The following is a 57,145-nucleotide window of genomic DNA, read 5'->3' on the forward strand; positions in this document are numbered from 1 at the left end:
GCAGGTGATCCCGCAAGAAGGTCACGAGCAGGGTCTCGTCGTCCACTTCCGCCGAGACCGGTTTTCCATTGACCGTGATCGACACATTCACTGACATTCTCGTCTCCTCAGGTTGTCTCCCCGTCGCCGGGGATGGCGCACACGATCACCCGCTTCAGGCCTCGGCCTCGAGGTGGGCGTCGAGCGCATCAAAAAAACTGGCTATGAGCTTCTTGGTCGTGCTGCCAACCAGCCGCGATCCGACCTGTGCGAGCTTGCCGCCGACGGCCATGTCGGCGTTGTAGCGCAGCAGCGTGCCGTCATCGACCTCGTCCAACGTGATAGCAGCACCACCCTTGGCAAAACCCGCGATACCGCCCTGCCCCTGCCCCACCAGGCGGTAGCTCGCCGGCGGACTGAGATCTTCGAGTGTGATGTCGGCGTTGAAGGTGGCCTTGACCGGGCCAAAGCGGGCGACGACCGTGGCGTTGAGCTCGGTCTCCGAGTGCTGCTCGATCGCTTCGCACCCCATGATGCACGCCTTGAGCACCTCCGGGTCGTTCAACGCAGCCCAGACGGCCTCCCGCGGTGCCTTGACGACACGCTCCCCCACGATCTCCATGCATGCACTCACTGGTTGTGTTGGCGGTGTGCGGCACCGTGCCCTGTCGACGGCAATACCGCCCCGCCCTGCGGCAGGGAAGATCGCACCCAGGCACGACGTCGTTTTGATATCTGCACAATACCGCATATTTGAGCAAATTATATTGTCCAATAGGTCAAGATACGATGCCAGTGCAGCGTGTCTGACGGCCGCGACGCGACAGCGTGTTTCCGACCGCGCAAGCGAGGTGGTAGGGTGCGGAGGCCTGTCCCCGGCCAACCCGACCATGCCCAGCGCGCGACGAATCAACCCCAGTGGCTTGTGCACCGTGTGGTCCTTCGACGGTGACGGCGAGGGCTTCGCCCGGGACGTCGCCATGGAGTGCAGCCGCACCTCGTACAGCCTGGTGCTGGTGTTCTACTCTCAACACCGCTACCCGCCAGCGGCGTTCCTGGCTGCGCTGGCCGCCGCGCAGGACGTGCCGATCGTCGCTGGCTGTTCGACTGCCGGGGAGTTGACGCCCGAGGGGCTCCAAGAGAACAACATCGTCGCGGTGCTGTTTCCCTCGGCACATTTCGAAGCCGATGCGCTGCTGATCGAACAGGTCGCCGACCGCGGCATGGAAGACATCGCCAACCGGGTGGGCCAGTTGCGCGAACGCTTCGCCGGCGGGCGCCGCGATGGCGTGTTCGCCCTGAGTGTGATCGACGGCTTGTCGCGCTCCGAGGAGGCGGTGACCACGGCAATCAACCGCGCACTGGACGGCATCGTGCTGCTCGGCGGGTCCTCCGGTGACGACGCGTACTTCGAGCATACCACTCAGGTGTTCGGCGCCTCCGACTACAGCGGCGCAGCGATCGTCATCATGATGCGCACCGACTTGCGATTCGAAGCCTTCTCGACCAAGAATTTCGTCGCCACCGAGGCGAAGCTCGTTGTGACCGAGTGCGACCCCAGTGAGCGCATCGTCTACGAGTTCAACGGGGTGCGCGCTGCGGAGGAGTATGCGCGGCTGGTCAACGCCGACCCGAACACCTTGAGTGCGACGACCTTCGCGTCCCATCCCCTGGTCGTGCGGGTCGGCGGCGAGTATTTCTGCCGCGCCATCAGCCACGTGTACAGCGACGGCTCGCTGCGGTTCTTCTGTGCCATTGACGAGGGCATCGTGCTGACCCTGTCAGAACCGGTCGCCATGGTCGAGACCACCGCCGAAACCCTCCATGGTGTGATGCAACGGATCGGTCCACTCGACACCATTCTCGGCTTTGATTGCGCCTACCGACGCACGGATGCACGCAACCGCGGGCTCTACAACGCCATGTCGGAGCTCTACCAGACGTTCAACTTCGTCGGCTTCGCCACGTATGGCGAGCAGTTTCACGCCATGCACATCAACCAGACCTGCACAGGCATCGCCTTTGCTGCGCCAGCGGGCGACGGTACGCCTGCGGCCGACGTCCGATGACCGGCGGCACCGACGCACTCGATCGTCTGACGCGCGAGAACGCGCGCCTTCGCAAGATCAACCGCGCCCTGATGAACCAGGTGGAACGCTCCTACAACCAGCAGGGCAGCGCCTTCTCGCTGTTCCAGACCGCGATCGAACTCGAGGCACAGATCAAGCAACGGACCATCGAGCTGACCACCACCCTGCGCAGTCTGGAAAACAGCAACCTCGCGCTGCAGCAGGCCAAGGAAACCGCCGAGGAGGCCAACCGATCCAAAACGCGCTACCTCGCCGCCGCGAGCCACGATGTCCTGCAACCCCTGAACGCGGCGCAATTGCTGCTGTCCTCGCTGATGGAATCCGACGTCGACGCCCACGGCCGGCAACTCGCCGCGCAGATTCAGCGCTCGCTGACCAACATGGAGGAATTGCTGCGCACCCTGCTCGACATCTCGCGACTCGATGCGGGAGTCGTGCAACCGACGTTCGAGCCGATCGAGCTGCATCGGTTGTTCGCTGACCTGCACGGGGAGATGGCGCCCCTTGCAGCGCAACGCAATCTGGTATTGCGCTCCAGGCGCACGGACCTGCGCGTGGTTTCCGACCGCACCATCCTGCGGCGTATCCTGCAAAACATCCTCGCCAACGCACTTCAGTACACCAACACGGGCGGTGTTCTGCTGGCTGCACGCCGGGCGGACGACACCGTACGCATCGACGTGGTCGACACCGGCGTCGGCATTGAGCAAAGCGAAATCGGCACCGTGTTCGAGGAGTTTCACCGCGGTCGACACCGCGGCGAGTCGACCACCCAATCGGAGGGGCTCGGGCTTGGCTTGTCGATCGTCAACCGGATGGTCAAAACGCTGGACCACGAGTTGGTCGTGCGCTCGCGTGTCGGTGTCGGCAGCACCTTCAGCTTGCGGGCCGAGCGCTACCACGGAGCCACACCGCTGAAGCGAGTTCAGCCCGTGCCACGCAGCGCCGCGGTGCAACAGAACCGCGGCCGACGCGTGCTGCTGATCGAAAACGACCCGGCCATCGTCGAGGCGATGTCGACGCTGTTCCAGCAGTGGGGCTACCACATCGACAGCGCGTGTTCGGCCACCACAGCGGAACAGACGGCCGCGCGCTTCCAACCGGAAATCATCGTCGCTGACCAGCACCTTGACCACAACGAACTGGGACTCGACGCCATCGTGGCGTTGCGCCAGCGCATGCAACACCACCTGCCCGCGGTCATCGTCACGGCCGACCCATCGCCGTCGCTCGCGCGCGCGGCACAGCAGGCTCACATTGAAATTATGCCCAAACCGGTGAAGCCGGCCCAGTTGCGTGCGCTGCTGAACCACCTGAGCGGGCGCGCCGCGCAGCTTCAGGTCGTTGCGTCCTCGACGCCGGACCGAACGGATTCGGGTTCAGCTCGGAGCTGAATCCGGTAGGGGACCTGCCGTTGCCGGGGTGTCGGCTTCGAAGAACTCATCGCCGAGGCGGGAGACCAGAATGACCGCCTGGGTTCGGTTGTACACCTTGAGCTTGCGAAGAATTTCGGACACGTGGGCCTTCACCGTGGTCGCACCCACACCGAGCTCGTGGGCAATCTGTTTGTTCAGCAGCCCTTCACGCAGCATGTTGAGCACGCGCAGCTGCTGCGGTGTGAGGCTCGCAATGCGCTCGATGATGTTGCGCTTCTCATCGTCGATGATGCTGTCGTCCCCGACTGTGTAGCCCGCGGGGGTGTACACCTCCCCACGCAACACGCTGCAGACCGCGTCCACCAGCGCGTGTTTGCCCGCCGATTTCGGGATGTACCCTGCCGCACCAAAGGACAATGCCTCGGCGATCACCGTGTCCTGCTCAAATCCGGACACGACCAGCACCGGCAGTTTCGGGTACCGGCCGCGCAGCTCAAGCAGCGCATCGAAGTGTTGGACGCCAGGCAGGTTGAGGTCCAGCAGTGCGATGTCCACGCTGCCATCGCCAGCGACAGCGAGCTCGGCCAACCCGCTTTCGAGACTGTGCGCTTCGCGTGTTCGCACCTGTTCAAAGGACGCCCGCAGCGCGCTGGTGAGCGCGTCGCGAAAGAGCGGATGATCATCGATGACCAGCACACTCACGTTGCCGGTCCACGCATCCACCACGGCATCTGACGTCGTTTGCATGGCTGCCCCAAAGTCACTTCCACAATCGGGCCGGACCGCGCCGGGTGCGGTGTCGACCGGCGGCCTGATCCTACCACCCGCCCAGCGCGAGGCGAAACGCGCAACAACCGGCCGACGCCGTGGCGCGCGGCTCGCGTCCGCGCTTGCGATGACTGCAGGCGACGCTGACAACCGGACCCTGACAAGGACGTGTCGCAACAGCCGATCAGATCGGCGCGACCTGCCTCCGGCAAACCGCACCATTTTTGAAACACTGCCGTGCAAAACTGTGATGCGGAATCAGGCGCACGACGCAGCACCAGCGCCGCCGCGACCGCTGACCGGCAGGCGCGAGAACGCGGCTTCCAACCCGGTTAGCGTGCGCGTCGCGCTGTCGAGAAGCAGGCAATTTTCCCTGCACAACGACCACCTGAGGCAGCGCAGTACCAGCCCGGCCGTGTCGCCAAACCGCGTTCGCACGCCGCCCGAGATCGATTGCAAGGCACACCTCGCGCCCCGGCTCGGCACGGGCTCGCGTCGAAAAAGTGGCGCTTACGGCTAAAAAAATGGCCGTACCGTGCATTATGATTTCAGTCCGATCACTGAAGGTTTTCGTTCGCAGTGTCTGATGAGGATCTGCTCGCCGGTCTGGACAACGGCGATTTTGACACGCTCGTTCTCGAGAGCGACCAGCGCTTTGCCGCTCGCATCGATGCCGTCATCGCGGCGCTGCTGAAGCGCTCGCGTGGCTACGGGTCGCTCGAGAGTGTCATCGAAGCCGTCGATGTGCTGCGACAGCGGGTCAACCCTCAGGCCTTGCCGACAGACAGCTTGCACGCCTGGGCTGCAACCCTGCGCACCGGGTCCATGGCCGCGCAGCGCTTTCAGGACCCGCGTTGGACCGAGTGGTTCGAAGAGTCATGGCAACTCGCACTGCAGTTGGGTGACTTCGATGTGTTGCACGACCTGTGCGGCGACCTGAGCGCGTTGCAACCGAGCCAGACCGATCGGTCCGTCTCGGACCTCCGCACACGGGGCGCGATTGCCGGCTTTGCCCTCGCCAACCTCGCCGGCGACCAGACGCGGCAACTCAAGGCACTTGCACGCAACACCGACCGCCTGTTGTGGAGCGGTGATGTGCAGGCCGCCAAGCGAACCCTGCAACACCACAACGTCAAACAACGGTTGATGGCGTCCGACATGCCGCTGTCAGACTACTGCCTCATTCTCGATTCACTCTGCGCTGTGGCGGTCGCCACCGGCGAGCTGCAAGAGGCCCTCGAACTCGCACTGGAGCTCGAGCGGCACTCGAGTGACCTGCCGATTTACCAGGCACACGCCTACTTCCACATCGGCATGATTGCGGTCAGGCGCTTCAACTTCCAGAAAGCACGCACCTGTATCGAGCGCCTGGACGACTTGTCCCTGGTGTTGGGTTCAGTCGACGCGGCGGAGCAAATGCGCTGCGAATTGCGAAACGCCTACAACACCGGTCGCACACCCGAGCCGATCAAGGCGAGCAACCCGGACGCCAGCAAATTCACACCCCAGTCCCTGGCCAAATTGGCAAGCGGCATCGACAGCGCCGTGGCGCGTCACCAACCCGCACTGACCAAGATCCTGCCGCGGTTCTCAAAACCCACCGCCTGACCTGTCCCCACCCCCACGGTGCGGTGTCACCGCGCGCCGTCGAGGTGCCGGGTCAACCGGCGAGAGACCAGGCCGAATACCCCGATCAGGATCACCGTGAACACCATGAAGTACACCGCCACGATCGGGTAGGCAACGAAGGGGTTGAACGTCTTCTCGGCAAAATAACTCGCGTAATACAAGGCGTCGCCCTGCTGACGCCACGCGGGGAAGCTCGAGAAATACACCAGCGCGGTTGCGTGAAACAGGAAGATGGCCTCGTTGGTGTAGGCCGGCCACGCCAGACGCAACATGGTCGGCCACACAATGCGCCGAAAGCGCTTGAAGCCGACCAGACCAATGGCGTCGGCGGCTTCCAGGTCCCCCTTGGGCACCGCGCGCAACGCACCGTAGAAGATCTCCGCGGTGTAGCACGCGGTGTTGAGGAACAACACGATCAAGGCGCCAAGCCAGGCCCGCGTCAACCAGCGCGTCTCGACCGAGATCACCAACGAGCCGAATTCGATCGTGTAACCGAGTTTCGGCAACAAAACGAACATTTCGTAGGCGAAGAAAAACTGAATGAACAACGGTGTGCCGCGAAACACGTACACCAGGCCGCCCGCGGGCCATCGCCAGCGGCGGTGCGGGCTGTTCTTGCCCAGCGCCAGTAACACGGCAAGGCCGAAACCCAGACCCAGCGCCAGAAACGCGAAATACAGGTTCCAGATCAGTCCACTGCCGATCAGGACGACCTGCTGACAGAGGTCGAACTCACTGCGCGGCAACACCCGGGCGCCGATGCCCAGCGCCCGCAGGGCGTAGTCGGAGACCGCGGCTTCGCAACTCATCAACGCGCCATCGCATCGGCACCCGAGATCGACTGCCCCCGGCTCAACCGCTGGTTGAGTCGCTCGAACACCCGCTGGCTGACACTGGTAACACCAAGGTAGAAGATCAGCAACGCACCGAAGTACCAGATTCGCCAGTCGCCGTGGGCGTACTGGTAGGCGCTCGTCTTGCTGCCCCCGAGTTCCCGCGCCCAGTAGACGATGTCCTCAATGCCCAGCAGAAACAGCAAGGGCGTCGCCTTGACGAGGATCTGCCAGAGGTTCGACAGGCCCGGCAGGGCGTACAACCACATTTGCGGCAAGAGCACGCGCCGCAAGACCTGTCCCGCCGTCATGCCGATCGACTCGGCGGCTTCGATCTGCCCGCGTGGCACTGCGGACAAGGCGCCATACAGGATGTTGGCCGCGAAGGCACCGAACACAATGGCGTAGGCGACGAGCGCCAGCGTGAAACCGTAGGCGTCGTGCACCCAGGCCTCGCTGCTGTTCAGCGGCAGTTTCGCCACCGCGCACACCACGAAGTCGTTACCTTGCCTGACGGGCTCGGTGACCTCGGGGCACAACACCCGATGGCGAAGGTACTCGATCCCCTGGTCGAGTGCGATCGGCACGAACAGGAAGAAGACGATGTCCGGGATGCCCCGGACCATGCTCGTGTAGCCGAGCCCGACCCAGCGGACCGGGGCAAAGCGGGCACGCCGTGCCAGCGCGCCGCACAGGCCGAAAGCCAGGATCAAGGGAACCGCCAGCGCCAGCAAACCCATGACCGTGCCGAAGCTCTTGTAGAAGCTCATGTGCTTGGCGGTCGTCAGATAGCACGTCAACCACCGCACATCGCTCAGGACCGCAGGATCAGCACAGTACTCGAACACGGGCGCCCCCGGTCGTCAGCCACACAGGCCGGCCCGCGGGCCGGCCGTGTGTGCCATTGCTGGTGAGAACGACTCCCGCACTCAGTTGTACAGGTTGGTGTCGTCGCCGAACCACTTCTTCAGCAGCGCGTTGAGGCTGCCATCGTCCTTCATCGACTGGATTGCGGCGTTCATCTTGTCGCGCAGCTTGCCGTCGCTCTCGCGAATGCCCATGCCGACGCCGCCGCCGATCTGCACTTCACCCAGCACTTCGAGTTCACCGCCGCTCTCGGCGACGATCGGCTTGAGGTATTCGCCGTCGGCCAACACCGCATCGGCCTCGCCGTTGCGCACGGCCGCAATGGTTTCATCCGGTGTGGCGAATTCGACCAGTGTTGCCCCGCTCGCGGCCACGTGACTCGCCTGGATGGTGCTGACCTGAGCCGCGACCACACCGCTCATGGCGTCTGCACCGGCACCCGCCAGCCCGACGAACATCGAGGGATCAGCCGGCACGTAGTCCTGAGTGAAATCAATGACTTCGTCCCGCTCGGCCGTGACGCTCATGCCAGCGATGATCGTGTCGTAGTTGCCGCTCACGAGGTTGGGGATGATGCTGTCCCAGTCGTTGACGACCCATTTGCAGTCGAGTTCAGCGCGGGCACACAGCTCATCGCCGAGCTCGCGTTCAAAGCCGTCGACTTCACCGTTGTCGTTGATGAAGTTGTACGGCGGGTATGCACCCTCGGTGCCCATGCGAATGGTGTGGTGATCGGCGAACGCCGCACCGCTGAACAGGGCTGCAGCCGCAGCGATTTGAACCATTTTTTTCATCGGAATGCTCCATTGGTTGGATATGACATGCTCACAGCACGCTCTCGAGGAACGCGCGGCATCGTTCGGATTGGGGGCTCGTGAACACGGCGTCGGGCGCCCCCCGCTCCTCGACGCGGCCCGCGTGGAGGAACATCACCTGGTCTGACACCTCGCGCGCAAAGCCCATTTCGTGGGTGACCACGATCATCGTCCGGCCTTCTTCCGCAAGGGCACGCATCACGCGCAGCACCTCGCCGACCAACTCCGGGTCCAGCGCTGAGGTCGGTTCATCGAACAGCAACACGCTGGGTTGCATGGTGAGGGCACGGGCGATGGCGACCCGCTGCTGCTGTCCACCGGAGAGCTGCGCCGGCCACGCGTCCGCCTTGTCGGCGATGCCCACCTTGTCCAGGGTGACCATCGCCTCGTCACGCACCTCGCGGGCCGGTCGGCCGAGGACCTGCACCGGTCCTTCCATGACGTTCTGCAGCACCGTCATGTGGGACCACAGGTTGAAGTTCTGAAAGACCATGCCCAGACGCGACCGAAGCCGGCTGATCTGAGCGGGGTCGGCTCGGCCGGGTTGGCCTTGTCTGCCCGCACTGACGCGCACTTCCTCGCCATCCAGCACGACGCGGCCCCGGTCGGGTGTTTCAAGGAAATTGATGCATCGCAGAAAGGTGCTCTTGCCCGATCCCGAGCTGCCGATGATCGAGACCACATCGCCCTTGTTGGCAGTCAGATCGAGTCCCTTGAGCACATCGAGCTCGCCAAAACGCTTGTGGATGTTCTCGGCGATCAGAGCAGGCTGGGTCATGCAAGGGCTGCGCGGAACGGTTGAGGCGCAATTAGGCGGCACCGGCAGCCATTTGGCAAGGCCCAGCCACGCCAATCCCCGTGCACGCCGAAGCCGGGGTTTCGCCAACGTTACACCGGCGTTCGGGGCATGCAGTCACAGTGTGGGCAGCGCATCGAGGTGGTTGGTCGACCACACCCGTCGCGTGGCTTCGGCGTCCACATTGCCACCCGACAGGATCACCAACACCCGCTGCGGTGTGCGTTTTCCCGCGAGCCACTGCGCCGCACCGGCCATGCCGAGCGCGGCGGTGGGCTCGAGGTGCAGTTTGAGCAGGTGTGACAGCCACTGAGTCCAGCGGCAAATGGCGTCGTCGGAGACCACCTCGATCCCTGCGAGGTTCGCGAACAGGCGGAAGTTGCGTTCGCCGATCGACAGCGTGCGCACCCCGTCGGCGAGGGTGTCGGGCGAGTGCGGCAGACTGACCACGCGACCGGCCGCCAGCGATTGGGCGGCGTCGTCGGCACCCGCCGGCTCGACACCGATGACATCCGCGTTCGGCGCCAGCCCGCTGGCGGCGAGCAGAGCCCCCCCGACGAGCCCACCGCCACCGCAGGGCCCGGCAATCAGATCGACCGGGCCGAGCGACTGCAAGGCCTCCAGGGTGGCGGTGCCCTGCCCCAGGATCACATCGTCGTCGTCGTAGGGGTGCACCCACAGCGTGCCGGGGTGCTCGGCCAGCGCACGGATGCGGCGCTCGCTCGCCGCCCGGTCCGCTGTGAACTCGGTCTCGGCGCCATACGCGCGCGTCGCCTGCACCTTGACCTGACTCACGTCGGCCGGCATCACGATCGTCGCTGGCAGACCGAACAAGGCGGCTGCCCAGGCTGTCGCCTGTGCATGGTTACCGGAACTCTGCGCGACGACGCGGGCAGGTCGCTCGCCGTCGTCGAGGCGCCGACGCACGGCGTTGCACGCCCCTCGCGCCTTGAACGCGCCGACGCGTTGCAGGCATTCGGCCTTGAAGTACACCTCGTGCCCGATCGCCGCATTCAACACGCGACTGCTGACCACGGGGGTTTCGAGCACGTGGGGACGGATGCGCGCGTGCGCGTGTTGCACGCCGTCGAAGTCGAGTGTTGTCACCGTGGTCGCGCCCATGATTCCGTCAGAAAAGCGTGACACAATTGCCTGTCGAAAACGAGAAAACGAGATGCCGGAATCGCCCGCTGCAGAGGTCAGCGCGTTGCGCTCTGCACACCGACGAGCCCGCGCGGCGCTGCCCGAATCCCGCCAGCAGCGCAACGCCGAACGGCTCGCTGACCGGTTGTCCGCGCTGCCCGCGTTTCGATCGGCGCGCACCCTTGCGGGCTACTGTGCCGTGCGTGGCGAGATATCGCTCGAACCCGTGCTGCACATCGCGGCGGAACTGGGCAAGGTGGTGCACCTGCCGATCCTGCGCGACGGCACCATGGCCTTCGCGCCGTGGACACCGGGTGCGCCGCTCGAACGCCGGGACCTCGGATTGCTTGAACCGCACCACGACCCATCGGCCCGTGTCCCACCAGCGGACATCGACCTCGTGCTCGCGCCGCTCGTGGTATTCGACGACCACTGTCAGCGCATCGGCCAGGGTGGCGGCTTCTACGACCGGAGCTTCGCGTTCCGACTCGACCCGGCCGTGCGCACACCGGTCCTGATCGGCGTTGCCCACGACATGCAACGGGAGGCCCGATTGCGCCCGATGCCCTGGGATGTCCCGCTGGACATGATCGCCACGGAGCAGCAACTCTACATTCGCGAGGACGCGTTGACCCCATGAACTACTGGCTGATGAAATCCGAACCGGACGTGTTCGGCATAGACGATCTCAAACGCGTGAAAGTGGAGCCCTGGGACGGTATCCGCAACTACCAGGCGCGCAACTTCATGCGCGACACCATGAAGCGGGGCGACAAGGCTTTTTTCTACCACTCCAACACCGACGTGCCGGGCATCGTCGGCACCATGACGGTCCACCGCGAAGCGTACCCGGATCACACGGCGCTGGACCCCGACAGCAAATACTTCGACCCCAAGTCCACCGCCGACGCGCCACGTTGGATGATGGTCGACGTGAAGTTCAGCCGCAAATTCAAACGCACGGTCAGCCTCGCCGAGATGCGCGAGGATCCGGCGTTGGACGGGTTCCGCCTGCTGCAACGTGGCCAACGCCTCAGTATCCTGCCCGTCGAGCCCGCACACTGGGACCACATTCTGACGCTGGTGTAAGCCGCTTCCGACGAGAACCCGTTCATGAGAGAGCTTGAAAACACATCCGTGGTGATCACCGGCGCGAGCCGCGGGATCGGCGAATCCGCCGCGTACACTTTCGCCGAGGCCGGTGCGCGCGTGGTGTTGCTCGCGCGTGACGTCGCCGCCTGCAATCGAACGCGCGACGCCATCGAGGCCTCGGGCGGAACCGCCTTGGCATTGGCGTGCGACGTTGCCGACTACGGCCAGGTGCAGCAGGCACTCTCCGAGGCGCACAGCCGGTGCGGCAGTCTGGATGTGCTGATCAACAATGCCGGTGTGATCGACCCGATCGCCTGCCTCGACACGGTCGATCCGGCGGCGTGGTCACACGCGGTCGACATCAACCTCAAAGGGGTGTTCAACGGCGTGCACATCGCGCTGCCAATGATGCTGGCCCAGGGCGGCGGCCGGATCCTCAACGTCAGCTCGGGTGCCGCACAGCACGCATTGCCCGGCTGGAGCCACTACTGCGCAGCGAAGGCCGGCAGCGCCATGCTCACCCGCTGTGTGCACGCCGAGTTCGGCGATCAGGGCATCACCGTCATGGGCCTGAGTCCCGGTACCGTCGCCACGGACATGCAGGTCAAGATCAAGGCGTCGGGCATCAACGCGGTCAGCCAACTCGACCCGAGTGTGCACATCGACCCCAGTTGGCCTGCAAAGGCCCTGGTCTGGATGTGCGGCGAAGACGCCTCGGCCTTCGCAGGAGAAGAGATTTCGCTGCGTGATGCGACCATCCGGGCCAAGCTGGGCCTGAGCTGAGACCGACACCGCGCGCGCGACGCCGTGCGGGTTCAGTCGGCGGACTATGCTCCCGATAGCTGTCCTATCCACCGCGTCGAGCCCGCCATGCCACCGTTTGCCTCCCTTTTTCTCAAAGGCCTCGCAATGGGCGCCGCCAACGTGGTGCCCGGCGTGTCCGGCGGCACCGTGGCGCTCGTCACCGGGATCTACGAACGCCTGATCAACGCGCTGCGGCGCTGTGATCTGCAGGCGCTGAAACTGCTGTTCGCCGGTGACCTCAAGCGCCTCTGGGCGCACGTCGATGGCGGCTTTCTCGCGGCGATCAGCCTCGGCGTCGCCGCGAGCATCTTCTCGCTCGCCAAACTGCTGGAGTTTCTGCTGGACCGGCACGAGACGCTGACCATGGCCTTTTTCTTCGGCCTGATTGCGGTGTCGGTCGTCTCGGTCGGACGCACCGTGCGCCACTGGACCACCCCGAGCCGGGTGGCGTTGGCCGTCGGTGCCGCGACGGCGGTCGGCATCGCGCTGCTCGCACCGGCTGGCGAGAACACCGGTTTCGTCTACCTCGTGCTCTGCGGTGTCGTGGCCATCTGCAGCATGATCCTGCCCGGGCTGTCAGGCTCTTTCGTGCTGATCATCATGGGCAACTACGCCCTGGTGCTGGGCGCGGTAGGCCGACTGGACCTCGCCATCCTGCTGCCGGTTGCGCTCGGCTGCGTGGTTGGCCTGCTGGCGTTCTCGCACGTGCTCGGCTGGGTGTATACCCGCTTCCACGACCAGACCGTGGCACTGATGACCGGCTTCATCGTCGGCTCGCTGGTGGTGATCTGGCCGTTCAAGACCGCCCTCACGACGTGGGTCGAGCGGGCGGGCAAACCCGCCAAGGAAGTGGTGATCGGCTACCAGTGGCACTGGCCCGACGCGTCGCTCGCAACCGGGCTCGCGGCCGGCGCTGCACTTGCAGGCGCCCTGGGGCTGGTGTGGGTTGAACGCGTGGCGACACGCCCCTGAGGGGCGCTTTCACGCCTCAGTGGTTGGCGGGTGCGTGGATGCCCAGGAAAGCCGCTATGTGGACGATCTCGTCGTCGGACAGGCGGCTGGCAGGTTGCGACAGTGTGGGGTGTGATCCCAAGCCACTGCGGTAGGACCGCAGCGCGAGACGGTGGTCGTTCACGCTGCCAGACAGTGGGATCAGGGTGTCGTGCGCGGCGCTGCCGAGCGCTTCATGGCAGCCGACACAGCCCCGCACATGGTAGAGCCGCTCACCTTTGCCGACGTCCGCCGTCGACGTGCCGCCCTGACTCGCGGTCAAAGCCGCCCCGGACAGGAACAAGACCGCCCCAGTCACCTTGATCAACCGTCCAACCATGCGGCCTGAACAACTTTCCGAAAATTAATGGCTTAACTATAGTACCGAAAGTTGTTTCCACGGTGTGTCATTTTTTTTACGCTGGGATCGAAACCCGGCCAACGCGGTCAGGGAAAGCGGAATTCCAAGCCGATGCGAAGGTACGGGTAGAGGCTCAATTCATCGTCGTACTCGGCCAGCAGATCGTCGATCTCCTGCTGGATGTCCGCATCTGAGATGAAGTTGCTGCCCTGCTCGACCAGCGTCACGTCCGGATCGGGCATGCTCGAGACGCCCAGCTCGCTGCGAATCGAAAACCGGCTGCCGACCGACCAGAGGTAGCCGAGGCCGAGGTAGGGTTCGACGCCATCGAAGGCCGCCGTCATTTCCAGAAAACCGAGGCTGGCCGGCGGGACCGTGACACTGCCGACCTGAATGGGTGTGGTCGGGTCAGCCGTGCCGTCGACCGAAAGGTCGGTGTCGGCGAGGCCACCGCTGACGAAGAAGCCGGAACCGGTCGGGAACCAGTCGAGTTGGACGCGTGTGAAGCTCACGTCCCCGTTGGCATCGTATTCCACGCCGTCGATCGTCTCGGTGACGCTGTCGTCCACGCCCTCAACCGAGAGGCGCACGGCGAGTTTGGAGCCAACCGCGCAACCGCCGCCGAGACCCAGTCCGCCGGAACCGGCATGCCCGCCGGCAAAGCAGGCGGGTCGGTGATCGTCTGCCAGCACCGGCGACAGCGCGGCCACAGCCACCAGCGCAAGAAGGATGATCAGTTTGTCCAACATGTCGGTACCTCCGATTTTACCGGGTGAAGGTCGGGAACGCTGGACAAGCCAATGCAGAGTGCATGCCGATTCGCAGCAGCAGGCGGCAAGAATTCGCCGCTGTCAGGCTCAAGCGGCAAAGTAGTCTGTCGATATTACGTTCACATCCATCCTGTACCGGGTCCGGCCAGGGCATGTCGAACGCAGCAGACGACACGAATCAACCGACCAACGCGCTTACACGCGTGTTCACCGATTTCGCGATCGGCGTCCTGTTCATGGCCGTCATGGCGGTCATTCTCGCGCCACAGGTCAGCGAGGAGGAGCCGAAACGGGCCGATCACCTGCAGGAAGTGGCGGAGACCGCCGGGACGTTGCAGAGCGCAGCCTCGCTCGAGCGCGCACAACGGCTGACCCGCGGTGGCACGGTCAAACGGGATTTCGACTCGCCGCGAACCGGCGCGCTCCGGGTTATTCCCCGGCCCATCGCCGCAGCCGATTGCGCGCAGATGTGGAACAACCTGATGCCAGATGGGCCGGAGGCGGCAACCGGCGGCGACAGCCTGTTCACGGTCGACACCACCGACACGCGCGGTCTGTGCCTGTACCGGTACACGGCAGCGCAGGATCAGGCCTACGTGATTTCCTACCGACCCGAGTCAGGACAGGTGGCGTTCAACTGAGTCCCGTCAGGGCGCGATACCGAGCACGCCACACACGCGCTCGAGGCACTGACCCAGCGCCGCATCAGTCGGCGCGCTGAGGTTGACGTGGCCCATCTTGCGGCCCGCTCTGGCCTCGCGTTTGCCGTAAAGGTGCAACTCCGTCCCAACGGTGCCGACCACGCCAGCCCAATCCGGCGTGCCGCCTTCCCAACAGTCGCCCAACAGGTTCAGCATCGCCGTGGGTTGCCGCAACTTCGGCTCGACCAGCGGCAGGCCACAGAGCGCCCGGACCTGCAATTCAAACTGGTTGACATCGCAGCCGAGCTGACTGTAGTGACCGCTGTTGTGCGGGCGCGGCGCGATCTCGTTGGCGAGCAGCGCGCCGTCGGCGGTGACGAAGAACTCCACTGCCAACACACCTTGATAACCCAGGGTTTCGGCAATCGCCCTGGCCGTATCCGCGGCCGCGGCGGTGAGCGCCGGCGCTTGCGCAGCCGGCACGCGGGTGGTGTGCAGGATGCCGCCCCGGTGGGTGTTCTCACCAACCGGCAACACCACGGCCTGCCCGTTCTCGGCGCGCGCCACGATCGCAGAGACCTCCGCGCGCAGGTCGACACGCTGCTCGACCACACACGGCACCTCACCGAGGGCCGTGAACGCCGCACCGAGCGCCTCGCGACTCTCGCAGACCGCCTGGCCCTTGCCGTCGTAGCCGAGACGTGCCGTTTTCAGTACACACGGACCCGATGCGGTTTCCCAGGCGGTGTCGAGGTCACTCACGTCCCGGACCGAGGCCCAGCGAACCGTCGGCACACCGCATTCGGCGAAGAGGGTCTTCTCACGTGCGCGGTCCTGCGCGACCGTGAGCGCGTGCGCGTCTGGCGCCACACGACAGTAAGCGCTCAGTGCCTCGAGCGCGGCCGCTGGCACATTCTCGAACTCCGTGGTAACGGCATCGCAGTGCCGAGCAAAATCGGCCAGTGCCGCATCGTCGTCGAAGGCGGCGCGCAGGTGGTGGTGCGCCATGCCCCCTGCCGGGCTGTGCGGATCGGCGTCGAAGACATGAACGCGATACCCCATGCGAATGGCTTCGAGCGCAAACATGCGCCCGAGTTGTCCGCCCCCGAGCACCCCGAGTGTCGCACCGGGCAACAGCGGTGTCATCGTCATGACGCCCCCGACGGCAAGCTCATCGCCAACGCGCGATCCCGTTGTGCCTCACGAAACGCCGACAGCGCTTCGCGCAGCGACACGTCGTGATTTGCCAACACCGACACGGCAAACAGGCCCGCGTTCGCAGCGCCGGCCTCACCGATGGCAAAGGTTGCCACCGGCACACCTCGCGGCATCTGAACGATCGACAGCAGCGAGTCCTGCCCCTGCAGGTGCCGGGACGGCACGGGCACACCGAGCACCGGCAACGTGGTTTTGGCCGCTAGCATGCCCGGCAAGTGGGCGGCGCCACCAGCACCGGCAATAATGCAGCACAGTCCCCTTTCCTCGGCGGACGACGCGTAGGAGAACAGCAGATCCGGTGTGCGGTGCGCCGAGACAACCCGCGTCTCGTGGGCAACGTCGAACTGCGAGAGAACGGATGCGGCGTGCTGCATCACGGGCCAGTCGCTGTCACTGCCCATGACGACGCCAACCAGAGGAGAAGGCATGCCGGAACCTCGGCTCAGCTAAAAGCGCATTTTCCCAGAAGTGGCCGAGCGGTCAAGCCGGAGTCGCGCCGGCACCGACTGGCGGCCCGCGCAAATGTGACAGAATACCGCTCCAACCACGGAGGCCACAGCTCATGCCGCGCGCTGTCTTCGACACCGCCATCCGCTCACTGTCCCGCATCCACCGCGGAAAAGTGCGCGACGTGTTTGCCATCGACGAGGACCACCTGCTGATGGTGGCGACCGACCGCGTGTCTGCGTTCGATGTGGTCATGCCGAATCCCGCGCCCGGCAAAGGCCAGTTGCTGACCGAAGTCGCGCTGTTTTGGTTTACCCACTTTTCCGACACCCGCAACCACCTCGCCACCCTCACGCTCGACGATGTCTTGTCGGACCCCAAGGAGCGGGCCGAAGCCAGCGGGCGCGCAATGGTGGTCAAGCGACTCGGTGGCCTGCCGATCGAGGCCGTGGTACGAGGCTACCTGATCGGCTCGGGCTGGAAGGACTACCAGGCCACCGGCTGCGTGTGCGGCATCCCGCTTCGTGCCGGGCTCGAACAAGCCGGTCGACTCGACAAACCGCTGTTCACCCCGGCCACCAAAGCGGCGGTCGGCGACCACGACGAGAACATTTCCTTCGCTGAAACCGCCCACCGGATCGGGCGCGAACGGGCAGAACAGGTACGCGACGTGAGCCTCGAACTCTACCGGCGCGCCGCAGCCCACGCCGAGGCGCGCGGCATCATCATCGCCGACACCAAGTTCGAGTTCGGACTCGACGCCGACGAGAATCTGGTGTTGATGGACGAGGTGCTGACCCCCGACTCCAGCCGCTTCTGGCCCGCTGATCGGTACCGACCCGGCTGCAGCCCACCGAGTTTCGACAAGCAGTTCCTGCGTGACTGGCTCGAGACGCTCGACTGGGACAAGACGGCGCCCGGACCGGACCTGCCGGCGTCCGTCATCGAGGGTACGCTCGCCGGTTACCGTGAAGCGCGAGACCGGCTTGTGGGTCCGCCCCGTGTCTGAGCGCATCGGCATCGCCGTGATCGGCTGCGGTATGGCCGCGGCACCCCACGCCCGTGCGCTCCGCGACCTCGCCCACCGGGCCGAGGTGATTGGCGTGCACGCACGCAAACCCGCCACGCGTCAGGCGTTCTGTGCGGCCTGGGGCTTCCGGGAGGCCGCGGACGGCCACGCCCTGCTGGACCACCCGTCGGTCGACATGGTGTTGCTGCTGACGCCGCCCGACGCGCGCGCCGAGTGGGTCAACGCCGCGGCCGAGCGCGCGCTGCCGGTGCTGATGGAGAAACCGGTCGAGCGCACCCTGGCCGCCGCCAAGGCGCTCGTGGCGCGTTGCGAATCGACCGAGACTCCCTTCGGAATCGTCTTTCAGCACCGGTTCCGCGCGGCGGCGCTGGCCTTGCACGAGCGGGTGCAGCAGGCGGCGTGGGGGCCCTTGCACCTGGTCAAGGTTGACGTGCCCTGGTGGCGCGAGCAGCGTTACTACGACGAACCCGGGCGCGGCAGCTACGCACGCGACGGTGGCGGCGTGCTGATCAGCCAGGCGATCCACACGCTCGACCTGATGCTGAGTCTGACGGGGCCTGTCGCCGAGGTCCGTGCGCTGACCGCGACCACCGGCTACCACCGCATGGAGAGCGAAGACCTGGCCGTCTCCGCATTGCGCTTCGAAAACGGCGCCCTCGGTTCACTCACCGCGACCACGGCACAGTACCCGGGCGGCGCCGAATCACTCGAGCTCGGCTTCGCACGTGCCACCGCGCACCTGTGCGCCGGCGAGCTCACCGTTCGGCACCTCGACGGCCGCGTCGAGACCCTTGGCGACACGCAGGAAACCGGGGCCGGTGCCGACCCGATGGCGTTCCCCCACGATTGGCACCTCGCCCTGCTGACGGATTTCGTCGACGCCGTTGACGCCGGTCGCCCGCCGGCGGTAACCGCGCGGGACGCCCTGCAGGTGCACCGTTTGATCGATGCCATCGTGCAGTCCTCTGCGGCCGGCCGCGCCGTCAACGTGAGTCACGTCGATGCCTGAAGCCCCCGTCACCGTCGCCGTCATCGGCATCGACCACAGGCACGCCTACGGCCAGCTTCAGGGCATGCTCGATGCCGGGGCACAGTGCGTCGGCTGGTGGACCGAGGGCGAGCCGAACACCTTGCCCGGCTTCGTCAAACGCTTCCCCGACGTGCCACGGGTGGCGTCGCGCGAGACCGTGCTCGCCGACCCACGCGTCGACCTCGTGATCGTCGCCGACATTCCGGCGAACCGCGCCGCGCGCGCGATCGAGGCGATGCGTGCCGGCAAGGACGTGATGACAGACAAACCGGGGTGCACCACCGCGGCACAGCTGGCCAAGCTGCGCGACGTGCAACGCGACACCGGGCGAATCTGGTCGGTCGATTTCTCGGAACGGTTCGAAGTGCCGGCCGTACAACGCGCAGCCGAACTGGTGCGCGAGGGCGCCATCGGCCGCGTGGTGCAAACCGTCGGCCTGGGCCCGCACCGACTGAACGCGGCGACCCGCCCCAACTGGTTTTTCGAGCGCCACGCCTACGGCGGCATCCTCTGCGACATCGCCTCGCACCAGATTGACCAGTTCCTCTATTTCACCGACGCCGACAATGCCGAGATCGTCAGCGCAAGCGTGGCCAACTACGCCAACCCCGACCACCCGGAGCTCGAGGACTTCGGCGAGTTGGTGCTCCGCCACGAGCGCGGCCACGGGTACATCCGCGTCGACTGGTATACGCCCGATGCCCTGCCCACCTGGGGCGACGGTCGGCTGACCCTGCTCGGCACCGAGGGTACGATCGAATTGCGCAAGTACGTCGACGTCGCCGGTCGCCCGGGCACCGATCACCTGTTCTTGTCCAACCGCACCCGGTGCGAACACATCGACTGCAGTACAGTGCCACTCTCGTATTTTCGGTCGCTGGCGCACGACGTGCGGCACCGCACCGAGACGGCGATGCCGCAAGCGCACGCATTCACGGTCATGGAACTTGCTTTGCGCGCACAGGCGAGCGCCACCCGACTTGGCGCGCTGGTATGAGTCACACCGTTGCCATCCTGGGCGCCGGCATCGGTGCGCAGCACCTCGACGGCTACCTCGCGCTGCCGGACACCTACCGGGTCCACACGGTGTGTGACCTCGACATCGACCGGGCCGCTGCGCTGGCCGCGCGCGCGCGCGGCTGCCGCAGCACGTCGGATACCGATGCGGTCATCGGCAACAGCGAGATCGACATCGTCGACGTGTGCCTGCCACCGCACCTGCACGCGGACACTGCCATCAAGGCGATGCAAGCCGGGCACCACGTGGTTTGTGAGAAGCCGCTTGCAGAATCCGTGGATGCGGCGGAGCGCATGATCCAGGCTGCACAGGACTGCAACCGACTGCTCACACCCATCTTCCAGTACCGATTCGGGCCGGCATTCACGCAGTTGCAGGCGCTGGTCGACGCCGGTCTTGCAGGGCGTCCACAAGTCGCTTCGCTCGAAACCCACTGGAACCGCGGCTCGGACTACTATGCCGTCCCCTGGCGTGGCACCTGGGACCGCGAGCGGGGTGGCGCTGTGCTGGGGCACGCAATCCACATTCACGACCTGATCACGGAATGCTTCGGCGCCGTCACCGCCGTCGGCGCGATGCTCGACACCCGCGTCAACCCGATCGAGACGGAAGACTGTGGTGCGATTTCGATGCGGACGTCGAGCGGTGCCCTTGTCACGTCCTCGATCTCGCTCGGTGCCGCCTGCGACCAATCGCGTCTGCGCCTCGTGTACCAACACCTCACCGCAGAGAGCGGCACCAACCCCTACGCGCCCGGGCAAGGCACCTGGACCTTCACCGCGCGCGACCCCGCTCGGCAAGCCGCTGTCGATCGCGTCGTTGCGGCAACGCCACCGGGCCACACGGGTTACGCCGGGCAGTTCGCCGAGTTGGCGCGGCAACTCGGCGGCGAAACGCACCGCAACGTCAGTGCAGCGTCGGGCCTGCAAGCACTCGAACTTGTCGCCGCCACCTACAAAGCCCACCGCGAACGCCGCGAAATCACCCTGCCGCTTGGCCTGAACGACCCCGTGCGCCAGGACTGGCGCCCGCCACAAAACCCGTGCTGACCTGCGGTTGCCAGCTCACCGCCCACCCACAGCCCGGCACGCGGCTGCGCACGCGCGCCCGGCCGCGCGCTGGCGGCTCACCCACTGGCTAGGGGTCTTCACCTCCGGCCAGGCGGAAGCCGAAGTCGTCGTCGCGGGCAGCGGGATCGCCCGCGAAGCGGAACGCCGCGCGCAAGTAGCGCGGGACGTTGAACCAGCAGCCACCGCGCAACACGCGCTTCCGGCCCTGTTGCGGACCTGTTGGATCGATTACCTCGCCGGTTGGGTAGTCGCCATACCAATCGCCGCACCACTCCCACACATTTCCATGCACCTGAAACAAGCCGAAATCGTTTGCCTCGAACGCGAGCGCATCCACCGTTTCTTCTCTGTACTCGCCTTTGCCACCGCCGCGGTAGGCCAAATTCCCATCGTAATTCGCTTGCGCTGGCGTGATCGCGTTGCCCCACCAAAACGGTGTCTGGGTGCCGGCGCGCGCGGCGTACTCCCATTCGGCTTCGCTCGGCAAGCGCAAGGTCAAGCCGGCAACCGGCGCGTTGGCCCGCTCCAAGAATCGCTGACAATCCTCCCAACTCACCGTGTCCACAGGCCGTTCGTCGCCTTTGAAATGGCTTGGATTGTTGCCCATCACCGCCTGCCAAAATGCCTGTGTGCACGCCGTGTCCGCGAGCCAGTAACCCTTTGTCAGGGTCACTTTGTGTGGTGCCTCGCCGTCGAAGCGCTCAGGCTCCAATTCAGTCGAACCCATCTGAAACCGGCCTGGCGGAACCCAGCGCATCACCTGCCGGGCGCCGTTCAGTTCAAGCCCTTGCCAGAGCCCGAACGGGTCTTCGCCGAAACCGTGCGCCCAGGCAGACGGAAACTCGCGCGGGTTGGGGTCGAGCAGCATCAGACGCGACCCGCGTGGTTGGAAAGGCGGCCTGCTGGCGGGCTTTTGGTGAGCAGGTTCCACCTGCACCGACTCACGCGCCAGAGGCCTTGGGTTTGTCCGCACAGGGCGAAACTGGCGTGGCAACTGGTTTGAAGACCCTCCGGGCGCTGCTGCCTAGATCTGCAAAGCTCCGGCCAGGCGGAAGCCGATGTTGTCGTTGCGGTCAGCGGGATCGTTCGCGTTGCGGTTCGCCGCGCGCAAGTTGCGCGGGTCGTTGATCCAGCTGCCACCGCGCAACACGCGCTTCTGGCCTTGTGCTGCCAGCCGCCGACAGTATTGATCGGCCTCAAAACGGGATCAAGCATCCAGTGACTCCTTAGAGGCCAAAAATCGCGCTCGAAACTCGGCAGAATCAGCGGGCATCAATGCGCTGTGCAACGCCGTGACGCGCTGTTGCAAGGTGGCGCTGTTAATATCACCGCGCAGCCAGGCCGCCTCGATATGCGCAATGCCCGCGCGAAACCGCCGCTTGCGCCGCAACCCCAGCCGCAATGCGTGTGGCTTGACGGTGATGCCGCAAAACCGCACCCCCACCCAGCTGCGCTGAATCAGTGGGGGCTTGAGAGACAGCCCAAGCGTGTCCCCGAGGTAGTCAGCAAAGCGCACCTGCACGTCCAGCAACGCCTGCCGATCATGTGACCACAACAGGAAGTCATCCATGTAGCGGCAATGCGCACGCACACCGGGCTGCGCGAGGCACCACCGGTCGGCGTCATTGAGGTAATGGTTGGCAAAGTGCTGTGAGGTCAGCGCGCCAATCGGCAAGCCTCGGCCGAGCCTGGCACCGTGCGCATCAATCGCCGCCGCCAGCAGTGCACAGCCGTCGCCGCGGAACCGTCGCCGCAATTGACTGTGCAACGTCAGGTGGTCTATCGACGGGAAATACTGTGCGATGTCTGCGTGCATCACCCAGGCGAACCGCCTGCTGTTGCGCTGAGCATGATCAAGCGCGGCGTGTACACCCTTGCCAACCCGGCAGGCAAACACCGACGGCAACAACGCCCGCTCCAGCCGTGGCTCAACGTGGCGCACCAGCGCGTGGTGGGCCACGCGGTCCCAAAGCGGTGCCGCGTGGATCACGCGCTGTTTCGGGTCATGAATCTCAAAAGCCTTGAACCGCCCAACCGGCATTCGGCCGGCCATCAAACTGTCATGGATCATCCTATTGACAGACCGTCTGTCCAACAACAGAGCTCGCACCTCCGGCAAATGCCGCTTGCCACGACAGGCGCGGTCCATGGCCCAGTCTATGTTGTCCGGGTGGGCGATCTGTGCACGTATCAGGGCTGTGGTGTCAGGCATCCAATTCACCCAGTACGGCCAACACAGCGTTCGCGTAGCGCTCCATGCGCTTCTCACCCACACCATCCACCGCTGACAGCGCTACGCGATCAGGCGATTCCAACTGCGCGATATCAGCCAGTTGCTCGTTGGTGAAGATGGCATAGGCCTGGACATTTTCAGCTTTCGCGACTTGTTTGCGCCACGCGCGCAATCCGGCGAAGCGGGAAAAGTGCCCGGGGCTGAGGACCTGTTGGTAGTCGATAGCGTTGCGAGGCGCCGTTCTCGACGGTTGCACAGCGTCGGCAGCAGCCTTGACCTCACCCGGCACGGTGCAACACACCGCCCAGAAACTGTTGACACCATCTTCCACCCACTGGCGGTCCACAGTCGCCAGGGGATGGCTCGCCAAAAAGGCGTTGAGTTCGTCCGCATGCGACCCGGATGCCATCGCGGGGACGCGGAAGAACACCATTTTCACCGGCCTGCTCGCCACGCCGGCTCGCGGCTGCTACGCGGCGCGGTCCCCGCACCGCGATCCGCCGTCGCCTGCGCGGCTCGCCGGCTGGCTTCCGGGTCTTCACCTCCGGCCAGGCGGAAGCCGATGAAGTCGTTGCGGGCAGCGGGATCGCGCGCGTTGCGGCCCGCCGCGCGCAAGTCGCGCGGGGCGCTGAACCAGCTGCCACCGCGCAACACGCGCTCCTGGCCTTGCTCTGGACCAACGGGGTCCACCAAGGCACCCGCACCGTATTGAGCAAACCAATCTGAACACCATTCCCACACATTCCCATGCATGCTGCGCAATCCGTAAGGGTTAGCCGGGAAATCTCGCTCATCTTGGACACCATCACCCTCGCTCCCCAGCGATGGGTCAAATAGGTCACCCCACCAAAACGCGCTTTGAGTGCCCGCTCGGCAAGCATTTTCCCACTCCGCTTCAGTGGGCAAACGCGCGGTAAAGCGCGGGCACTTTTTCATCAGTTTTTTGCACCATATCTGGCAGTCTTCCCACGAAAGATCCGTGGCGGGGAGATTCGCATTGTCTGTCGAGGTCTTGCCCAACACCCCGTCCCAGAAAGCCTGCGTCACCGTCGTCTCCCCGAGCCAATAGCCGCACGAGAGAGTCACATCGTGCAGCGTTTCGTTTTCATAGCGCCCCGCTTCATCATCCGGCGACCCCATCTGAAACCGGCCCGGCGGAATCCAGCGCAGCCGGTAGCGCATGTTGGCGACGGCCAAATCCGCCCACAAGCCCCTCTCGTCCACGCCATGGCTGTCTGCCCACGTCCAACCAGAATCTACCGGCTGCCAGCCCCACGCACCATTCTCGCCGTGTACAGGCTGCCAAGCGAAGCGCGCGCCGTCCGCGTGCACGGCGAACACGATACCGTCCTCATTGGAAAAAAACCGTGATGCCCAGGCAGGTCGTGTCAGGCGGTCGAGCTGCCAAGTGCGATCACCCTCGATGATGCTGCAAGGGCGTGACAGTGGCGCGGCCACAGAGACGGGCTGCCGGGAGACCGATTCCACGGCGGCATCGCCAGTGCGCAACACCGTTTGAACTGCTGAGCCTCGGAACGCCGCCACCGCGTGCAGGGCATCGCCTCGTTGCACCAAACCAATGACCCGGCTAGATGGGGCTGATGCACCCAGCAGCGGTTGTGGCAGCCGGTTGCGCTCCGCGACAGCCTGCAACGCGGTCAGGAATTGGCGGTGCTCCGTCGTGACAGGCGCGGTATCGGCCAGTTCACAACCGAGGTCCATCAACTCGGCCAACACGCTGTCAGCCGCTACCCCGCCGTGGCTCTGCGCGCTGACGCGGGCAAGTTGCAGCAGATTGCCAAGCGCTGCCCCACTCGAGTCGCCGGCGGCGAGCCGGGTTTGCAACTGCTCGGCATCGCGCCAAGCGGCTGGCTGATAGACGGCCCACGCAGACACCGCGCGCTCAACACGCGCACGCTGGGCTGCGGGCCAACGTTGGTAGCGCGCACGCCAAACGCCTCGCGCGTCGCGCCGGAGGCGGACCGCGCTGGCCTTTCGCTCTACATCCGGGTGGCGGCTCGCGGCAAGCTCATCGGCCAGGCTCAGCCCGAGCGCCAGCCGCAACGCGCGCAGTTGCGCCCGGCCAAGCCAGAGACAGGCAGCCATGGCGGACAGCAGAGACTCAGTGCCGTCCGGTGCCACCGCGCAGAGCGCACAGCTGCGCCAAGCGGCAGCACGCAACGGAAATAGACTCAACAACCTGAGATCTAGCCCCTGTCGCGCCAAACCCGCCAAATCGCTGTGCCAGGCGGCGCTCGGCGACCCGCCACGGGTGCCGAAGTCGCTGATCACCAGCACCGGGACATTAGGCGGCACCGTGCGAGCATCGAAGGCCGTGTGTGGCGCAGACACCGCTTGCCAGCCGCCCGCCCCCGGGCGCTGGTAACGAACGCACACCCGCAGGCCGGCGGGGTCATGCTCGACAACGAGCTGCCGAACCACAGCCTCGACATCGGGCCAGACCGCGCGCAGCGCCGGCGAAAAATCCACCAGCACCGCACACGCCGCAGCGCTGTGCTGGCGCCGCGCTCGCGGCAACGCGCTCACTGGTTCGCCGCGCGCCAGGTGCAACGCCGCCCGTTTGAGGTGCGGTTGACGGGTCTGCCGTACCGTGCCAAGCAAGGCATCAAGCGCGTTGCGTAATGCGCCTCGGTGCCACGCGGGCGCCTGTGGCATCCAGGGTGTCATGGCTTCGCGGTAATCAACCGGGCCGGTGTCCTCGAAAGCGAGCGGCTGCACTGGCGTGAAGTCGCGTTCCGCGGTGATCGCCCAGATCGCCAATGGGTGATGCGCCCGATACAACACGGCCCGCTGCGCGATGCCGTTGTGCGCGGGATCATCATCCGGTTCAAGCCGAGCTTGCGCCGATTCCGTGTTGCGCACGGCAAAACCGAGTCGTGCCGCAACGGTATCGGCGTCAGTGTCTCTGGCGTTTTGCAAGGCCCGCAACAACGCAGCCCGCGAAGTGGTCGCCCGGTTCACGGATCGGACGCAGGGCTGTTCTGAAAATAGCGGCCAAGCTTGGTCAACCAGTCTCGCTGCTGATCCGCGCTTGCGCCCTCCCGGCCGAGCGAATGCAGCGCGTGCAACAGATCAAGGTACTCGGCGAGTCCGGTGTAGGGCCGCTGGCGGCAGTTTGCGCGGTCGTCGAGGATTTGCCGGGCTGCGTCTTCGAGCACACCGTCGCACAGCATCGGATAGCGGCCGCTGCCGACCGTGACAAAATACGCCAGCGGCTCCGACGGCAGTTGCAAGTGCAAGTGCGTGCAACGGCGCAGGAAAGCCGCCGGCAGTTCGCGGTCTTCATTGCTGGTAAAGACAACCAGCGGGTGTGGACAACCCGACTCGGCCCTCACCGGTTGGTCACGGTGCGGCACCTGAATGCAGCGGTCGCCGAGGCTCTCGAGTAGGCTGTTGGCCACACTCGCGTCAGCCTTGTCAATTTCATCGACCAGCAGCACCACGCCACATTCCGCGATGGACGCGCCTGTGCCATCGCCCACGTTGGCCCAGTTGGGCTGGTACTGGTGGCGGTTTTTCGCCTCGCCCGCCGACACCGGGCTCAGTGCCCACCACATCGGCCCGGGGCACAGGTAGGCCTGATCAGGCTGGATGTCGTGCTGTTGCGCGTCGGCCAGTCGCGCGGTGTAGTCGTAGGACCACAGCAGCGTCTGGGCCTCGGTGTAGGGCTGGATCACGACGCTCAGAAACGCGCGATCGAGCACCGCCGCCGCCGCGCGCGCGAGCTGCGACTTGCCCAACCCGGTTTCGCCGGTCACGAGGAGCGGGCGCTCTGACGCCACCGCTGCCATCACCGCGTAGACCGACACGCTGTCCCAGTGGTGCGCGATATCCGTATGGCCTGCGATGGGCTGGGCGGTGTCGACAATGCGGGGCAGTTGATCCAGTTGCACGGGGTCAGGCCCCGCCCACGCCGAACAGGCCGGCAATGCCGGTGGCCACCGGCAACAACACCTTGGCCGTGTCTGCCAGTACCCCGGCGCCGTCACTCACGGTTTTGAGGTCGCCCATTGCCAACACGAAGCGTTGCACGGCAGACTGCTTTTCACTCGCCTGCGCTTGCCCCGCGCCCTCTGATTCGTACGCCGCCGCGAGCGCGCCGGCGGCCGCGTTCAGGTTGGCCAGTTCGGTTGCATGCGCCACGTCGGCAGCTTGTGCACCGATGAATGTGTCAAGCGAATTGACCGCATTCAGCAAGTGGGCTTTTTCCGCGTCACTGAGGCTGACAGCCGTGTTGTGCGTGCTGTTGGCAGTGACCGTCTCCGCTTGGGTGTTAATGAACACGTTGCCAGTGGCATTAATGGTTGGCGCCGCGGGGGGTGTTGTCATGGCATTTTGCTCCGTGGGTGTTTCAGCGGGGGTGTCGTCGTGGGTCTCAGCCGAGGCCGACTGTCTCGTCGCGTTGAGATCAACCAGCAAACGCTCGATCAGGTTGAGCAGATCATCGGCCGGGTGCGTATGACCGCCCGTGACGATGGGCAGCTGACCCAACGTTTCACGCACAGCGATCAGCATCGCCGCGTCGACCTCGCGATCCGCAATGACGAAGCGGTGATCAGGGTTCGCGTCGGCGTTGGTCAGCAACAGTGCCGCTCTGAAGTCGCGGAGCCATCTGTCGTATTCTTCTGAGTGGGGATCTTCCGGCACATCGCCCAGATTGAAGCCGACGGAAAGCTCGCTGGCCAAGGCGCGCAATCCGAAGTCGACATTGACACTTTTGACGACCGGGAACGCCACGGTGTGCGGCGACAACGCTTCGACGTTGGTGTCAGTGACGATGAGGTGTGCGAGGTCATCACACCCGAGACTCGCCGACACGGCTGCACGTGCGTGCCAGGGCAACCGGCTGGCAACGTCGCCAAGGGAGTCACCGTCAAACAGGCGGTTGAGCACTGGCGCATTCACCGCGTAAAGTGCAAATGTCCGCAGCAGCCAAGCCACCAAGTCAATGTGGCGACTTTCCAGCTCAGACCCCGAGACTTGTATGAAGCGATACGCGCGTGGCAGGCACACACTTGACGCGACGGTGTCCAGGCTGTTGGTGAAGCGTTTGGCGAGGCTCTCCGGTGTCGCGTCAGCATCCGCCTCAACCCAGGACGCGACCGCGGCGTAGAGGTCGAGCGCGTCGGACTGCATCTCGCGCAACACCACGACGATGGGCCGCGTGCGTTTTACATCGCGCTCCGCTTCTCGGGCTGCGAGCAACGCGTCATCCCGCTCGGCTTGGTTGGCCGCCTCCGTCGCCGCGCGCGCGTCAGCTTGTGCGGCGCAGAGCGCATCGGCCAACGCGGCTTGCGCCATACCTTGGTACTCGGGATATCCGTGTTGTTTGACGTACTTGGCCAGATTCAGCGTTCGCTCCGCGCCGTGAGACAAGACTCCTGTCGACCCGCTGTTGCTCAGGATGCGTTTGATCGTCGAGTCTTTAACACCCAGGCACTCGCACAAGCCGACTGTCTGCGTTTGGCGATGTCCGTGCGCCGGCGCCGGGACAAATTGATCGAACCAACAGCGTTCCACCGCTAACCACCTGCCTAGTTGAACTTTCATCAACACTGTAGTGACCCGCTTTGTGGCGGATCAATGGCTTTTTCGGGTCAGTTCGGGTCAGGACACCACAGCGCTCGGGTCACGACGGTACCAGCGCAGGAGATGCGCTGACCGTTCCGTGGCAGGGGCCATCGAAAGCGGACCGTCGCCGCGCTGGCCTTGCCCGAGAGTTTACCCGGCGCAGAATCCCTGCCCCACAACCAACACAGGCGCCCGCAGGCGCCTGTGTGACCGGTGTCGCGTGAGTGTCAGTTCACGCGCGGGTCCAGTGCACCGGCGTTGTAGCGCTCGACCATGCGGTCGAGTTTGAGCACGTTGATCTTGCTGGCGTTGCCGGCGGTACCGAAGGCCTCGTAGCGCGCCAGGCAGATGCTCTTCATCGCATCCTTGGCGACACCGAGGTATTTGCGCGGATCAAATTCGGCCGGTTTCTCCGCCATGAACCGGCGAATGGCACCGGTGCTCGCCATGCGCAGATCGGTGTCGATGTTGACCTTGCGCACACCGTTGCGGATGCCCTCCTGGATCTCCTCGACCGGCACGCCGTACGTCTCGCCCATCTCACCGCCGTGGTCATTGATGACCTGGAGCCACTCCTGCGGTACCGACGAGGAGCCGTGCATCACCAGATGGGTGTCCGGGATACGCGCGTGGATCGCCTTGATGCGGTCAATCGACAGGATGTCTCCGGTCGGGGGTCGGGTGAATTTGTAGGCCCCGTGGGACGTACCGATTGCAATGGCCAGTGCGTCCACCTTGGTGTCACGCACGAAACTCGCCGCCTCCTCGGGGTCGGTGAGCAGCTGATCGCGCGACAGGATACCCTCGGCGCCGGAACCGTCCTCCTCGCCGGCCATGCCGGTTTCGAGCGAGCCCAACACGCCCAGCTCACCCTCGACAGACACGCCGATCGCATGCGCCATCTCGACCACCTTGGCCGTCACACCGCTGTTGTAGGCGTAGTCGGCGGGGGTCTTCATGTCCTCCTCGAGCGAGCCGTCCATCATCACGGACGTGAAACCGAGCGCCATCGCCTGCTGGCAGATGGCCGGCGACGACCCGTGGTCCTGGTGCATGCAGACCGGAATGTGCGGCCACTCTTCCACGGCAGAGAGGATCAGGTGACGCAGAAAAGGCGCGCCGGCGTACTTGCGGGCCCCGGCCGAGGCCTGGACGATCACCGGGCTGTCGGTCTCGTCGGCGGCCTCCATGATGGCACGCATTTGTTCCAGGTTATTGATATTGAAAGCGGGTACGCCGTAACCATGCTCGGCTGCATGGTCCAGCAGCTGACGCATCGAGATCAGTGCCATGGGGTGTCCTTAGTGGGTGCGCGGGCGCGCGAGCAAAAGTGTAGTCAGTGTATCAAGCCGGCTACATTCGCCGCCAAGTCACCCGTTGGACCTGCACGTACAAGGCCAACCCCGCCCACCGAAGGCCCGCGCGGACCGGGCTCAGCCGGAGGCGTCGGCAGCCCGGCGTGCCAGCATCGCCACGGCCGGCAGGGTCTTGCCTTCGAGGAACTCCAGAAAGGCCCCCCCGCCAGTCGAGATGTAAGACACATGGTCGGCAATACCGTACTTGTCGACCGCCGCAAGGGTGTCGCCGCCACCGGCAATGGAAAACGCCGAGGAGGACGCGATCGCACGGCCCACCGTCTCGGTGCCGGCACCGAACTGATCGAACTCGAACACACCCACCGGTCCGTTCCAGACGACCGTGCCGGCGCGCCTGACGATCTCGGCGTACCGCGCCGCGGTTTCAGGCCCGACGTCGAAGATCATGTCGTCAGGCGCCACATCACCCACGGCCTTGGTGACCGCTGGCGTGTCGGGGTCAAAGGCCTTGCCGCACACCACGTCGGTGGGCACCGGGATGTCACCGCCCTGGGCCTGTGCCGCCGCACGCAGGCTGCGGGCCGTGTCGCAGAGGTCGGGTTCACAGAGCGACTTGCCCACCGCACCGCCTTCGGCGGCGATGAAGGTGTTGGCGATGCCGCCGCCCACGATCAACTGGTCTACCACCGTCGAGAGGGACTCGAGCACAGTCAGTTTGGTCGACACCTTGGACCCTCCAACGATGGCAACCAACGGGCGCGCGGGCTGCTCGAGCACGCGTGCGAGCGCCTCGAGCTCGGCCGCGAGCAGCGGGCCCGCGCACGCGACCGGTGCGTGCAGGCCCACGCCGTGGGTGGATGCCTGTGCCCGATGAGCCGTGCCGAATGCGTCCATCACGTAGACGTCGCAGAGCGCAGCGTAGGCCTTCGCCAACGCGTCGTCGTCGCGCTTCTCACCCACGTTGAAGCGCACATTCTCGAGCAACACCACGTCACCGGGTTCGACCTCGGGCGGCGTTTCGAGGTAGTTGTCGACCAGTCGCACCGGGTGCCCGAGCAGCGTGGCCATGTGGCTCGCGACCGGCGCCAGCGACTGCGCTGCGTCGTACTCGCCTTCGGTCGGACGGCCGAGGTGGGACATCAGCAACACCCGCGCACCGGCATCCCGTGCCTGGATCACCGAGGGCAAGGCGGCGCGAATCCGCGCGTCGGATGTCACCGCACCGTCTCGCAAGGGCACGTTCAGGTCCTCGCGAATCAGAACCCGTTTGCCCTCAAGGCGCAGCGACGCCATCTCGAGAATTGCCATGACTACCTCATCTGTGCACGTGATTCACTGCGAGGGAGCGGTCGGTCGAAGCCGCCCGCTCCCTCGCCCCGATAGAACATAGCGCACCCGACACGGACGGCAGGGGGCGGGTCGATGTCCGCTGCCACTCAGCCGATTCGACAGACAAACAGTACGGAGAAACAGTTTCTCGCCCCACGTGCCCTTGAGTGTGCCACCACGTGGCCGCAGCTTTGTGAGCAGGTGCACACCAGACCGCCTGCGCACCCGTTCAGGCTGCCTGAATGCCTTTATAAGGCAGCAAATCCATGGTATTCTGGCCTGCTTGGCATTTTGTCCGAATCGCGTGAACCACGAGTCTCATTGATGAACCAGGACCACCAATCGCGTCTGAAGCAGCTCATTGCCCGCGGCAAGGAGCAAGGCTACCTCACCTACGCCGAAGTCAACGACCACCTGCCTGACGGCGTGGTCGAGGCGGACCAGGTCGAGGAAATCATCGCGATGATCAACGACATGGGCATCGCGACTCACGAACAGGCGCCGGACGCCGACTCGCTGGTGCTCAGCGACGAGTCGACGGTCGAAACCGATGACGACGCAGCCGCCGAAGCCGCGGCCGCGCTGGCGAGCGTGGACGGCGAGTTCGGGCGCACGACGGATCCGGTGCGCATGTACATGCGCGAAATGGGAACGGTGGAGCTGCTGACCCGCGAAGGCGAAATCGAAATCGCCAAGCGCATTGAAGACGGCTTGCTGCAGGCCCTCGCGTCCCTTGGGTGTTTCCCGCTCGCCCCCAAGCTGGTGATCGACAGCTACGCGCTGTACTGCAACGGCGAAATGCGCCTGCAGGATCTGCTGGTCGGTTTTATCGACCCCAATGCGCCGGACGCGTCCGCGCAGCCGCGCACACCCGAGGCGAACGCAGAGGCGGCGTCCAACGACAAGGACGACGACAAGGACGACGATGACACCCCGGCCGACACCGGCCCGGACCTCGAAGTCGTGGCCCAGAAACTCGGCGAGCTCAAAGACGCGTACGAGGCCTGGGTGAAGACGCTCAACGCGCGTTCCCGTAACTCCAAACGCAGCCAGAAATTGCTCGACCAGGTCATTGAAAAGTACGTCGAGATCAAGTTCGCGCCGGCTTTCGTCGAGCGCATGACCAACGAGTTGCGCGGTTCGATAGAAAAGATCCAGCGCATGGAACGTCAGATCCGCGACGTCTCGATCAAGCAGGTCGGCATGCCGCGCAAGGCCTTCCTCGAAAGCTTTGTCGGCAACGAATCCAGCGCCGAGTGGGCCAGCGACATCGCTGCGAGCGACGCGCCGTATGCCGAAAAGATGGCAGCCCAGGTCGAGGAGATTCGACGCTGCCAGCGCCACATTGCCGCCGTCGAGGACGCCAGCCTGCTGCCGGTCGCCGACATCAAGGAAATTGGCCGCCGCATGTCCATTGGCGAGGCGAAGGCGCGTCGGGCCAAGAAGGAAATGGTGGAAGCCAACCTGCGCCTGGTGATTTCCATCGCAAAGAAGTACACGAACCGCGGCCTGCAGTTCCTCGACCTCATCCAGGAAGGCAACATCGGCCTGATGAAGGCGGTCGACAAATTCGAGTACCGGCGCGGATACAAATTCTCGACCTACGCCACCTGGTGGATTCGCCAGGCCATCACCCGGTCGATCGCCGACCAGGCGCGGACCATTCGCATCCCCGTGCACATGATCGAAACGATCAACAAGCTCAACCGCATCTCCCGACAGATGCTGCAGCAGATGGGTCGCGAGCCGACACCGGAAGAGCTGGCCGAAAAGATGGACATGCCGGAAGACAAGATCCGCAAAGTCCTGAAAATCGCCAAGGAGCCCATCTCGATGGAGACGCCGATTGGCGACGACGAGGATTCGCACCTGGGTGATTTCATCGAAGACGCCAACGCGGTGTCACCGGTGGATTCCGCGACCAACAACGGCCTCGGCGAGACCACGCACTCCGTGCTGGCGTCGCTGACACCGCGTGAAGCAAAAGTGCTTCGCATGCGCTTCGGCATCGACATGAACACCGACCACACTCTCGAGGAAGTCGGCAAGCAGTTCGATGTGACACGCGAGCGCATTCGCCAGATCGAGGCCAAGGCGTTGCGCAAGCTTCGCCACCCATCGCGATCCGAGCAGCTCCGCAGCTTCCTCGAGGAATAGCCGCGCGCGCCGCGCCATCCCACGCCGGGCCGGCCCTGTGCCATACTGTGCGCGTGAAAGTCGCCGGGCCCTTAGCTCAGTTGGTTAGAGCATCCGACTCATAATCGGCAGGTCCCCAGTTCAAGTCTGGGAGGGCCCACCATTTTCCTGCTTCCTGCATTGACCGCTTCCCAGTGCCGGACAAGCGGTATCGAATTCTCTTTTTTACTCTCTTTCCTTTGTGCGCTCTACTCGCGCTATGAATGCAACGTTGCAACTAATATTTTGACCGTTGTTTTCAAGCTGAAAATTACGGAGTTTATCAGTGTAAATCCACTCCATGATCAGTTCCCCTGTCGTGTTAAAGCGCACGAATCAATAAAACGTCTCGAAGCATCTTTGTGACAAATTACTTGTCAGCACGTTCACAAATCAGCAATTGCTCCAGTCGTATTCAAGCTGACATTTCACCCGCGCACACACCAGTACAGAGGAAAATCGACAATTCTATTTTGCAACAGTGTCCGATTTAGGGATCCGCGACTGATAAAACACAAATAGCGGAGGCGGCAGATTACGTTTTGCTTTAAATTGATGACCAAACATGAAAAGGAATATATAATCATGAACTGGGATTCTTTACTGACGAGGCATGTATGCGCAAACCCGTGTTTTCGAAATTAAGCACTGCTGTTCTTGAGTCGTACAGAAAAGACATCGAAAAAGAACTGGCAAATCGCTCCAATATCGATCGCAAGCGTGACCGCGTGATGGCCAAAGTGCTCAAAATGCTCAAATCAGAGGGCATGACGCTTGAGGACTTGAACGCCGCAAAGGCGCCCCGTGCAGGAAGCAAACGCAAAGTGGCAGCGAAGCCCAGGGCCAAGGTCGCACCCAAGTACCGCAACCCAAAGAACGCTGCAGAGCAATGGACCGGCCGCGGCCGGCAACCTCTTTGGGTGGCAGCGTTTATCAAGGACGGTGGCAAGCTCGATCAGCTTCTTATCAAGAAGTAATTGCGCTCAGTGACCTTTCGGTCACGCCGAAAAAGAGCACCCGACACGGTGCTCTTTTTTTATGTGCGCCGACGCGCACGCAGCTCGCATGAACTGACCCCCTCTAGAGCTGCACAGGATATAGTGCAGCGAGGAGGCAGAAGACATGGCGGATTCAGAGTCCGATATCAAACGCTGGACAGCCGAGCGCAAGACGCAGGTTGTGCTGGATATCCTCAAAGGGAAAACCACGGTTGCGGAGGTGTCTCGACAGCATGACCTGACGCCCTCAGAGGTCGAGGGCTGGGTTGACGAAGGTGTCAGCGGCATGGAGAACGGCTTTCGCTCTCGACCACGGGACATCCGCGAACAGTACGAGCGCAAACTCGAAGAAGCGCACGCAGCGCTCGGTGAGAAAGAGCTGGAGCTCAAAGCGGTAAAAAAGCTGCAGCGCCTGCTCGGCTAGGACGAGAACTCGTGATGGCTGTGCAGGCGGAACTCAGCGAGGAAGGACACACGGTGTCGATCCGGAAGTTGTGTGCCTGGCTCGGCGTGTCGCGTCGCTCGTTCTACTATCGCTCCAGAGCCAGGAAGCATCCACTCAATGCGGATCGCGTTGATGCGGTCAAAGCGGTTACAGAGCGGTTCCCGACATACGGCTACCGTCGCATCGCAGTAATCTCAAACCTCAATCGCAAAGTCGTACAGCGCATCTGTCAGCGCAAAGGCTGGCAGGTACGCAAGCGAGCCAAGGGGCATCGGCCACGCGTCAGGGCCTTGCCGTCTGTCGCTCAGCATGTCAATCAACGCTGGGCGACCGATCTCGCGATGATCTGGTGTGGGCGGGACAGATGGTGCCATGTCGCGGTTGTGATCGACTGTGCGAGCCGAGAGTTATTGGGTTGGAGGTTGTCGAAACACGGCAACGCCAAGACGGCTGAATCCGCTCTTGAGGAAGCGCTGATCAACTGCTTCGGTCACCTGGGCCGAGTGACAGCGCCACACTGCAGCTCAGGAGCGACAACGGCTTGGTGTTTTGCTCAACACGCTACACGGCAACGGTGAAAGCCTATGGGCTCAGGCAGGAGTTCATCGCGCCTTACAGCCCGGAGCAGAACGGTGTGGTTGAGCGGTTTATCCGCAGCATGAAAGAAGAGTGCGTCTGGCAGAACCGGTTCGAGTCGATCGCACACGGCAGAACAACCCTGTCGTCCTGCATACGACACTACAACACCGAGCGTCCTCATTAGGCACTTGGCTATCGGACACCTGTGCAACTAGCGGCATAGGTGTGCAACAAATAGGGAGTCACTACACGCAGCGCAATGCCTGCACGACCCGTTCGACCGATTTAGTCTGACACGATTCGGTATACTTCCAGTCTTTGGCGTCAGGGTCACTCGACTCGCGCGACGCACGGGGTGAGTCATGCACGTACTGGTTGTCGGCGGTGGCGGGCGCGAACACGCGATCGCCTGGAAACTCACCCACAGTCCGCGGGTGACGACCGTCAGCGTGGCGCCCGGCAACGCCGGCACGGCCCGCAGCGCCGGTATCCGAAACGTCGCCATCTCGGCCGACGACATCGACAGCCTGATTGACTACGCCATATCGCACGACGTCGCCCTCACCGTTGTCGGCCCCGAGGCACCGTTGGTGTCAGGCATTGTAGATCGATTTCAGGACGCCGGTCTCCGCATCTTCGGGCCACGCGCTGGCGCGGCTCGACTCGAAGGCAGCAAATCCTTCAGCAAGGCCTTCTTGGCTCGGCACGCGATTCCCACAGCACGCTTCGAGACCTTCACGCACCTGTCAGACGCATTGCACTACATCGACAGCCGAGGTGCGCCGATCGTGATCAAGGCCGACGGGCTCGCGGCCGGCAAGGGCGTGGTGGTCGCGCACACGCTGGCAGAGGCTTGCGCGGCCGCCACGGACATGCTCGAGGGCAATCGCTTCGGCGACGCTGGCGCACGCATCGTGGTTGAGGACTTCCTGGTTGGCGAAGAGGCCTCGTTCATCTGCGTGGTCGACGGGCAGACCGCACTGCCACTCGCCAGTTCGCAGGACCACAAGGCGCGCGACGACGGCGACCGCGGGCCCAACACCGGTGGCATGGGGGCCTACTCTCCGGCACCGGTGGTGACCCAGGCGGTCCACGACCGCGTGATGCGCGAGGTCATCGAGCCCACCGTGGCCGGGATGGCAGCAGAGGGCAACGCCTTTGTGGGGTTTCTTTACGCCGGCCTCATGATTGACGACACCGGCGCACCGTATGTGATCGAGTTCAACGTTCGCTGTGGCGATCCCGAGACCCAACCGATCATGGCGCGACTGAATTCAGACCTGTGTGCGCTGTGTGAGGCGGCCATCGACTCGGCGCTCGCTGGAGTCACAGTCGATTGGGATCCGCGGCCCGCGCTCGGCGTTGTGCTGGCCGCCGAAGGCTACCCGGAAAGCTATCCCACCGGCCAGGTGATTTCCGGTCTGGAGGCCGACGCCGAGGACGCCCTGGTATTCCACGATGGCACGGCGGAACACGGCGGCGAGGTGGTCACCTCAGGCGGACGCGTACTGTGTGTTGTCGGCATCGGCGACTCGCTTCGCGTGGCCCGGGACAGCGCCTACGCGCGGGTCGATTCGATTCACTGGGACAACCGGGTATTTCGGACCGACATCGGCCACCGCGCATTGCGCTGAATCCGGCACACCCGTCTGCGCCCGCGAGATACGGGCGTCCTGCGCGTACTAGCGCTTCATGGCATCGAAGAATTCTTCGTTCGTCTTCGTGGCCTGCATCCGGCCGATCAGAAACTCCATCGACTCGATCTCGTCCATCGAGTGGACGAATTTCCGGAGGATCCAGATTTTCTGCAGCTCCTCGGCCTTTATCATGAGCTCTTCGCGGCGCGTTCCGGAGCGGTTCACGTTGATCGCCGGGTACACGCGCTTCTCTGCGATGCGGCGTTCGAGGTGAAGCTCCATGTTGCCGGTGCCTTTGAACTCCTCGTAGATGACTTCGTCCATCTTCGACCCGGTTTCAACCAGCGTGGTCGCGAGGATCGTCAGGCTGCCCCCTTCCTCGATGTTGCGCGCCGCGCCGAAAAACCGCTTTGGCCGCTGCAGTGCGTTGGCGTCCACGCCACCGGTCAACACCTTGCCGGAACTCGGTGCAACGGTGTTGTACGCGCGTGCGAGGCGCGTGATCGAATCGAGCAGGATGACCACGTCTTTCTTGTGTTCGACCAGTCGCTTGGCTTTCTCGATCACCATTTCGGCCACCTGCACATGGCGACTGGCGGGCTCGTCGAAGGTGCTCGAGACCACCTCACCCTGCACCATGCGCTGCATCTCGGTGACTTCTTCCGGCCGCTCATCGATCAACAGCACGATGACATAGCACTCCGGAAAGTTGGCGGTGATGCTTTGTGCCAGGTTTTGCAGAATCATCGTCTTGCCCGCTTTCGGGGGCGAGACGATCAGACCGCGCTGGCCCTTGCCGAACGGGGCAACGATGTCGATGATGCGTGCGGTGATGTCCTCGGTGCTGCCGTTGCCCCGCTGGACGCGGAGCCGCTCGGTCGCGTGCAAGGGCGTGAGGTTCTCGAACAGGATCTTGGACTTGGCCTGCTCTGGCGGTCCGAAGTTGATGTCGTCGACCTTGAGCAGAGCGAAATACCGCTCGCCTTCCTTTGGCGGGCGGATCTTGCCGTTGATCGTGTCACCGGTGCGCAGGTTGAAGCGACGGATCTGACTGGGCGACACGTAGATGTCGTCCGGACCAGCCATGTAGGAGGAGTCCGTCGAACGCAGAAAGCCGAATCCGTCTTGCAGGATTTCCAGCACACCGCCGCCGAAGATGTCCTCGCCCTGTTTGGCGCGCGCCTTGAGTATCGAGAAGATGATGTCCTGCTTGCGGGAACGGGCGATGTTCTCGATGCCGGAGGACTGGGCGAGCTCGATCAGCTCGGAAGCCGACTGTTTCTTGAGGTCGCTGAGGTTCATTGAAGGTTTTTCGTTTTCGGACACGTGGACACGCTTGGCCCCGATGGGGTCGTAGAGGGAGAGAGACAGGTGCGAGGGCGTCGATCTGGAACGCGGCGCCGGCACGGACGGCCGGGAGACTCGCGCGACCATAGCATCGCCACCCCACCGAGTCCAGTCGCGCAGGCGTCAAAAATTCGTCTGCGTCAGAACAGTGCTTGGCAAGTTTCACGCCAGCGCGGGCGCAGTTGGCATTTACCCGCCCACGTCCACACGCCCGTGCCAGGGTCGGCTCACGACCTGACGCCGCACCGAGGGCGGCGGTGGTTCAACAAGAGGACTCAGAGTTCGCCGTCGAGGAAGGCCATCAGCTGGCTCTTCGACACCGCCCCGACCTGCTGGTTCTGTACGGCCCCGTCCTTGAACAACATCAGGGTCGGAATGCTGCGAATGCCGAACTTGGCCGGGCTCTCGGGGTTCTGGTCGATGTTGAGTTTGCCAATTCTGACCCGTCCGTCGAGCTCGCCAGCCACTTCCTCAAGCATCGGACCGATCATCTTGCAGGGGCCACACCACTCGGCCCAGTAGTCCACCAGTACAGGCAGCTCCGACTGAATCACTTCCTGCTCGAAGTTGCTGTCGGTGACTTCAACGATGTTGTCACTCACGATGTCTTCTCCTGGTTGCTGCCTCACCGCACCTCGGGAGGCGCGACGGCGTGTCGGTGCCGCCAAGAGGGCTCGAGAGCACGCCGAGAGACAGGTCGAATTGGAAAGCCCCAATGCGCAGATAGCGCAATCAGGCCGGCCGAATTCAGTTAAACTCGGCAGATGGAATCACCACATGCTAGCACACCTTCCTTCGCCAGTTTCGACCTACCGGCAACGCTCCAACAAGGCCTCGACGACATCGGATTCGACCGTTGCACGGAGATCCAGGGCCTCTCACTGCCGCACGCCCTGAACGACAAGGACGTGGCCGGACAAGCACAGACCGGCACCGGCAAAACCGCCGCGTTTCTGATCGCGACCTACGCCAAGCTGCTGCGCACCGAGCCTGCGCCCACACGGCGCGTCAACCAGCCCCGCGCACTGATCCTGGCCCCCACGCGGGAGCTGGCGATCCAGATCCACAAGGACGCGACGGAAATCGGCGCCCACACGGGCCTCGAACTCGCCCTGGCCTACGGCGGTGTCGACTACGAGAAGCAACGCCAACGGCTGATCGACGGTGTCGACATCCTGATCGGCACACCGGGCAGGATCATCGACTACTTCAAGCAGAATGTGTTCGATCTGCAGTGCCTTCAAGTGGTCGTGCTAGACGAAGCGGATCGCATGTTCGACCTGGGCTTCATCGCCGATATCCGATACCTCCTGCGCAGGATGCCGGCGCCCACGGACAGGCTGAGCATGTTGTTCTCGGCGACGCTGTCCCACCGTGTGCTCGAGCTGGCTTACGAGCACATGAACGAGCCCGAAAACGTCAAGACGGACACCGACCAGGTGACCGCGGACCGGGTCGAGCAGTCGTTGTACCACCCGGCCAAGGAAGAGAAACCGGCGCTGCTGGTCGGCCTGTTGCGCCACATGCAACCCGAACGGAGTATGGTCTTCGTCAACACCAAGGTCGTCGCGGACCGCCTGCTCGGTTGGCTGTTGGGCAACGGCTTCAAGGCGGACGTGCTCTCGGGTGACGTGCGTCAAACCAAACGTCAACGCTTGTTGCAGGATTTCGGCAGCGGCACGATCGACATCCTGATTGGCACCGACGTCGCAGCGCGCGGCCTGCACATCCCGGGTGTGACGCACGTCTTCAACTATGACTTGCCGCAGCAACAGGAGGACTACGTCCACCGCATCGGCCGCACCGCGCGGGCCGGGGCCAAGGGCGAGGCGATCAGTTTCGCCTGTGAGGAGTACGCATTCTCACTGCCCGACATCGAGGAATACATCGGCCAACCGATTCCGACAGCAGCCATCACCAACGACCTTCTGCCGGAGCTGTCCCCGCCCAAGCGCATCGCGCGACGCGACGCGGCACCCGGTCGCGACGGCAAGCGCGGCGCCGGTCGATCGTCCGGAGGTCGCAGAGGCGACGGGCGCCGAAGCGACAGCCGTCGCGGCGACAGCCGTCGAAGCGAGGCGCCTCGGGCGAAAAAGCGCGAAGGCGACGAAACGCAGGGCACGCCCACTGACGCAGCGCCGGCACACGTCGAAGTCGACGTCGGTGCACCGGATGCCGAGCAACCCAAGCGCAAGCGCCGGCGCAGCAGACGCCGAGGCAAGCCCGCTGACGACACAGGGCAGACCGACGGCGCAGCAACGCAGGCCACACCGTCATCGGATCAGCCCTCAGACAGTGCCGACGCGGCGGCCCGCAAACCACGCCGCCGACGTGGCGGGCGAAATCGCCGCGGGCGCAAGCCCGAGGGCCAGGCCGCTGCCCAGAGCGGTGAGACGCGTCCACAGTCGGGGGCATCGACGGCGACCCCGACGGACACCACCGGCCCATCCCCTTCCGGACTGCTTGGCACACTGCGCGGTTTCACACGGAAGCTGTTCGGCAAGTCATAGACCGATCGGTCTGACTCGGCGGGGCCGCTGTGCGCCCCGCCCTCCGCCGTCGCGTTCTGTCGCTTCGGCACACCCGTCGCGACACGTCCAACGGCGTCAAAGCGCAAGCCGCGAACCTGCACGGACCCAACGTGCCTGGCCACACCAACGACCCCGCGTCGGGCAGTAAAGAATTCAAATCCACCGCCGACACCTGTCCGGACATCGGGAAGATGTCAATGCGGAAAGGTGTGACAGCGCAACGATACGCACACGCAGTTCACTGACCCGCAGAGACCCACCGCGACAGGAACGTCGATGCAGGATCGCTCGACTCCACTCAGTGGCCATCCCGAGACCCAATTCATTCGCAACGTCAACTGGAATGCGTGCCATGTCTCTGTCGACATCCTACAACATCACTGCTCAAAACCTGGCGAACCGCCGCGAGTTCCTCCGGCTCGACGAAAAGTCGGCCAGCGTCCTCGGTGGATTGCACGCGTGGTCACAACGCGTCGCGAAGAAGCTTGTCAAGGACCTCTACGACCATCACTTCGCGTGCGTTGGTACGCGGGCGTTCCACGAGCGTTTCGCCGCTGAACGCGGTGTCGACATGCAAACCCTGCGGGCGCACCTGGAGAAGACCCAGGCCGCCTACTTCACGGGCATCTTTGCCGAAGCAGCGCGCGGCGGCGGTTTCGACCGTGACTACTTCGACCAGCGCTTGAGCGTCGGCAAACTGCACAACCAGGACGACCTGCCGCCCAAGTGGTTCCTCGGTTCGTACCTCGAGTTGCAGCTGCTGATTCGCAAGTACCTCTTCCGCAGCTTCCCGCACCGTCCGTTCTACCGTGCCCGCGTCGAGCGCGCCGTGTTCGCGGTCGTGAACTATGACATGCAAGCCGTGACCGATGCCTACACCATCGACCTGATCAACTCGCTGGGCATAGACATCGAGCAGATGACATCCATCTCCGGCGACGCTGACGTCACCGACGACCTGACCAGCGTGAAGACTTTCATGGCCGACCTCGTCGGGAACCTCGGCTCCACCAGCGAGGCGCTCACGCGCAGCAGCGAGGCCCTGGCCGACAGCGCTGGCAAGCTGGCAGGTCAATCGCAATCTCAGGCAGCCTCTTTGCAAGCCGCCGCTGCAGCCATCGTGCAGATCAACGAGTCGGTGAGCGCGACCAGCCGTAACGCGGAAAAGGCGAACGACATCACCACCAACAGCAGCACGCTCGAAGACGGCACCGAAGGCGACAGCGTCGTCTCGACCATGAACCAGATCAGTGAATCGTCAAAGCAGATCAGCAACATCACCACGCTGATCGAGGAAATCGCCTTCCGCACCAACCTGCTGGCGCTGAACGCCGCGGTCGAGGCCGCCCGCGCCGGTGAGCACGGCCGCGGATTCAATATCGTGGCATCGGAAGTCGGACAATTGGCACAGCGCTCCAGCCAAGCGGCCCAGGAGATCAAGGGCTTGATCGAGGAAGGCGGTGCCAAGGTCGAGGAAGGTGTGACCTCGGTGGAGAAGATCGCCCAGATGATCTCGGACATTGCCAACGCGTCGAGAGAGCAAACGGCGGGGATCACCGAAATCACCAATACCGTGAACGACATCGACGCATCGACGCAGTCGAATGCCCATCAGACAGACATGATGAACAACCTGGCGCGCGAACTCTCCGAGCACGCCGCCAACGTGTCCACCATGGTGCGCAAACTCAAACGCGCCGCCTGAACACCGTTTTCCTGACGTGGGGTCACACGGGGGAGTCGCGATCAGCGCTCCCCCGCTTTTTGTGTTCAGCGCTTGGCGATCACGTAGGCGAGCGTCTCGACAACCTGATCGGGCGTTTGCGCCCAGGCCTGAGCCGCTGCATCCACTTCCTTCAACGGGTGAATCAGACTGGCATCGTGCAAGGTGATGTACGGCGTGCCGAGCGCCGCACAATAGCCTGCGTCAAACGCCGCATTCCACTGTTTGTACTGGTCACCGAAACGCACCACGGCAACGTCGGCACGGCGCAGCAGGGTACCGGTCCGGATGGCGTTCACCTTTGACGATTGGTGGTCACGCCAGAAGGGATTGTCCTGCGCGCCGAGGTGGTCCCCCGCGGCATCCGACGCCGGGTGGTCTGTCACCGGCGCGAGGAACGCCACATCGAGTTCAAGCCGCGCGCAGCCGTCCGCAATCTGCTCCCGCCAGTCCGTGTGAATCTCGCCAGAGAGGTACACCTGCCAGGTCATTGCGCTCGCCTCGATTGTCACTGTGATCGCACAGCATAACGAATTCGATCGAGGACCGTCCGAGCGATCCCGAGTGTGCCGAGCGGAGACCGCGGCCGGCCAGAGCTGCTGCACCGAAACGCGCTAGACTATGCCGCGCACGACGGCAGAAGCGCAGCACAGACCGGTTGCGACCGAGCCGAGCACGACACCCGGCTCGAGCGCGTCCGCGCGCGCCGACCGTGCCCCGAGACACACACGCCCGACCGACGACCATGGACAACGCCATCTACTGCTGCGGTGAGGCACTCATCGACATGCTGCCCGCCCGCGACGCCGAAGGCAATTCGTGCTGCCAACCGGTGCCGGGCGGCGCCGTCTTCAACACCGCCATCGCCCTCGGCAGGTTGCGTGCCCCGGCGGGATTCATCGCCGGGGTGTCACGGGACCTCTTCGGCACCCAACTCGTCGAGGCACTTGAGGCCTCGGCGGTAGACGCGAGCCTGTGTCCGCGCAGCGATCGCCCAACCACGCTTGCGTTTGTGAAACTGGTTGACGGTCAGGCGCAATACGCGTTCTACGACGAGAACACGGCGGGTCGGCTCTTCGAGCTCGGCGACCTTCCAACGCTGCCCCCAACCGTGGGCACACTCCACTTCGGCGCAATCAGCCTGGTCTCGGAACCCTGCGGTACCGCCTACGAGCAATTGCTGCTGCGCGAAGCCGACCACCGCGTGATCTCACTCGACCCGAACATCCGACCCGGGTTCATTCAGGACGCCGACCGTCACCGCGCACGCATCGAGCGACTGATCGCGCGCAGCGACATCGTGAAAGTCTCGGACGAGGACCTCGCCTGGCTGGTGCCCGGGCTCGACCCGGCGGACGACGGCGCCGTTCAGGGCTGGCTGGACGCAACGTTCGACGCCGGTGTGTCGCTGATCGCGCTGACGCGCGGTGGCGGTACAACGCGACTCCTGACCGGGCGGCACAGCGTTCAACAGACACCCACACCGCGTGCCGTTGTCGACACCGTGGGCGCGGGTGACACCTTCAACGCAGGTCTGTTGAGCGCGCTGCTGGACATGCAGGCCTTGTCGAAAGACGCCCTCGGCGAACTCGGGGAAACCCAACTGCACGGTGCACTCACCCGCGCCATGAGCGTGGCGGGTCGGGTGGTCGAGTGCGCAGGCGCCAACCCGCCGTGGCGAGCCGACCTCAGCGACGATGAGCTCGCGCTGCCCGGGGACACACCGTGAAATACCGACTGGGCGAACACAGGGTGCAAACCGGGCGCAACTGCTTCATCGCGCCGAGCGCCGACGTCATCGGCGACGTCGTGCTCGACGACGAGGTCAGTGTGTGGTTCGGCGCCGTGCTGCGGGGCGACAACGCCCGTATCGCCATCGGACGCGGCAGCAACGTCCAGGACAACAGTGTGATCCACGTCGACGACGGCTTTCCGGTCACGGTCGGCGAACGGGTGACCATTGGCCACAAGGTGATGCTACATGGCTGCACCATCGGCGATGGAGCGTTGATCGGCATGAACGCCGTTGTGCTCAACGGCGCTGTCGTCGGTGCGGGCTGCCTGGTCGGCGCCAACGCGCTGATCACCGAAGGGACCGAGGTGCCGCCCGGGCACCTCGTGCTGGGTTCACCTGCGAAGGTGATCAAACCGCTTGATGCGGCTGCCCAGGCGCGGATGGCCGCTGGCGCCGCCCACTATGTCGCGAAGATCGCGGCGTACCACGCCCTGAGCCCCCTATCCGATTGACGCCCCCCACCGTTTGGCGGTTTTCCTCAGCCCTTCAAGTGGCGCGCGTGCCAGGCGATGTGTTCGCCGATGAACGTGCCGATGAAATGGTAGCTGTGGTCGTAACCCGGCTGCTCGCGGTACGTCAACGGGACGCCCTGTGCCTCACAAGCCGCGACCAGGCGTGCCGGGTGGAGCTGGTCGGCGAGGAATTCGTCGTCCATGCCCTGGTCGATCATCAACGGCGGCGCCGCGGCCCCCGATTGCACCAGGCAGGTTGCGTCGTACGCTTGCCAGCCGGCGCGATCCGAACCAAGGTAGGCGCCGAAACACCCTTCGCCCCACCCGCAGGCCACCGGGTTTGCGATCGGCGCAAAGGCCGATGCGCTCTTGTAGGCACCCGGGTTTCGCAGCGCGCAGACCAGCGCCCCGTGCCCGCCCATGGAGTGGCCCGTGACCGACTTGTTGCCCGGTTGTACCGGGAAGTGCGCCTCAACGAGACCGACGAGCTCGTCAGTCACGTAGTCGAACATACGGTAGTGCGCATCCCACGGCGCTTCGGTCGCGTTGACGTAGAAGCCGGCACCTTTGCCGAGGTCGTAGCGATCGGGTTCATCGGCGACGTCTTCCCCACGCGGACTCGTGTCGGGCATCACCAGGGCAACACCGTGTTCGGCCGCGTAGCGTTGCGCACCGGCCTTGGTGCGCACGTTGTCGTCCGTACAGGTCAGGCCCGAGAGGAAATACAGCGTCGGCACCGGCTCCGACGCCGCCTGCGGCGGCAGGTAGATGGAGAAGGTCATCTCGCATTGGCAGGCGGACGACGCGTGGGTGTACCGCTCCAGCCACCCCCCCCACTCGCGGATGCGCTCGACGCGTTCCATCACATGAGCACCACAGACCGGATCGACTTGCCCTCGTGCATCAGGTCGAACGCCGAGTTGATGTCCTCGAGCCCCATGGTGTGGGTCACCATCATGTCGAGGTTGATCTCACCGGCCATGTACTGGTCAACCATACCCGGGAGTTCGGTGCGGCCCTTGACGCCACCGAAGGCGGTGCCCTGCCAGCGGCGACCGGTCACAAGCTGGAACGGGCGCGTGGAGATTTCCTGTCCCTGTCCGGCAACGCCGATGATGGTGGACACGCCCCAGCCCATGTGACAACACTCCAGCGCGTCGCGCATGACATTGACGTTGCCGATGCACTCGAAGGAGTAATCCACACCGCCGTTGGTCATCTCGACAATCGCCTCAGTGACGCTGCCGGAAAGGTCGGCCGGGTTGACGAAATCGGTGGCGCCCAGCGCCTTGGCCATCTCGAACTTGTCCGGGTTCAGGTCCACCGCGATGATACGGCCGGCCTTGGCCATGACCGCACCCTGAATGACCGAGAGGCCGATACCGCCGAGACCGAACACCGCGACGCTCGCGCCCGGCTCGACCTTGGCCGTGTTGAGCACCGCGCCGATGCCGGTCGTCACGCCACAACCGAGCAGACACACCTTGTCGAGAGGGGCGGCTTTGCTGACCTTCGCGAGCGCGATTTCCGGCACCACCGTGTACTCGGAAAAGGTCGAACACCCCATGTAGTGGTAGATGTCTTTGCCATCGCAGGTGAACCGCCGCGTGCCGTCGGGCATGAAGCCGGTCCAGATGGTGGGTGCAATGGTCTGGCAGAGGTTGGATTTCGTGCTGTTACAGTATTCGCAGTCGCCGCACTCGGCAATGTAGAGCGGGATGACATGGTCACCCACGGACAGGTTCTTCACCCCGGGGCCACACTCGACCACCTCGCAGCCGCCCTCGTGCCCGAGGATGCAGGGGAACGCCCCCTCCGGGTCCTCACCGGACAGCGTGAAGGCATCGGTGTGACACACGCCGGTGGCGTGCACCTTGAGCAACACCTCGCCTTCCTGGGGTCCGGCGACTTCAACCTCTTCGATCACAAGCGGCTTCTTGGGCTCCCAAGCGATGGCGGCTTTGCATTTCATGGTGTTGGCTCTCCTGGTGGTGACAAGACGCGACCCGCGTGCTCCAGATGCCAAGCTTGCCAGTTGCACCGGTCAGTGCCAACCCCGCCGCGCGAATTGGCGCCAGTCGCCACAGCGCCAGCGCACCGCCCTCGCCTGTCCAGCTTGTGAAGGCATCGCACACACAGCTGAGGCTATACTGCCGGCGTCAACGGGGAGGGCAGCATGCAGCAGCAAGACAGTGAACGCAGCGGTATCGGCTGCCTCGGCATACTCGGCATTGTGGTCCTCACGGTGTGCGTGACCGTGGTCGGCACGATCTGGGTGATCAACAGCCAGATTTTCGGTAACCGGTTCACGCCGGTCGTGCTGGACGACGACGAACGGCAGGTGCTCAGCACCAAACTGCAAGCCGTGGGGCTCGGGGAATTGGCCGCACCCGACGACGGCGACTTCAGCCCGCAACCGTACTCGGAGGACCCCGACAATCGCACCGTCTCACTCAGCGAGCGTGAACTGAACGCGCTCGTTGCACGCAACACCGACGCCGCCGAACGCCTTGCACTCGACCTTGCGGACGATCTGATCAGTGCCCGGTTGCGTGTGCCGCTCGACCCGGATTTCCCGTTCCTTGGTGGCAAGGTACTCAAGGCCAGCGCCGGCCTCTCGATCAGCTACGAAAACGACCAGCCGCGGGTCATCCTACGCGGCGCAAGCGTCTGGGGTGTACCGATCCCCAATGCCTGGCTTGGCAATGTCAAGAACGTCGACCTGGTCGACCAGTTCGGTGGCGAGGACGGGTTCTGGAAGCAGTTTGCCGCGGGCATCGATCACATCGAGGTGCGCGAGGGAGCCCTGTCGTTGACGCTCCGAGAGTGAATCAACTGCCGGGACCCGCCTTCAACGACCGGCCGCAGCGCGCTCGATGATCCGGCGCAATTGCGCGTCGGAGTTGGTGATAACACGGAAACTCACGCGCCGCGACAAGGAAAAGTCCTCGAGTCCGTCCGGCCCGAGAACCGGCCGCGCAGACGACATCCCGACAGCCACAACCTTGTCCGACATCCAATCGCGCTCGGTGCGCACGGTCGACAGGAAGAACACGTGGTTGAGCACGGCCCGAGCACGGGCCTGTGACAGAGCCATGTTGTTGAAGTACGCGATCGCCGGGTCGGTGCCCTCGGCCCACCGGCTGCTGGTGTGGCCTTCGATCCGCAACTCATCGACGAGGTGCCGATGCTGCAGTATCACATCGAGGTAACGCGGGAAAAAATCCGCAAGCACCCGTTGGTAGCTGTCGCTGATTTCACTCCCGCCCGGGGCAAAGGCGACTTCGGGCGTATCGAAACTCAGCGTCAGGGTTTCATTGTCAAAGCGTGCATTCCAGGCCTTGAGTTGCTCACTGAACTCACGGTCAAGCGCGCCGGCCAGGGCCGCGTGACCGTCCCGGTACTCCTCGGCAAGGCTGTTCACGGTATCCCGCTGCGACAACGCCTGCTGCGTCAGCAACACCGAGATCAGCAGGAACGCGAGCATCAGGCCAGCCATCAGATCGGCAACGGACAGCCATTCGGTGCCCGCATCCGAGCGCCTGCGCTCGCGACCGAACAGCGCCAGCGAGCTCATGGCCCGGTGCCGGCGTTCGCGCCCAACTCGGCATCGGGCTGCGCCGGCAGTTGATCGAGCCGGCTCTGGATGTCACCCAGGTGCGAACGCAGCTCTCTTTCGAAGGCGTGACGCTCGTTGGTGCCGACGTTGTCGGACGAACCCGGTTGCGCACTGCCACGCAGGGCGAGGCTGAGTTGCATCTGCTCGAGTGCGTCAAGCATGTCGGCGCCCACTTGCCGTTGACTGGCCTCGAGGTGTGCCAGGCGCCCGAGGACGTTGTCATCGTCACTGCGATCGGCGATGGCGTTGGTCAGCGCAATCAGGTATTCGCTGTGTTCCCGTCCATCGAGGTTGGCTTGGCGAAGGTACTTGCCGAGGTTGGCGGTTTCGGCGACGAGCCGCTCCGCAAGGTCGTCACCGTGCTGGACACGGTCCTCCCGAGTCGGACGCAACGCCACCAACAATCGATAGAGAATCGACAGGCCCATGCCGGCGAGACTCGAGTGAAAGGCGGCGCCGATGCCACCGAGCAGACCGCTGAGCTCACCCTGCACGTCCGCATTGCCCACTTCGTCGAGGCCGATGACGATGCCGGCAAAGGTGCCGAGCATACCGAGGGAAATCAGCAGGCTGGGCGCGGCCGTGACCAGCCGGTGCGACGGCCCATGACGCCAGAGCACCCAACAGAAGGCGATAAAGGACAGTGCAATCAGCCACAGGAACTGGCCGGCGAGGTTGAAACTGAGCAGCTGCCCAATCACGGCAGAGAAAAGGTCGGTGATCATCGGCGGCGGCACAGTGGCAGACAGTCTGGCATGGCCTTCCAACAGCAAAACTGACGCCAAGACAAACTGCGCCCGTATCCCCTTGATTAGTGGGGCGTTACTGTCGGCGGTCCGCCGGACGCAGTTGATCGGATGCCGCCCGGGGGGCAAGAAGCCCCCCGCAACGTTGCATTTGCGTCAGCCGCCCGCATGTTCACGGCAATTCGGCTCACCCCCGCGGGGGCAGCGAGGGGCCGAACTGCGGTCCAACCGGTACTCTGACTCCCACACAGCAGCCTCACACTGTTATAATGGGAGGATTTCCCAGTTCAGGCTGACTGACTGGACGACGCCGTGACGACCGTCGCGCGCTGTCACTGACCGAATCGCGCACGGCTCACTTCAGTGGGCCGTGTGTTGTTTGGGTCTCCGGCAGCGCATGCCCGTCCGGAAACGCGAACGAAACACGCGCTGGTGCTGCCAGTGCCCGAACCACCCTACACATTTTGGCTCCGACATTCCCATGACCGACCTCAGCAAATACCGCAACATCGGCATTTTTGCGCACGTGGACGCCGGCAAGACGACCACCACCGAGCGCATCCTCAAACTCACCGGCAAGATCCACAAGATCGGCGAGGTGCACGACGGTGCGGCGACGACCGACTTCATGGAGCAGGAGCAGGAACGTGGCATCACGATCCAGTCCGCTGCGACCACAACGTTCTGGGACGATCACCGCCTGAACATCATCGACACCCCGGGGCACGTCGACTTCACCATCGAGGTCTACCGCTCGCTCAAGGTGCTCGACGGTGGCATCGGCGTGTTCTGCGGCTCGGGTGGCGTTGAGCCCCAGTCCGAGACTAATTGGCGGTACGCGAACGAATCAAAGGTCGCGCGCCTGATCTTCGTGAACAAGCTCGACCGCATGGGCGCCGACTTCTACCGTGTCGTCAAGCAGGTCGAGGACGTGCTCGCGGCGCGCCCGCTGGTCATGACCTTGCCGATCGGCATCGAAGACAACTTCACGGGTGTGGTCGATCTGCTGAGCCAGAAAGCCTACATCTGGGACGATTCCGGCGACCCGACAAAGTACACCGTCGAGGATATCCCGGCCGACATGGTGGACGACGCCGCCGCCTACCGCGAGCAGCTGATCGAGACCGCACTCGAAGCCGACGACGACCTCATGGAGCAGTACCTCGAGGGCGAGGAGCCGAGCATCGAGGGCATCAAGGCCTGCATCCGCAAGGGTACGCGCGAGCTCATGTTCTTCCCGACCTACTGCGGTTCGGCGTTCAAGAACAAGGGCGTGCAACTGATCCTCGACGCCGTGGTGGATTACCTGCCCAACCCGATCGAGGTCAACCCGCAGCCTGAAGTCGACATGGAAGGCACCGAGACCGGTGAATTCGCAATCGTGGACCCCGACCGTCCGCTGCGAGCGCTCGCGTTCAAAATCATGGACGACCGCTTCGGCGCACTGACCTTTACCCGGGTGTACTCGGGCAAGATCAACAAGGGTGACACCGTCCTCAACACCTTCACCGGCAAGACCGAGCGCATCGGCCGCATGGTGCTGATGCACGCGGACAACCGCGAAGAGATCGATTCCGCACAGGCGGGTGATATCGTCGCCATTGTCGGTATGAAGAACGTGCAGACCGGTCACACACTGGCGGACCAGAAGAACCCGGCCACCCTCGAGCCGATGGTCTTCCCGGATCCCGTGATTTCGGTTGCGATCGCGCCCAAAGACAAGTCCGGCGCCGAAAAGCTCGGTGTCGCGATCGGCAAGATGGTCCAGGAAGACCCGTCGTTCCGCGTCGAGACCGACGAGGATTCCGGCGAGACCATCATCAAGGGCATGGGGGAGCTCCACCTCGACATCAAAGTGGACATCCTCAAGCGCACGCACGGTATCGACGTCGAGGTGGGCAAGCCGCAGGTGGCCTACCGCGAAACGATTACCGGACGCATTGAAGACAGCTACACCCACAAGAAGCAGACCGGTGGCTCAGGCCAGTTCGGCAAGATCGACTACGTCATCGAGGCGGGCGAGACCGGCAGCGGCTTCACCTTCGAGTCCAAAGTGACCGGCGGTAACGTGCCACGCGAATTCTGGCCGGCGATCGAGAAAGGCTTCGAGACCAGTCTGGTCGAAGGCGTCCTCGCTGGTTTCCCGTGTCTGGACGTCAAGGTCACACTGATGGATGGCGCGTACCACGCGGTCGACTCGTCCGCGATTGCCTTCGAGATCGCCGCCAAGGGTGCCTACCGCCAGTCACTGCCCAAGGCCTCGCCGCAACTGATCGAGCCGATCATGAAGGTCGACGTGTTCACCCCGGATGACCACGTCGGCGACGTGATCGGTGACCTCAACCGCCGTCGCGGCATGATCGAAGGCCAGGACGCCGGCCCAACGGGCGTGCGCATCAAGGCGAAAGCGCCGCTGTCCGAGATGTTCGGCTACATCGGCGACCTGCGTACCATGACCTCGGGTCGTGGCCAGTTCTCCATGGAGTTCTCGCACTACGCACAGTGCCCGGCAAACGTCGCCGAGGCCGTGATAGCCGAGACCAAGGAACGGCGCGCCAACGGTTGACGGCGGGTTTTGTCACCCGGGACGGCGTCCGATCTCGTGCGGACGCCCCGCCAAGCCGGCCCCTCACGGGCCGGCTTTTTTTGCACTCGAACACACCGCGAGGGCGGGTACGGCGAACGGACGAGGAGCAGAGCTGACCGCCCGCACAGCTCCGGGTCATTCGGACCCCGGGATTTTTCATACGTTCACGGATGGTAAGACGCGCAATCCGGTCCACACACACACCGTGCAGCTGCATTAATAAGTGTGAAATTCAGGCAATACGTGGAATCAACGTTCAACAATCGGGAAGTTGTGTCGCTAACTCACCTATCTCGCAAGCAGACCATGGCTGGGCACGTGAGCAGTTTACCGATAAAAGATTTCATGACCGCGTCGGTGGCGACGGTCTCGCCCGATGCCCCCCTCTTCGACGTCGCGAGCAAGATGCACGAATCCCGACTGTCCTGCATCGTGGTCGTGGAAGACGAACACCCGATCGCCGTGATCACCGAACGGGACATGACCCGACTCGCGGCCCAGTTGCTGCGCGACGACGACGCGCCGGAGCTGCGCGAGGTGATGTCACCCGGTCTGATCACCCTGCACGTCAACGCCAGCTGCAACGAAGCCGTTGAGCTTGCTCACGCGAAACGCATCCGCCGTATGGTCATCGTCGACGACGAAGGTCGCCTGGCCGGCGTCGCAACCCAATCCGACCTGCTGCGCGCGCATGCGCAAGACCTCGAGTTTCAGAAAGACAACCTCGAGTTGGCTGTCACCGAGCGCACCATCGAATTGCACGAAGTCAATCAGCGCCTGATGGAACTCACCCGCGTCGACCCGATGCTGGGTATCGGCAACCGGCGATCCATGGACGAAGAGCTGATGAAGATCACCGAGCGGGCGCGTCGCTACAAACGCCCGTTCTCGGTCGCCCTGGTCGACGTGGACAACTTCAAGAAGTACAACGACCACTACGGCCATCAGATGGGCGACGACGCTCTGGTCGCAGTCGCCAACGCGCTGAAGTCTGCGGTGCGCAGTGCCGACAGCGTCTACCGGTATGGCGGCGAGGAGTTCCTCGTGATCCTCCCCGAAGTGGGTGTAGACGGCGGTGCCGTCGCGGCCGAGCACATGCGCAGCGCCGTGGAAAACCTCGCCATGGAGCACGTTCTGGCGAGCTCCGGGGTGGTGACCGCCAGCTTCGGCGTCGCCGAGGAGTGCGTCGACGCGCCGAACATGAACGAGCTGATCAAGCGTGCCGACGACGCGTTGTACGAGGCCAAACAGAACGGCCGCAACCGCGTGGGCACGGCCAACAGTCCGGACGGCGCAGACAAGGCCGCCTGAGCCCGCACCACCCGCAGCTCCGCACGACACACTGCCCACCGCAGGCCCATTGCGCCGATCGAGTGCGATCGCGCGCCGTCCGACCCTCTCCCACACGCCCCACCCCGGGCACACGCTGGCGTGTGACGCATGCCACAGCGACCGCGAGACCGCCGGTTCAACTGGGCGGGGTTTGTCGATAAACTGCCGCCAGACCCACGCGAGAGAGCAGCGACTTGTCTGAGCTCGAATTTGTCCAGATCGGTGCGCGAGACGACAACTTCTGTGTGTTCGTTCACGATGCGGTGAGCGGACGGACCGCGGCCGTCGACGCACCCGAGGCCGAGGCCATGCACGCCACGCTGGACCAGCGAGGGTGGCGGCTCGACACACTGCTGATCACCCACCACCACTACGACCACGTCGAGGGCATCGCCAGCCTGTACGAGCGGTTCGGCTGCGAGGTAATCGGGCCACGTGCCGAGGCCGACAAGATCGACGGACTGACCCGGCAGGTGGCCGAGGGTGACACGTTTGACCTGTACGGCCACGCCGTAACCGTCGTCGACACGCCCGGACACACGCTGGGCCACATTGTGTACTACCTGCCGGACGCCCGCGTGTTGTTCGCAGGTGACACGCTCTTTTCGTTGGGCTGTGGCAAGCTGTTCGAAGGCAGCCCGGCAGACATGTGGAGCAGCCTGCAGAAAATCCGAGCGCTTCCCGGCGACACCACCGTGTACGTCGGGCACGAATACACCGTTGAAAACGGCGAGCACGCCTTGCAATGGGAACCGGGTAATGCAGCCCTGGTCGAGCGCATGGAGACGGCGCGGGCGCTGCACGCCGCAGGTCAGCCCACAGTGCCGACAAGCCTGCAGCAGGAACTGGAAACCAACCCGTTTCTCCGCCCCGACTCCCAGGAGATCCGCGCGACGCTTGACATGACCTCGGCGAGCGATTTGGATGTGTTCACCCGGGTGCGTGAACTGCGCGGCTGAGGCGACACCTCGGCCTTGACGACGACCCGGCGGACCGGAAACACAGCGAACACTGCGATGAACGACCCACTCTGGCGCCCCAGCCAAGACCGGATTGAGACAACCAACCTGGCCGCGTTTGCGGCCCGTGTGGGTCTGGACGATCCGCTGGACTACGACCGCTTGCACCGCTACTCAATCGAGCAACCGGAGTCCTTCTGGCAATCCGTGTGGACCCACTGCGGCATCATCGGCGAAGCCGGTGACACCGTGATCAAGCAGGGGGCGCACCTCAAGGACTGCCGATTCTTCCCTGACAGCAACCTGAACTTTGCCGAAAACCTGCTTGCAGGTGACGGCTCCGACCCCGCCCTGATCAGCGTGTCGGAGGACGGCAAACACTGGCAGCTGAGCCGGGCGAAACTGGCCGAGCGCGTGTCACGCTTGCAACAAGCCATGCGCGCCGAGGGTATCGAGACGGGTGACCGGGTCGCAGCCATTTTGCCGAACTCGGTGGACGCCGTGGTTGGCATGTTGGCGGCGACCAGCCTCGGCGCCGTCTGGTCGTCCTGTTCACCGGATTTCGGCGTCAGTGGGGTGCTGGACCGTTTCGGCCAGATCGAACCCAAACTGCTGTTGTGTTGTGACGGCTACCAATACAACGGCAAGACCTTCACCACACTGGACAACGCACTGGAGCTCAGACGCGCTCTGCCCACGGTGCAGAAGCTCGTCGTGGTCCAGCAGCTCGACGCACCGCTGTCACTCGAGGACGACGACGCCCTGTCGATGGACGCTTTCGTCGCGCCCTACGCGGAGGCGCCGTTGGAATACACCCGGGTCGCGTTCGCCGCCCCGTTGTACATCCTGTTTTCCTCTGGCACCACCGGCAAGCCGAAGTGCATCGTCCACAGTGTCGGTGGCACGCTGCTCCAGCACGTCAAGGAACATCAGCTTCACTGTGACCTGAAACCGGGTGACAGGCTGTTCTATTTCACCACCTGCGGCTGGATGATGTGGAATTGGCTCACCAGCGCACTCGCCTCGGGTGTGACGCTGGTGTTGTTCGATGGCAACCCCTTCTACCCGAACGGGTATCGGCTTGCCGATCTCGTGGCGAACGAAGGTGTCACCCATTTCGGCACCTCAGCCAAATACCTCGACGCGTGCAGCAAAGCCGATATCTCCCCGGCCAGCGGACGTGATTTCAGCGCCTTGCGCGCCGTTTTTTCCACCGGATCACCGCTCGCGCCGGACGCTTTCGACTATGTCTACGAGAACTGGAAGGCCGACGTGTGTTTGTCGTCTGTCGCAGGCGGCACCGACATCGTTGGTTGCTTTCTCGCCGGCAACCCGATCGGACCGGTGTTTCGGGGCGAGTGTCAGAAACGCGCACTCGGCCTTGATGTGCAGGTCTTCGACGCCACAGGCGCGCCGCTGGTCGGCGAACCTGGTGAGCTCGTGTGCGTCAACGCCCACCCGTCGATGCCCACCGGTTTCTGGCGGGACAGCGACGGCAGCCGCTACCACGCGGCCTACTTCGAGCGGTTTGACAATGTCTGGCACCACGGCGACTACGTGACGTTGACCGAAAACGGCGGCATGGTCTTCTACGGGCGATCCGATGCCACGCTGAACCCCGGCGGTGTGCGGATCGGGACGGCCGAGATCTACGAGCAGGTCGAACGCGTGCCGGAGATCGTTGAGGCACTCGTGATCGGTCAGGACTGGGACGCGGACACCCGTCTCGTGCTGTTCGTTCGCCTCGCCGAGGGCAACAGCCTGACCGAAGCGCTGATCGCCGAGGTGAAGTCGGTCATTCGCACGGGTGCGTCGCCCCGGCACGTCCCGGCCATCGTGTTGGCCGTCGACGACATCCCGCGGACGAAATCAGGCAAGATCACCGAGCTTGCGGTCCGCGACGTGGTCCATAACCGACCGATTCAAAACGTCCACGCACTCGCCAATCCCGAGGCGCTCGAGCTCTACCGGAACCTGCCTGAACTCCAGGAGTGAGACAGGGTTCGCAAAACGGACACAGCGCCACGTTTTGCGGTCGGATCTGACTTCAGCGCGCACGGGCGGGCGCCGCTAGCGGCTGACAATCCGCCGCCTCACGACCGTGCATGGACAACCGACGCAACAGCTATCGATTGCTGCGCATTCAACCTGAAGCCCCACCCGCGCTGATCACGCGCATCTACCGCACCTTGATGCAACAGCTTCGGTTTCACCCCGACCTCGGTGGCGACACCGACCAGGCGAGCTTGATCAACCAGGCCTACCGCCGACTGATGGACCCGACCGAACGGGCGCGAGAGAACCGTGCGCTCGTCGAACGTGGCCTCTTCCCGGCCTCGATCGGCACCGGGCCAGTGTCCACGTACGCCGCGCACGCAGCCACCGCGCGGCACGGCAACATCAACCGCCGCCACTACGCGCGGGTCCTGATGCTCCAACTCGACGCCGAGACCGCGTTGCTCAACGCGGCGCGATCCTGGGCCGCGAACACGCCCGCCCAAGCGCGCAACGCCGCCCTGATCGAACGCGCGCACACCACCCTCGCCGACCCGACGACCCGCGCGCGCTACCTCGAGCTGCTCGCGGCCCACAGCCACCACGGTGCACTGCGCGCCCTGGAGCAGGACACACGGGTACACGCCGAGGCCGTGCGAGCCGCCCAGGCGGCGCAGGAAGCGAACAAAGCCGCACCGGCCTGCCCCTACTGCGCCCTGTCACCGTTGCGCATCCCGTCCACACCGGCCCCACGTTGCAGCCGTTGCGACAGCCCGCTCACGCCGCCGCCTGAGCTGCAGGACACCCGGCGCCGTCGTCAGGCCAGCCGACTGCACCGGCCGACGCACGCCACCATTAGCGTCGGCTGGCCGCCCCGTCGCACGCCCGCCACCGTCGTCGACATGTCGCCGGTCGGGGTCTCGTTCGAAAGCGCGTCGGTGCTGCACCACGCCACTGTGGTGCGGCTCGACGCAGACGGTGTCTGTGC

56 protein-coding genes and 1 tRNA gene (2 of these 57 only partly in view) are annotated in these 57,145 nt (G+C 64.3%); 29 read left to right on the plus strand and 28 right to left on the minus strand.

What is annotated here, in order from left to right; genetic code table 11:
- Positions 1-97: the 5' end (the start) of a (2Fe-2S)-binding protein gene (locus AAGA11_00835; GenBank protein ID MEM9601380.1), read on the minus strand. Its footprint begins 377 nt before the window's first position; only the first 97 of its 474 coding nucleotides appear in the window; it begins with the start codon at positions 95-97; the stop codon falls past the left edge of the window.
- A 57-nt stretch (positions 98-154) separates the two neighbouring features.
- The gene (locus AAGA11_00840; protein MEM9601381.1) at positions 155-601 is read right to left on the minus strand and encodes a carbon monoxide dehydrogenase subunit G; all 447 of its coding nucleotides are present in this window, start codon (positions 599-601) and stop codon (positions 155-157) included.
- 268 nt (positions 602-869) lie between these two features.
- On the opposite strand from AAGA11_00840, the gene AAGA11_00845 reads away from it, so the two are divergent.
- Positions 870-2,048: an FIST N-terminal domain-containing protein gene (locus AAGA11_00845; protein ID MEM9601382.1), complete on the plus strand. Its 1,179-nt coding sequence runs from the start codon at positions 870-872 to the stop codon at positions 2,046-2,048.
- Positions 2,045-3,463 carry a hybrid sensor histidine kinase/response regulator gene (locus AAGA11_00850; GenBank protein MEM9601383.1) on the plus strand — a complete coding sequence of 473 codons (1,419 nt, stop codon included), beginning with the start codon at positions 2,045-2,047 and terminating at the stop codon, positions 3,461-3,463. The genes AAGA11_00845 and AAGA11_00850 overlap by 4 nt, the downstream gene beginning before the upstream one ends.
- Here the strand turns inward: AAGA11_00850 and AAGA11_00855 are convergent.
- On the minus strand, positions 3,449-4,192 hold the full coding sequence (locus AAGA11_00855; protein MEM9601384.1) for a response regulator transcription factor: 744 nt from the start codon (positions 4,190-4,192) through the stop codon (positions 3,449-3,451). The genes AAGA11_00850 and AAGA11_00855 overlap by 15 nt on opposite strands.
- A gap of 600 nt (positions 4,193-4,792) precedes the next feature.
- Here AAGA11_00855 and AAGA11_00860 point away from each other — a divergent pair.
- Positions 4,793-5,821 (plus strand): hypothetical protein, encoded by a 1,029-nt coding sequence (locus AAGA11_00860; protein MEM9601385.1) that lies wholly within the window; start codon positions 4,793-4,795, stop codon positions 5,819-5,821.
- A gap of 26 nt (positions 5,822-5,847) precedes the next feature.
- On the opposite strand, the gene AAGA11_00865 is transcribed toward AAGA11_00860, so the two are convergent.
- The 5 genes from AAGA11_00865 to AAGA11_00885 form a co-directional block, all read right to left on the minus strand.
- Positions 5,848-6,651, minus strand: coding sequence for an ABC transporter permease subunit (locus AAGA11_00865; protein ID MEM9601386.1), 804 nt, complete (start codon positions 6,649-6,651; stop codon positions 5,848-5,850).
- On the minus strand, positions 6,651-7,523 hold the full coding sequence (locus AAGA11_00870; GenBank protein ID MEM9601387.1) for an ABC transporter permease subunit: 873 nt from the start codon (positions 7,521-7,523) through the stop codon (positions 6,651-6,653). The genes AAGA11_00865 and AAGA11_00870 overlap by 1 nt, the downstream gene beginning before the upstream one ends.
- Positions 7,524-7,604: 81 nt before the next feature.
- Positions 7,605-8,336, minus strand: a complete 732-nt coding sequence (locus AAGA11_00875; protein MEM9601388.1) for a transporter substrate-binding domain-containing protein — start codon at positions 8,334-8,336, stop codon at positions 7,605-7,607.
- 31 nt (positions 8,337-8,367) lie between these two features.
- Positions 8,368-9,135, minus strand: coding sequence for an ATP-binding cassette domain-containing protein (locus AAGA11_00880; protein MEM9601389.1), 768 nt, complete (start codon positions 9,133-9,135; stop codon positions 8,368-8,370).
- 135 nt (positions 9,136-9,270) lie between these two features.
- Positions 9,271-10,299: a serine/threonine dehydratase gene (locus tag AAGA11_00885; protein ID MEM9601390.1), complete on the minus strand. Its 1,029-nt coding sequence runs from the start codon at positions 10,297-10,299 to the stop codon at positions 9,271-9,273.
- Positions 10,300-10,327: 28 nt separating this feature from the next.
- On the opposite strand from AAGA11_00885, the gene AAGA11_00890 reads away from it, so the two are divergent.
- The 4 genes from AAGA11_00890 (at position 10,328) to AAGA11_00905 (ending at position 13,164) form a co-directional block, all read left to right on the plus strand.
- Complete coding sequence (locus AAGA11_00890) at positions 10,328-10,936, plus strand: 5-formyltetrahydrofolate cyclo-ligase (protein MEM9601391.1); 609 nt, start codon at positions 10,328-10,330, stop codon at positions 10,934-10,936.
- Positions 10,933-11,385, plus strand: coding sequence for an EVE domain-containing protein (locus AAGA11_00895; GenBank protein MEM9601392.1), 453 nt, complete (start codon positions 10,933-10,935; stop codon positions 11,383-11,385). The genes AAGA11_00890 and AAGA11_00895 overlap by 4 nt, the downstream gene beginning before the upstream one ends.
- Positions 11,386-11,409: 24 nt before the next feature.
- The gene (locus AAGA11_00900; protein ID MEM9601393.1) at positions 11,410-12,171 is read left to right on the plus strand and encodes an SDR family oxidoreductase; all 762 of its coding nucleotides are present in this window, start codon (positions 11,410-11,412) and stop codon (positions 12,169-12,171) included.
- A gap of 87 nt (positions 12,172-12,258) precedes the next feature.
- Positions 12,259-13,164, plus strand: a complete 906-nt coding sequence (locus tag AAGA11_00905) for a DUF368 domain-containing protein (protein MEM9601394.1) — start codon at positions 12,259-12,261, stop codon at positions 13,162-13,164.
- A gap of 16 nt (positions 13,165-13,180) precedes the next feature.
- On the opposite strand, the gene AAGA11_00910 is transcribed toward AAGA11_00905, so the two are convergent.
- Together AAGA11_00910 and AAGA11_00915 are read right to left on the minus strand one after the other, a co-directional pair.
- The gene (locus AAGA11_00910; GenBank protein MEM9601395.1) at positions 13,181-13,501 is read right to left on the minus strand and encodes a hypothetical protein; all 321 of its coding nucleotides are present in this window, start codon (positions 13,499-13,501) and stop codon (positions 13,181-13,183) included.
- Positions 13,502-13,629: 128 nt separating this feature from the next.
- On the minus strand, positions 13,630-14,292 hold the full coding sequence (locus AAGA11_00915; protein ID MEM9601396.1) for a hypothetical protein: 663 nt from the start codon (positions 14,290-14,292) through the stop codon (positions 13,630-13,632).
- Between the two features lie 173 nt (positions 14,293-14,465).
- On the opposite strand from AAGA11_00915, the gene AAGA11_00920 reads away from it, so the two are divergent.
- Positions 14,466-14,954 (plus strand): hypothetical protein, encoded by a 489-nt coding sequence (locus AAGA11_00920; GenBank protein ID MEM9601397.1) that lies wholly within the window; start codon positions 14,466-14,468, stop codon positions 14,952-14,954.
- Between the two features lie 6 nt (positions 14,955-14,960).
- Here the strand turns inward: AAGA11_00920 and AAGA11_00925 are convergent, their stop codons facing one another.
- Complete coding sequence (locus tag AAGA11_00925; GenBank protein MEM9601398.1) at positions 14,961-16,106, minus strand: 5-(carboxyamino)imidazole ribonucleotide synthase; 1,146 nt, start codon at positions 16,104-16,106, stop codon at positions 14,961-14,963.
- Entirely contained in the window at positions 16,103-16,600 is a 498-nt protein-coding gene (gene purE / locus AAGA11_00930; GenBank protein ID MEM9601399.1) for a 5-(carboxyamino)imidazole ribonucleotide mutase, read from the minus strand. The genes AAGA11_00925 and purE overlap by 4 nt, the downstream gene beginning before the upstream one ends.
- A gap of 134 nt (positions 16,601-16,734) precedes the next feature.
- Between purE and AAGA11_00935 the strand changes: the two genes are divergently transcribed.
- The 4 genes from AAGA11_00935 to AAGA11_00950 are packed head-to-tail and all read left to right on the plus strand — an operon-like array spanning position 16,735 to position 20,746.
- Positions 16,735-17,628 carry a phosphoribosylaminoimidazolesuccinocarboxamide synthase gene (locus AAGA11_00935; GenBank protein MEM9601400.1) on the plus strand — a complete coding sequence of 298 codons (894 nt, stop codon included), beginning with the start codon at positions 16,735-16,737 and terminating at the stop codon, positions 17,626-17,628.
- On the plus strand, positions 17,621-18,658 hold the full coding sequence (locus AAGA11_00940; protein ID MEM9601401.1) for a Gfo/Idh/MocA family oxidoreductase: 1,038 nt from the start codon (positions 17,621-17,623) through the stop codon (positions 18,656-18,658). Before AAGA11_00935 ends, AAGA11_00940 begins: the two co-directional genes overlap by 8 nt.
- Positions 18,651-19,676: a Gfo/Idh/MocA family oxidoreductase gene (locus AAGA11_00945; GenBank protein MEM9601402.1), complete on the plus strand. Its 1,026-nt coding sequence runs from the start codon at positions 18,651-18,653 to the stop codon at positions 19,674-19,676. Before AAGA11_00940 ends, AAGA11_00945 begins: the two co-directional genes overlap by 8 nt.
- Positions 19,673-20,746, plus strand: coding sequence for a Gfo/Idh/MocA family oxidoreductase (locus tag AAGA11_00950; protein ID MEM9601403.1), 1,074 nt, complete (start codon positions 19,673-19,675; stop codon positions 20,744-20,746). The genes AAGA11_00945 and AAGA11_00950 overlap by 4 nt, the downstream gene beginning before the upstream one ends.
- Before the next feature lie 88 nt (positions 20,747-20,834).
- On the opposite strand, the gene AAGA11_00955 is transcribed toward AAGA11_00950, so the two are convergent.
- The 9 genes from AAGA11_00955 to AAGA11_00995 all read right to left on the minus strand — a co-directional run bounded on the left by AAGA11_00955 (position 20,835) and on the right by AAGA11_00995 (position 31,216).
- Positions 20,835-21,635 carry a formylglycine-generating enzyme family protein gene (locus AAGA11_00955; protein MEM9601404.1) on the minus strand — a complete coding sequence of 267 codons (801 nt, stop codon included), beginning with the start codon at positions 21,633-21,635 and terminating at the stop codon, positions 20,835-20,837.
- A 156-nt stretch (positions 21,636-21,791) separates the two neighbouring features.
- Complete coding sequence (locus tag AAGA11_00960; GenBank protein ID MEM9601405.1) at positions 21,792-21,941, minus strand: SUMF1/EgtB/PvdO family nonheme iron enzyme; 150 nt, start codon at positions 21,939-21,941, stop codon at positions 21,792-21,794.
- 33 nt (positions 21,942-21,974) lie between these two features.
- Positions 21,975-22,820, minus strand: coding sequence for an RNA-directed DNA polymerase (locus AAGA11_00965; protein ID MEM9601406.1), 846 nt, complete (start codon positions 22,818-22,820; stop codon positions 21,975-21,977).
- Positions 22,821-22,971: 151 nt separating this feature from the next.
- A complete protein-coding gene (locus tag AAGA11_00970; GenBank protein ID MEM9601407.1) occupies positions 22,972-23,433 on the minus strand; it encodes an HRDC domain-containing protein in 462 nt (153 codons plus the stop codon).
- A 2-nt stretch (positions 23,434-23,435) separates the two neighbouring features.
- Positions 23,436-25,952 carry an SUMF1/EgtB/PvdO family nonheme iron enzyme gene (locus tag AAGA11_00975; protein ID MEM9601408.1) on the minus strand — a complete coding sequence of 839 codons (2,517 nt, stop codon included), beginning with the start codon at positions 25,950-25,952 and terminating at the stop codon, positions 23,436-23,438.
- A gap of 26 nt (positions 25,953-25,978) precedes the next feature.
- Entirely contained in the window at positions 25,979-26,914 is a 936-nt protein-coding gene (locus AAGA11_00980) for a MoxR family ATPase (protein ID MEM9601409.1), read from the minus strand.
- A 4-nt stretch (positions 26,915-26,918) separates the two neighbouring features.
- A complete protein-coding gene (locus tag AAGA11_00985) occupies positions 26,919-28,322 on the minus strand; it encodes a hypothetical protein (GenBank protein MEM9601410.1) in 1,404 nt (467 codons plus the stop codon).
- 497 nt (positions 28,323-28,819) lie between these two features.
- Positions 28,820-29,884: a class II fructose-bisphosphate aldolase gene (gene fba / locus AAGA11_00990; GenBank protein MEM9601411.1), complete on the minus strand. Its 1,065-nt coding sequence runs from the start codon at positions 29,882-29,884 to the stop codon at positions 28,820-28,822.
- 141 nt (positions 29,885-30,025) lie between these two features.
- Positions 30,026-31,216, minus strand: a complete 1,191-nt coding sequence (locus tag AAGA11_00995) for a phosphoglycerate kinase (protein ID MEM9601412.1) — start codon at positions 31,214-31,216, stop codon at positions 30,026-30,028.
- Between the two features lie 342 nt (positions 31,217-31,558).
- Between AAGA11_00995 and rpoD the strand changes: the two genes are divergently transcribed.
- From rpoD to purD, 7 genes are all read left to right on the plus strand, one after another.
- A complete protein-coding gene (gene rpoD, locus AAGA11_01000) occupies positions 31,559-33,394 on the plus strand; it encodes an RNA polymerase sigma factor RpoD (GenBank protein ID MEM9601413.1) in 1,836 nt (611 codons plus the stop codon).
- Positions 33,395-33,459: 65 nt separating this feature from the next.
- Positions 33,460-33,536, plus strand: a tRNA-Ile gene (locus tag AAGA11_01005).
- Between the two features lie 493 nt (positions 33,537-34,029).
- A complete protein-coding gene (locus tag AAGA11_01010) occupies positions 34,030-34,389 on the plus strand; it encodes an H-NS histone family protein (protein MEM9601414.1) in 360 nt (119 codons plus the stop codon).
- Positions 34,390-34,534: 145 nt separating this feature from the next.
- Positions 34,535-34,834 (plus strand): transposase, encoded by a 300-nt coding sequence (locus tag AAGA11_01015; GenBank protein ID MEM9601415.1) that lies wholly within the window; start codon positions 34,535-34,537, stop codon positions 34,832-34,834.
- A 362-nt stretch (positions 34,835-35,196) separates the two neighbouring features.
- A complete protein-coding gene (locus tag AAGA11_01020; GenBank protein ID MEM9601416.1) occupies positions 35,197-35,433 on the plus strand; it encodes a transposase family protein in 237 nt (78 codons plus the stop codon).
- A complete protein-coding gene (locus AAGA11_01025; GenBank protein ID MEM9601417.1) occupies positions 35,430-35,618 on the plus strand; it encodes a transposase in 189 nt (62 codons plus the stop codon). Before AAGA11_01020 ends, AAGA11_01025 begins: the two co-directional genes overlap by 4 nt.
- A 178-nt stretch (positions 35,619-35,796) precedes the next feature.
- Positions 35,797-37,068: a phosphoribosylamine--glycine ligase gene (gene purD / locus AAGA11_01030; protein MEM9601418.1), complete on the plus strand. Its 1,272-nt coding sequence runs from the start codon at positions 35,797-35,799 to the stop codon at positions 37,066-37,068.
- Positions 37,069-37,116: 48 nt separating this feature from the next.
- Here the strand turns inward: purD and rho are convergent, their stop codons facing one another.
- Both rho and trxA read right to left on the minus strand, forming a co-directional pair.
- Positions 37,117-38,373, minus strand: a complete 1,257-nt coding sequence (gene rho, locus AAGA11_01035; GenBank protein ID MEM9601419.1) for a transcription termination factor Rho — start codon at positions 38,371-38,373, stop codon at positions 37,117-37,119.
- 320 nt (positions 38,374-38,693) lie between these two features.
- On the minus strand, positions 38,694-39,020 hold the full coding sequence (gene trxA, locus AAGA11_01040; protein ID MEM9601420.1) for a thioredoxin TrxA: 327 nt from the start codon (positions 39,018-39,020) through the stop codon (positions 38,694-38,696).
- Positions 39,021-39,182: 162 nt separating this feature from the next.
- Here trxA and AAGA11_01045 point away from each other — a divergent pair, with 162 nt between their 5' ends.
- Both AAGA11_01045 and AAGA11_01050 read left to right on the plus strand, forming a co-directional pair.
- Entirely contained in the window at positions 39,183-40,928 is a 1,746-nt protein-coding gene (locus AAGA11_01045) for a DEAD/DEAH box helicase (GenBank protein MEM9601421.1), read from the plus strand.
- A 373-nt stretch (positions 40,929-41,301) separates the two neighbouring features.
- Positions 41,302-42,654, plus strand: a complete 1,353-nt coding sequence (locus AAGA11_01050; protein ID MEM9601422.1) for a globin-coupled sensor protein — start codon at positions 41,302-41,304, stop codon at positions 42,652-42,654.
- A 65-nt stretch (positions 42,655-42,719) separates the two neighbouring features.
- On the opposite strand, the gene AAGA11_01055 is transcribed toward AAGA11_01050, so the two are convergent.
- Positions 42,720-43,163, minus strand: a complete 444-nt coding sequence (locus tag AAGA11_01055; protein ID MEM9601423.1) for a YtoQ family protein — start codon at positions 43,161-43,163, stop codon at positions 42,720-42,722.
- A 254-nt stretch (positions 43,164-43,417) separates the two neighbouring features.
- On the opposite strand from AAGA11_01055, the gene AAGA11_01060 reads away from it, so the two are divergent.
- Positions 43,418-44,401, plus strand: a complete 984-nt coding sequence (locus AAGA11_01060) for a PfkB family carbohydrate kinase (protein ID MEM9601424.1) — start codon at positions 43,418-43,420, stop codon at positions 44,399-44,401.
- The gene (locus tag AAGA11_01065) at positions 44,398-44,919 is read left to right on the plus strand and encodes a gamma carbonic anhydrase family protein (protein ID MEM9601425.1); all 522 of its coding nucleotides are present in this window, start codon (positions 44,398-44,400) and stop codon (positions 44,917-44,919) included. The genes AAGA11_01060 and AAGA11_01065 overlap by 4 nt, the downstream gene beginning before the upstream one ends.
- Positions 44,920-44,945: 26 nt before the next feature.
- Here the strand turns inward: AAGA11_01065 and fghA are convergent, their stop codons facing one another.
- Positions 44,946-45,782: an S-formylglutathione hydrolase gene (gene fghA, locus AAGA11_01070; protein ID MEM9601426.1), complete on the minus strand. Its 837-nt coding sequence runs from the start codon at positions 45,780-45,782 to the stop codon at positions 44,946-44,948.
- Positions 45,782-46,891 carry an S-(hydroxymethyl)glutathione dehydrogenase/class III alcohol dehydrogenase gene (locus AAGA11_01075; protein ID MEM9601427.1) on the minus strand — a complete coding sequence of 370 codons (1,110 nt, stop codon included), beginning with the start codon at positions 46,889-46,891 and terminating at the stop codon, positions 45,782-45,784. The genes fghA and AAGA11_01075 overlap by 1 nt, the downstream gene beginning before the upstream one ends.
- Before the next feature lie 204 nt (positions 46,892-47,095).
- On the opposite strand from AAGA11_01075, the gene AAGA11_01080 reads away from it, so the two are divergent.
- Entirely contained in the window at positions 47,096-47,749 is a 654-nt protein-coding gene (locus tag AAGA11_01080; GenBank protein ID MEM9601428.1) for an arginine N-succinyltransferase, read from the plus strand.
- Positions 47,750-47,770: 21 nt separating this feature from the next.
- Here the strand turns inward: AAGA11_01080 and AAGA11_01085 are convergent, their stop codons facing one another.
- Both AAGA11_01085 and AAGA11_01090 read right to left on the minus strand, forming a co-directional pair.
- A complete protein-coding gene (locus tag AAGA11_01085; GenBank protein ID MEM9601429.1) occupies positions 47,771-48,496 on the minus strand; it encodes an OmpA family protein in 726 nt (241 codons plus the stop codon).
- The gene (locus tag AAGA11_01090; GenBank protein MEM9601430.1) at positions 48,493-49,263 is read right to left on the minus strand and encodes a MotA/TolQ/ExbB proton channel family protein; all 771 of its coding nucleotides are present in this window, start codon (positions 49,261-49,263) and stop codon (positions 48,493-48,495) included. Before AAGA11_01090 ends, AAGA11_01085 begins: the two co-directional genes overlap by 4 nt.
- Positions 49,264-49,765: 502 nt before the next feature.
- On the opposite strand from AAGA11_01090, the gene fusA reads away from it, so the two are divergent.
- The 5 genes from fusA to AAGA11_01115 all read left to right on the plus strand — a co-directional run.
- Positions 49,766-51,850 carry an elongation factor G gene (gene fusA, locus AAGA11_01095; protein MEM9601431.1) on the plus strand — a complete coding sequence of 695 codons (2,085 nt, stop codon included), beginning with the start codon at positions 49,766-49,768 and terminating at the stop codon, positions 51,848-51,850.
- Between the two features lie 366 nt (positions 51,851-52,216).
- Positions 52,217-53,182, plus strand: a complete 966-nt coding sequence (locus tag AAGA11_01100) for a diguanylate cyclase (GenBank protein ID MEM9601432.1) — start codon at positions 52,217-52,219, stop codon at positions 53,180-53,182.
- A gap of 215 nt (positions 53,183-53,397) precedes the next feature.
- Positions 53,398-54,162 carry a hydroxyacylglutathione hydrolase gene (gene gloB, locus AAGA11_01105; GenBank protein MEM9601433.1) on the plus strand — a complete coding sequence of 255 codons (765 nt, stop codon included), beginning with the start codon at positions 53,398-53,400 and terminating at the stop codon, positions 54,160-54,162.
- A 57-nt stretch (positions 54,163-54,219) separates the two neighbouring features.
- The gene (locus AAGA11_01110; GenBank protein MEM9601434.1) at positions 54,220-56,157 is read left to right on the plus strand and encodes an acetoacetate--CoA ligase; all 1,938 of its coding nucleotides are present in this window, start codon (positions 54,220-54,222) and stop codon (positions 56,155-56,157) included.
- Positions 56,158-56,267: 110 nt separating this feature from the next.
- On the plus strand, positions 56,268-57,145 hold the 5' portion of the coding sequence (locus AAGA11_01115; protein ID MEM9601435.1) for a J domain-containing protein. The gene runs 115 nt beyond the window's last position; 878 of the gene's 993 nt are visible here — the first part of the coding sequence; it begins with the start codon at positions 56,268-56,270; its stop codon lies beyond the right edge, outside the window.

This window comes from Pseudomonadota bacterium (assembly GCA_039196715.1).
In the GTDB taxonomy this organism is placed as follows: Bacteria; Pseudomonadota; Gammaproteobacteria; order CALCKW01; family CALCKW01; genus CALCKW01.

Bases quoted from the DNA above. Each gene is read 5' to 3' on its own strand.
- AAGA11_01090 (MEM9601430.1), bottom strand. From the start codon at position 49,263: ATGATCACCGACCTTTTCTCTGCCGTGATTGGGCAGCTGCTCAGTTTC.
- AAGA11_01085 (MEM9601429.1), bottom strand. From the start codon at position 48,496: ATGAGCTCGCTGGCGCTGTTCGGTCGCGAGCGCAGGCGCTCGGATGCG.
- AAGA11_00920 (MEM9601397.1), top strand. From the start codon at position 14,466: ATGTCGAACGCAGCAGACGACACGAATCAACCGACCAACGCGCTTACA.
- AAGA11_01110 (MEM9601434.1), top strand. From the start codon at position 54,220: ATGAACGACCCACTCTGGCGCCCCAGCCAAGACCGGATTGAGACAACC.
- AAGA11_01010 (MEM9601414.1), top strand. From the start codon at position 34,030: ATGCGCAAACCCGTGTTTTCGAAATTAAGCACTGCTGTTCTTGAGTCG.
- AAGA11_00845 (MEM9601382.1), top strand. From the start codon at position 870: ATGCCCAGCGCGCGACGAATCAACCCCAGTGGCTTGTGCACCGTGTGG.
- AAGA11_00890 (MEM9601391.1), top strand. From the start codon at position 10,328: ATGCCGGAATCGCCCGCTGCAGAGGTCAGCGCGTTGCGCTCTGCACAC.
- AAGA11_00875 (MEM9601388.1), bottom strand. From the start codon at position 8,336: ATGAAAAAAATGGTTCAAATCGCTGCGGCTGCAGCCCTGTTCAGCGGT.
- fusA (MEM9601431.1), top strand. From the start codon at position 49,766: ATGACCGACCTCAGCAAATACCGCAACATCGGCATTTTTGCGCACGTG.
- AAGA11_01015 (MEM9601415.1), top strand. From the start codon at position 34,535: ATGGCGGATTCAGAGTCCGATATCAAACGCTGGACAGCCGAGCGCAAG.
- AAGA11_00935 (MEM9601400.1), top strand. From the start codon at position 16,735: ATGCCGCGCGCTGTCTTCGACACCGCCATCCGCTCACTGTCCCGCATC.
- AAGA11_01050 (MEM9601422.1), top strand. From the start codon at position 41,302: ATGTCTCTGTCGACATCCTACAACATCACTGCTCAAAACCTGGCGAAC.
- AAGA11_00970 (MEM9601407.1), bottom strand. From the start codon at position 23,433: ATGGTGTTCTTCCGCGTCCCCGCGATGGCATCCGGGTCGCATGCGGAC.
- AAGA11_00965 (MEM9601406.1), bottom strand. From the start codon at position 22,820: ATGGCCGGCCGAATGCCGGTTGGGCGGTTCAAGGCTTTTGAGATTCAT.
- AAGA11_00865 (MEM9601386.1), bottom strand. From the start codon at position 6,651: ATGAGTTGCGAAGCCGCGGTCTCCGACTACGCCCTGCGGGCGCTGGGC.
- purE (MEM9601399.1), bottom strand. From the start codon at position 16,600: ATGCCTTCTCCTCTGGTTGGCGTCGTCATGGGCAGTGACAGCGACTGG.
- rho (MEM9601419.1), bottom strand. From the start codon at position 38,373: ATGAACCTCAGCGACCTCAAGAAACAGTCGGCTTCCGAGCTGATCGAG.
- AAGA11_00925 (MEM9601398.1), bottom strand. From the start codon at position 16,106: ATGACGATGACACCGCTGTTGCCCGGTGCGACACTCGGGGTGCTCGGG.
- AAGA11_00905 (MEM9601394.1), top strand. From the start codon at position 12,259: ATGCCACCGTTTGCCTCCCTTTTTCTCAAAGGCCTCGCAATGGGCGCC.
- AAGA11_00945 (MEM9601402.1), top strand. From the start codon at position 18,651: ATGCCTGAAGCCCCCGTCACCGTCGCCGTCATCGGCATCGACCACAGG.
- AAGA11_01060 (MEM9601424.1), top strand. From the start codon at position 43,418: ATGGACAACGCCATCTACTGCTGCGGTGAGGCACTCATCGACATGCTG.
- AAGA11_00950 (MEM9601403.1), top strand. From the start codon at position 19,673: ATGAGTCACACCGTTGCCATCCTGGGCGCCGGCATCGGTGCGCAGCAC.
- fghA (MEM9601426.1), bottom strand. From the start codon at position 45,782: ATGGAACGCGTCGAGCGCATCCGCGAGTGGGGGGGGTGGCTGGAGCGG.
- AAGA11_00880 (MEM9601389.1), bottom strand. From the start codon at position 9,135: ATGACCCAGCCTGCTCTGATCGCCGAGAACATCCACAAGCGTTTTGGC.
- AAGA11_00895 (MEM9601392.1), top strand. From the start codon at position 10,933: ATGAACTACTGGCTGATGAAATCCGAACCGGACGTGTTCGGCATAGAC.
- AAGA11_01045 (MEM9601421.1), top strand. From the start codon at position 39,183: ATGGAATCACCACATGCTAGCACACCTTCCTTCGCCAGTTTCGACCTA.
- AAGA11_01055 (MEM9601423.1), bottom strand. From the start codon at position 43,163: ATGACCTGGCAGGTGTACCTCTCTGGCGAGATTCACACGGACTGGCGG.
- AAGA11_00955 (MEM9601404.1), bottom strand. From the start codon at position 21,635: ATGCTGCTCGACCCCAACCCGCGCGAGTTTCCGTCTGCCTGGGCGCAC.
- AAGA11_01075 (MEM9601427.1), bottom strand. From the start codon at position 46,891: ATGAAATGCAAAGCCGCCATCGCTTGGGAGCCCAAGAAGCCGCTTGTG.
- AAGA11_00995 (MEM9601412.1), bottom strand. From the start codon at position 31,216: ATGGCAATTCTCGAGATGGCGTCGCTGCGCCTTGAGGGCAAACGGGTT.
- AAGA11_01020 (MEM9601416.1), top strand. From the start codon at position 35,197: ATGATCTGGTGTGGGCGGGACAGATGGTGCCATGTCGCGGTTGTGATC.
- AAGA11_00900 (MEM9601393.1), top strand. From the start codon at position 11,410: ATGAGAGAGCTTGAAAACACATCCGTGGTGATCACCGGCGCGAGCCGC.
- AAGA11_01100 (MEM9601432.1), top strand. From the start codon at position 52,217: ATGACCGCGTCGGTGGCGACGGTCTCGCCCGATGCCCCCCTCTTCGAC.
- AAGA11_01080 (MEM9601428.1), top strand. From the start codon at position 47,096: ATGCAGCAGCAAGACAGTGAACGCAGCGGTATCGGCTGCCTCGGCATA.
- AAGA11_00850 (MEM9601383.1), top strand. From the start codon at position 2,045: ATGACCGGCGGCACCGACGCACTCGATCGTCTGACGCGCGAGAACGCG.
- purD (MEM9601418.1), top strand. From the start codon at position 35,797: ATGCACGTACTGGTTGTCGGCGGTGGCGGGCGCGAACACGCGATCGCC.
- AAGA11_00855 (MEM9601384.1), bottom strand. From the start codon at position 4,192: ATGCAAACGACGTCAGATGCCGTGGTGGATGCGTGGACCGGCAACGTG.
- AAGA11_00915 (MEM9601396.1), bottom strand. From the start codon at position 14,292: ATGTTGGACAAACTGATCATCCTTCTTGCGCTGGTGGCTGTGGCCGCG.
- AAGA11_00985 (MEM9601410.1), bottom strand. From the start codon at position 28,322: ATGGCGCAAGCCGCGTTGGCCGATGCGCTCTGCGCCGCACAAGCTGAC.
- AAGA11_00840 (MEM9601381.1), bottom strand. From the start codon at position 601: ATGGAGATCGTGGGGGAGCGTGTCGTCAAGGCACCGCGGGAGGCCGTC.
- fba (MEM9601411.1), bottom strand. From the start codon at position 29,884: ATGGCACTGATCTCGATGCGTCAGCTGCTGGACCATGCAGCCGAGCAT.